This window comes from Salinicola acroporae, assembly GCF_003206615.1.
In the GTDB taxonomy this organism is placed as follows: domain Bacteria; phylum Pseudomonadota; class Gammaproteobacteria; order Pseudomonadales; family Halomonadaceae; genus Salinicola; species Salinicola acroporae.
In genome coordinates this window covers 1-57671 of the sequence record NZ_PZJW01000010.1, presented here as the reverse complement: position 1 = coordinate 57671, position 57671 = coordinate 1, and the positions used below count along the sequence as shown (strand labels likewise).

The window sequence follows — 57671 nt, the reverse complement described above, 5'->3', positions numbered from 1 at the left end:
CGTCATGGACAAGCATAATGACCTACGCCTGCGCGACTACGCTGAACTGATCACCGAGCTGGAAGCCCGCGGCCTGACGCCGGACAAGGAGATCGTCACTCACTGCCAGAGCCACCACCGCAGCGGCCTGACCTGGCTTGCCGCCAAGGCGCTCGGCTACGACAACGTGCGTGCTTATCCCGGCTCCTGGAAGGAGTGGGGAAATCGCGACGACACGCCGGTGGAGAAATGACAGCTGGAAGCTAAAACCACCCACACCTGTCGAATCAAACCGTTGTGGTTTTGGGTTCTGAACTTTCTCCCAGCTTCAAGCTGATGACTTACCGCTCCGGGCGAAGCTCGGTTGCACCGGCCGGGCAGTCTCGCTACCTTGTCCGCCTTCCGTCAGTCCCTCTTCTTTCACCGGGGTCGTTATCGTGGATCGCCAGGAACTCTTCGCCAGAATTCAGTACCCGCTCCCCCACCACGCGATCTCGCGACTGATCGGCCGGATTGCCGATAGTCGGATCCCTTGGGTCAAGGATCTGTTCATTCGTCGCTTCATCGATACCTACGGCGTCGACATGAGCCAGGCCCTGCAGCCGGACCCGAGCGCCTACGCCTGCTTCAACGACTTCTTCACCCGGGCGCTGAAGCCGGACGCCCGCCCCCTTGGCGAGGGGCTGCTCTCGCCGGCGGACGGCGTACTCTCACGTTACGGGCGTATCGAGCATGGCACCCTGATCCAGGCCAAGGGCCAGACCTATTCGCTCAGTGCCCTGCTGGGCGGCGATGTCGCCCGTGCGGCACCGTTCCGCCAGGGCAGCTTCGCCACGGTCTATCTATCGCCGAAGGACTATCACCGCGTACACATGCCGATGACCGGGACCTTGCGCGAGATGACCTACGTGCCGGGCCGGCTGTTCTCGGTCAATAGCGCCACCGCCAACCATGTGCCGGGCCTGTTCGCGCGCAACGAGCGGCTGGTCTGTCTCTTCGATACCGAGCACGGGCCGCTGGCCATGGTGCTGGTCGGCGCGATGATCGTGGCCGCCATCGAAACCACTTGGGCCGGCCAGGTCACGCCGCTGAGCGGGAGGGTACAGACCACCCGTTTCGATGAACCCATCGTGATCGAGAGAGGCCAGGAGATGGGCCGCTTCAAGCTTGGCTCCACCGTGGTGATGTGCCTGGGGAGAGAGACCGCGTTCGGCGACTTCGATCCCCAAGGCAGCCCGATCAGCATGGGGCAGACGATGGGCGCGCTGCCAGGCACAGCGTGACCCGGCTGGCACCGGCTATCCGTCGGGCCGATCCCGTACGTAGGGCCCCAGCGCCCGATCGATGACGGCTTCGACGAAATCCTGGTCGATCTCCGAAAAGGAGACCGACAGCCGGTAGTAGACGGCGCCGTAGATCAGATCCATGCTCAGGTCCGGATCGATCTCCGGCCTGAGCTCGCCTCGCTCGACGGCGCCGACAATGGCTTGTCGCCCCATCTGGCGGCGCGGTCCGATCCAGCGCTCGACGAAGGCGCGGCTCAACACGGGGTCGGATTGGGCGGCACCCAGCAGATACTGCAGCAAGCGGCCATGAGGGCCGTTGAGAACCTCGGCCAACGCCAGCACGCTGCGACGGAAACTGGCAACGACGGGCAGTTCGTCATCGTAGGCGATGCTCGGCCCGACCGCTTCCAGAAAGGCATCCATGACAATGGCAACCGCATTTGGCCAACGTCGATAGATGGTCGACTTGGCCACCCCCGAGACGCTGACTATCCGCTCGACAGTGGCATGATGAATTCCTCCTTCCAGCGCCAGTTCCAAGGCGGTTCGCATCACCTCGGCTGAAGCCGTGGCACTACGTGGCCGACCTGGGCGTACAGGAGAAACGTCGGGCATGGAAGACATCCTTGTCAAAAACAGCTCCTGAAAGATACGATAATATAGGATACGCACCGTATCGTATCGTTTTTTAGTAAAAAACTGTTACTCCTGCCGCGACTCAGATCCCGCCGACCGCCGCTGTCACGGGCATCCAACCGTCGTTCGACACGCATTACTGCTCGAGGCCTCATCATGGAGAGTTATGATGGAGAGTTATGACGTCACCATCGTCGGAGCCGGCCCCGCCGGACTGGCCGCCGCCCAAAGACTCTCTGGCCAGGAACGCCGGGTACTGCTCGTCGACCGGGGTCTGGACATCTCGAGGCGCGACAGAAACGACGAAGCCAATCTGACCCAAGGCCAAGGCGGTGCCGGACTCTACTCGGACGGCAAATTCTCGTTCTTCCCATCCGCAACGCGGATATGGCAATTGCCGGAACGCGATGCCTTGTATCGCGCCTACGCCTGGACCTGTGACCTGCTCGAATCCTACGGTATGCAGACACCGCCGTTCCCGAACAGAACCGACGCCTACACGCCGGAGGAAGGCCGCTGGAATCTGAAGGACTACCCCTCCCGCTACCTGCCGCTGCAGGCACGGGAAGAGATGGTCCTCGGCCTGGTCAATGGCGTCGATATCGACATCTTGACCGGGACCTGCGTGACCTCCCACCGCTACGACGCCAACGAGCAGCGCCATCACCTGCAACTGGAGGGTCCCGACGCAGCGCCCAGCGCGCTCGCCACCAGGACACTGATCTGGGCCACAGGGCGTTTTGGCGCACTGGACATGGGCGATATCGAGAAGGTCTTCCACCGCCTGGAAGTCGGGTTCCGTATCGACCAGCCCAGCGAGCAGGCCTTCTTTCAGGCGTTCTCCAATCTCGACCCCAAGCTGACGCTGCAGACGGCCGAAGACGGTATCGAATGGCGCACTTTCTGCGCCTGTCGCAACGGCAGAACCGTGCTGACCCGAACGCAGAGCCTGTGGACAGTATCGGGACACTCGGACGGCCCACCCACGGCGCGCTCCAACGTCGGTTTCAATACGCGCATTCTCGACGAATCGATGGCACGGGAGGCGATCTCGACATTACAGGACGCCATGGCCGACCGGGACGCCTACTTCGAAATCCCCCTGTCGGCATGGCTGGAAGAGGACGCAGAGACCATGGCCCGGATGCGACGCCTCTATGGCGACGCCGTGGCGTGTGCGATGTTGAAGGGGCTGCGCCAGCTCGTCGACAGTTTCCCCCGGATCGAACATGAAGCGACACGTCTGATCGGCCCGACCCTGGAAGGCGTCGGCTGGTATCCCGGCGTCGACGACCAGCTACGCCTGCCCGGACAACCGACCTGGGTGGTCGGCGACGCCTGCGGGCTGTTCCGAGGCATCGTGGCCGCCTTCATCAGCGGCCATTATGCGGCAAGCGCAGTACTGTCGAACTTGTCGAAAGCATCGCTGCAGGAGGAATCATTCTGATGGCTGCTCCCGTTTCCCGCGTGGGTGTCGGTGTCATCGTCACCCGCCCCGGCGGCGACCTGCTGCTGGGCTATCGTATCAAGGCCGGTGAGACGCCCACCTGGTGTCTTCCCGGCGGGCACGTCGAACCCGGGGAAAGCTTCGAGGCCGCGGCACTGCGGGAACTGCACGAAGAGGCTGACATCATCACTCGACAGCCGGTCGAGGTATTCGCCTTCCTGCAACAACTGGACAGCGACCGCACCGCGATCACCGGCGCGGCGAAGATCTCACTCGGCGACGAGACCGCCGAACCGCAAGTGACCGAACCGGATGTCTTCGCCCGCTGGACGTGGTTTCCGCAAGATGAGCTCCCCACGCCGCTGTTTCCAGCCAGCGACGCCATGCTCAGCCTGTGGCAGGATAGGCCCTGCCCCGAAGGCTGGCGTATCTATCGCGTCGACTAAGCGAGGCATTCCCTTCATTTTCGAACACTCAGGGAACAGCCGATGCCACTGGAAATCTCCCGCAACGTCTCGATTCCCGACAACGAGATCGAGCTCATCGCCGTCCGCGCCCAGGGCGCCGGCGGCCAGAACGTCAACAAGGTCTCCTCGGCGATCCACCTGCGCTTCGACATCCGGGCCTCCAGTCTGCATCCGGGTTTCAAGGAGAAGCTGCTGGCCCTGAGTGACAAACGCATCACCCGCGACGGCATCATCGTGATCAAGTCGCAGGAGCACCGCACCCAGGAGCTCAACCGGGAAGCCGCACTCGTCCGGCTGAAACAGTTGATCAAACCCGTGCTCTATGGCGACAAGCCACGACAGGCCACCAAGCCCAGCCGCAGCGCCAAGCGCAAGCGCGTCGATCAGAAGACGAAACATGGCCAGAAGAAACGCCTGCGCAGCCGTATCGACGACTAGACCGAGCGAACCCGCCCCCTGGTAATCAGCGTAGCGCGGCCATCAACCCGGCCATCAGTCTCGCCCGCTCGACCAGGCTGTCGACCTCGATATGTTCAGCCAGGGTGTGGACGCCCGCGCCGCGAACGCCCAGTCCGTCGAGCGTCGCCAGCCCCATGGCGCCAGTGAAGTTGCCGTCGGAGCCGCCACCGCTGCTGGCGTGTGGGAGCGGCATGCCCAACTCGTCGGCAATCGCCTTGGCCTGGGCGTAGAGCGATAGCGTCGCCTCGCCCGCTTCCCATACCGGCCGGACCACGCCGAGCTTGACCTCGAAGCCGAGGCCATCGGCATCGCGCTGGTTGAACGCCAGCATGCGTTCGATACCGCGATCCAGGTCGGATTGACGCTTGGCCATGCTCAGCGCCTCGCCCCGACAGCTGGTCGACACGCAGTTGACCCACTGTCCGCCCTGCACCACACCGACACTGAAGGTGCAGTCATCGTCGGTCATCGACTCGATCTCCGGAATTCGCACCACCATCTCGCGAATCGCCGAGTGGCCATCGGCCAGCGCTGCGCCGGCATGACTAGGCCGACCGTGAGCGAGCAGCTCGAAACGCGCGATCGCATAGCGCCCGGTGACCACGCCATTGCCCGCTCGCGCCGGTTCCGGAACCAGGATGTAACGATGCCTTGCCGTTTCCCGCTCGATCAGCTCGCGGGTACCGGGGCTGCCGATCTCCTCGTCGCAGGTCAGCAGCACATGAATCGGCAGCGTCGTGTCGACTCCCGCCTGCCGGAGTGCGACCACCGCGCGCAGCGCCGCATAGGTGCCACCCTTCATGTCGCAGATCCCGGGTCCATAACAGCGCCCCCCTTCACGCCGAAACGGCAACGTCGCTAGCGTGCCGACCGGATGGACGGTATCCAGATGCGCCATGATCAGGATGCCACCTTCGGCCTGACGGGGATGCGGGAAGCTCGCCTTGACGCAGTCACCCAGCCCCGCAGGCCCGGCAACGCGTTCGACGCTCGCCCCCATCGTCACGAGATCTTCCGCTGCCAGTGTCATCATGCGATTGACGGCAGCGCTATCGAAGGTCGGACTCTCGCACTCGACCCAGCGCTGCAGCCCGGCCAGCATCTCATCGAGATCGAATTCGAGAGTGGCGGCGAGACTCATGCGTTCATCGCCCGGGCGGCGCTAGTCGCCTCCAGCTCGTTGAGACGACGTTCGGCGACCCGCGCCAGCAGGCTGGCCCCGATCGGCAGAATCCCGTCGTCGAGCACGAACGCCGGATTGTGCACCGGGACATCACCGGCATGGCCAACCCAGCAGTAGGAGCCCGGTACCCTTTTCAGCATGTCGGCAAAATCCTCGCTGCCCATCGCCGGACGGCCGAGATCGGCGACGTTGGCATCGCCGACGATCTCCCGGGCCGCGGCCGCCAGGGCCTCGGTCTGGCTCGGATGATTCTCCAGTACCGAGAAGATATTGCGGATATCGACCTCGATCTCGACGCCGTAGGCGCTGGCCAGGCCGGCTGCCAGTTCACGAATACGCTGATGAATCAGAGCGGCGACGTCGTCGTCGAAGGTGCGAATGGTGCCGGAAAGCGTGGCCGATTGCGGAATCACGTTGTAGGCGGCGCCGGCGTGCAACTGAGTGATCGAGACCACCGCCGCGTCCAGTGGATCAGAGTTGCGGCTGACGATGCTCTGCATCGCCTGGGAGAGCTGCGTCGCCACCACGATCGGATCGCGGGCATTGTTGGGCTGCGCGCCATGGCTTCCCCGGCCGCGGATGACGATGTCGAAGAACTCGGCACCGGCCATCGCCTTGCCGCTCATCACTCGGATCTGGCCATGATCGAGATGCGGGGCGTTATGCAGCGCATAGATCTCGTCGCAGGGGAAGCGCTCGAACAGCGCCTCGGCAATCATTGTCCGGGCGCCGCCCAGCCCCTCCTCCGCCGGCTGGAAGATCAACACCACCCCGCCGGCGAAATCGCGCGTCTCGGCGAGATAGCGCGCTGCGCCCAGCAGCATGGTGGTGTGGCCATCGTGACCGCAGCCATGGAAGCGGCCGGGGTGCTTCGAGGCAAACGCCAGCCCCGTCTCCTCGTCCATCGGCAGCGCATCCATATCGGCACGCAGGCCGAGCGTCTTCCCCGGGCCCCGCTTGCCATCGATGAGACCGACGACACCGGTCTTGCCCACGCCGGTATGCACGTCGATGCCCAGTTCGTGCAGATACGCGGCAACGATGGCGGCGGTGCGCTGCTCCTCGAAGCCGATTTCCGGATGGGCGTGGATATCGTGGCGAATCGCGATCAGTTCATCGGTGAAGGCATCGATACGCGGTAACGTGGTCATGACGGCTCCTTGGAATCAGCGTCTGCAGCACCGCCTGAAGAAAGTTCAGGCGGGCTCGGTAACGGGCACGAACGGCTTGCCCAGCGGAGAGGTACGCAGCCCCGGACGCAGCCGCGTCCACGGCAGATCGGCCGGGTCGACGGCCATCGGTCCTGGCGCGGCGCAGACCAGAATGGTCTCCGCGACCGGGGCGAAGTCGGCGCGAAAATGGACCGAGCTCTTGTTGACCAGAATGGCCTGTTCGAGCGGTTCGATGCCCACCGAGCGGTACATCGCCAGGTCGGCCATCTGGGCCTTGCGACTGACCACCACGATCCGTATTCCGTCGATGCGCAGACACGCTGACGGCCCCATGTCGAGGCGGCCGCCGCCATAGTAGGGGCCCGGGGCCACGAAATGACCGTCGGAGAGCGCCTCGACCGTGAATGCCGCCTCCAGCGGAGCGTCTCCCGGCACCCCGGAGTGGCCGCCGAGCGCCACCCGGACCACCGCGCCGACACCCGCTTCGTGGGCAACCTGCGCCGCCGCCGGATCGAACACATTGCCGAGCGCAGCTCGGGTTGCCCGGCAGGCGATCAGCGCCTTGAGCATGCCCATGGTGTCGGAATTGCCACCGGCGCCCGGGTTGTCCTGGGTATCAGCGATCACGACGGGCCTGGCGGCGCCTTTCGCCAGGCGCATCGCCTCGCGAACCCCCGCCTCGGGATCGAACACACGCCCCACGAACGCGGATTCCTGCGCGACGATGCGCGCGGTCAACGCGTCGGCGGCGGCATCGGCACTGGCCTGGTCGATCCCGTAAACGATGACGCTGGGACCGCAGTCGGCGAAATCCGCCGCCGGGAACCCGGTCAGGAACGACACCGCGGGCAGCGTGTCGCTCTCCATCGCCGCGACTTCGGCGTAGAGCGAGCGGCATGGCTCTTCCGCCGTGCACTGCCAGGCAATCGGCATCAGAAAGTCGAGCTGGCGAAACGCCTTGGCCGGCCGCTTGTCACTGGCCAGCAGCCTGGCCAGTGCGGCGGCACAGCGAGCGCCCGTTGCCGCCATGTCGATATGAGGGTAGGTGCGGTAAGCGATCAGCACATCCGCCTGCTCGACCATCGTCGACGTGACGTTACCGTGCAAATCCAGTGAGACGACGATCGGGACCGCGTCACCCACCAGGGCCCGCACCCGGCGCAGCAACTCGCCTTCGCCGTCATCGAATTGCTGGGTGACCATCGCGCCGTGGAGATCGAGATAGACCCCATCGAGCGGTGCCGCGGCGCGAATGCCGGCCAGGAGGCGCTCGGTGATGCACTCGAAGGCCTCATGGGTGACGTGCGCCGATGGGCTCGCAGCGGTCCAGAGGGTCGGTATCAGCGTCCATGCCCGGGCCTCGGGCGCCTCCAGGAAGCCGCACAGGCCAATGTTACTCGCCGCCACCGCATCAAAGAGCGCGTCGCCCTCGCTCAGCGGTGGGGCTCCGCCACCCCGCCGGAAATCCTCGTAGGTCGCCGGGCTGGGCGCGAAGGTGTTGGTTTCATGGAGAAAGCCACCGACGGCAATCCGAGGCTGAGACATGACGCAGTCCTTGAGTCTAGATCGTGAAAAAGAAGCGGTTCGACCGGGTGATCCCGGTCCTTCATGGGTAGACGGCAGCGTTCGACGCGGATGCCGGGGTCTCCTCGAGGACGCGATCGAGCGGCCGAAACCGAGAGAAGTCCCAGTGCCGTCCGGGCGCGGCCAGCATCAGCGAACGGGTGTAGGGGTGCTCCGGCGCGCCCAGCACGCGGCTCGCCGGGCCGTACTCCACGACCACGCCCTTCTGCATCACCATCACCTCGTCGCAGATCTGGGCAGCGACGCGCAAATCGTGAGTGATGAACAGCACCGCAACGCCGAGCCGGCGCTGAATGTCGTCGAGCAGCGCGAGCACCTGGGCCTGGACCGAGACATCCAGCGCCGACACCGCTTCGTCGGCGACCAGCACGTCCGGTTCCATCGCCAACGCGCGAGCGATCGCGATGCGCTGGCGCTGACCGCCGGAGAACTGATGGGGATAGCGCGCCAGCGCGTCTTTCGGCAATCCTACCAGCGCCAGCAACTCGGCAGCGCGCGCCAGCGCCTCCCCGCGCGGCGTGCCATAGTTGACGGGTCCTTCGATCAGGCTGGCACCGATGGTCAAACGCGGGTTCAGTGATCGGAACGGATCCTGGAAAATCATCTGGATCCGTTTGCGGTGCGGCCTCAGCGCGGCTCTGCCGAGGCTGGCGATATCCTTGCCCATGACCCGCACGCCACCAGCGGTCGGCTCGATCATTCGCATCACGCATCGCGCCACGGTCGATTTTCCGGAACCGCTCTCGCCAACGATACCCAGGGTGCGTCCCCGGGTCAGCGCGAAGTTGACTTCGCTCGCCGCCAGCGTCTGGGCGGAAGCCCTGCCGGTGAGCCGGGCCCATCGAGAGGTCTGCCCGTAGCGCTTTTCGAGCTCGATCGCTTCCAGCACGATCTCGCGGTCGGTCACCTCCCGCGCCGCTCTGGGCCGCAGGCTCGGCACCGCCGTCAGCAACTGGCGGGTATAGTCTGTCTTCGGCCGCCGCAACAGCGCCTCGATCGGCTGGGTCTCGACCACCTCGCCGTGACGCATGACGCACACCCGATCGGCGATGTCAGCCACCACCCCCATGTCGTGGGTAATGAACAGCACCGACGTGCCGTGACGCTCCTGCAACTGCTTGATCAGTTTGAGAATCTGCTTCTGCGTGGTCACATCCAGCGCCGTCGTGGGCTCGTCGGCGATCAGCAACTTGGGCTCCAGGATCAGCGCCATGGCGATCATGATGCGCTGGCGCTGGCCGCCGGAGAGCTGATGCGGCCAGCTGGCGTAGACCCGCTCGATATCCGGCAGTTGGACCTGATCTAGCATCTCGAGCACGCGCTCCCGGCGCTGCGTCGAGGAGAGCCCCTTCTGATGCATGACCAGCACCTCCTCGATCTGCTCCCCCACCCGCATCAGGGGATTGAGGGCGGTCATCGGCTCCTGGAAGATCATCGCCATACGGCTGGCGCGCAGATCGCGCAGTCGTTTTGGGGAGGCATCAAGCAAGGCGTTACCCTCCAGCTCGATGCGCCCTCCGGTCACCGTTAGACTTCCCTTGGGCAGCAGCCCCATCACCGCCAGCGAGGTCACCGACTTGCCGGAGCCCGATTCGCCCACCAGGCAGAGCGTCTCGCCCGGTGCTATCGAGAAATCGATGCCCTCGAGAATGGGCTTGGCCGGCGAAGCGTGCGTCGTGACTTTCAGCCCACGAATCTCCAGCACCGGCGCCGGGGCGAGCCCGGCGTGAGTGGCATCATCGCTCATTGCGCACCTCCTCGTTTCTGCAGTCGGGGATCGAGGCGGTCACGCGCGGCATCGCCGAGCAGGTTGATCGACAGGATGCAGATCGACAGCATGATGCCCGGCCAGAAGATCAACGATGGCTTGATCAGGAAGTAGGTTCGACCCTCCGACATGATGTTGCCCCAGGTCGGGGTCTCGGTACCGATGCCGGCCCCAAGGAAAGAGAGGATGGCTTCGGTCAGGATGGCCGAGGCGCAGATGTAGGTGCTCATCACGATCAGCGGGGCCAGCGTGTTGGGCATCAGGTGACGCCACATCACCGTGGTCAGACTGCTGCCCAGCGAGACGGCGGCTTCGACGTAGGGTTCCTCCCGTGCAGAAAGCACCACCGAGCGCACCAGGCGCACCACCCTGGGAATCTCGGGGATGGTGATCGCTGCCATCACGGTCCACAGGTTGGCGCTGATCAGCGAGACGATGGCGATCGCCAGCAGCACGCTGGGAATCGCCATCAGGCCGTCCATGACGCGCATGATCAGCGAATCCAACCCGCGGAAGAAACCGGCGAGGATGCCTAGCGGCAAACCGATGACCACGCTGATCAGCGCACTGCCGATACCCACGATCAGCGAGACCCGAGCGCCGTAGAGCACACGCGACAGCAGATCGCGACCATAGGCGTCGCTGCCCAGCCAGTAGTCCGTACCGGGGGGCTTGAGGCGATTCGCCGGAGACATCTCGAGCGGATCGTGGGGAGCGAGCCACGGCGCCAGGATGGCGACGATCACGATCAGGGCCAGGCAGACGGCAGCGATCATCACCGTCCAACCGGGGCGCTGGCGCGGCCAGAAGCGTAGCCGTCGCGGCACGGTGGCGCCGGCAACATCAGGGGCGGCATGAGGGGGTGACAGGCTCATTGGTAACGAATCCTCGGGTCGAGCAGCGCATAGGAGAGGTCGATGGCCAGATTGATCAGCACGTAGACGCCGCTGGTCACCAGAATCAGCCCCTGGATCACCGGATAGTCACGCGAGAGGATGGCATCCACCGTCAGCCGGCCGAGCCCCGGGATATTGAACACGCTCTCGGTGACGACCACCCCGGTGATCATCAAGGCGAAGCCGGTACCGATCACCTCGAGAATCGGCACGCCGGCGTTGCGTAATGCATGCTTGAACAGCACCCGTGTCTCGCTAGCGCCCTTGGCGTGCGCGGTCCGCACGAAATCCTCTCCCAGCACGTCCAGCATGCTGGCCCGGGTCATCCGCGCGATCAGCGCGATATAGATCGTCGACAGCATCAGCGCTGGTAGAATGGCGTGTCTGATGAAGGGCCCGAACCCCGCCTCGGATATCCGCTTGAAGCCCTGAACCGGCAGCCAGCCGAGATCGATGGCGAATACCTTGATCAGGAGGTAGCCGATCACGAACACCGGCACCGAAAAGCCCAGCACCGAGACTGACATCACCGCGTTGTCGATCAGGCTACCGTGCTTCCAGGCTGCGATGACGCCCATCGGCACCGCCACCACCACCGAGAGCACGATGCTGAGCAGGGCCAGGCTGACGGTGGGTTCCAGGCGCTGGGCCATCAGTTGCGTCACCGGCAGGTTGGACATCAGGGAGGTGCCGAAATCGCCCCGCAGCAGCTCCCCGGCCCAGTGGAAGAATTGCAGGTAGATCGGCTGGTTCAGCCCCAGGGTCTCGCGGATCCGATCCAGTTGCGCCGGGGTGGCCATGTCACCGGCGATGATCGCCGCGGGGTCGCCCGGCGAGAGCCGGAGCAGCAGAAAGACGAACAGCGCCACCACCACCATGACCGGCACTGCCGCCAGCGTTCGACGCAGACAGTAGCTGAACATGAACGTACTCCGTTGCAGTTCGTCTCAGGCCCGGAGCGCGATGTCGATCGCGCTCCAGCACCCGTTACTCGGACTTGGTGATGTTCCAGAACACCGGCACCGGCGAATGCAGAATGCCGGACAGGTCATTGTTCCAGGCGGCGGGGACCGAGTACTCACCCAACGGCAGGTAGGTCACCTGTTCGAAGGCATGCTGCTGAATGCGCTCGGCGATCGCCTTGCGGTCCTCGTCACTGGTCGCCTTGGCGAACTCGTTGCGCATCGATTCGAGCTCGGCGTCATCCGGCCAGCCGAACCAGCCGCCATCCTTGCCGCGGCCATTGAGCATCGGGTTGACCAGCGGATTCCACACTTCCGGGATGTACCAGTTGGTGAAAAACATGTTCCAGCCGCCTTCCGAAGGAGGTTGCTGGCTGGCACGACGGGTGACCAGTGTCTGCCAGTCCATCGGCTGTAGATCGACAGTGAAACCGGCCTGGCGCAACAGCTGCGCGGCGATCACCGGCTGTGGGCTGACTGTCGGTGCATCGGTCGGCTGCATCATGACGATGGGCGTACCATCGTAGCCGGCGTCTGCCAGCATTTTCTTCGCCGCCTCGGTCCCGCCGCCGGTCGCCAGCGAGTCCGGCGCGCCGGCGTCGGTCGCGAGCGGCGTCTGGCAGCCATACATCGAATCGCAGGGCGTATAGAACTCGGGGTTGCCGATCAGGGAAGCCAGCACGTCGGTCTGATTCATCGCCAGTAGCGCGGCACGCCGAATCTCGGGGTTATCGAATGGCGGATAGAGAAAATTGAAACGCCCGATCGTCTGGTTGCCGAGCTCGTTGATCTTGTCGATGGTCAGTTCGGGATTGGCCTGCAACACGGGCAACAGGTCGGTGGAGGGATTCTCCAGAAAATCGATCTCTCCCGAATTGAGCGCGTTGAGCGCCGTCTGGGCGTCGCTCATGTTGATCCACTCGACACGATCGACGTTGACGACCTTGCCACCGGCAGTCCAACTGGCCGCCTCGTCGCGGGGCACATAGTCCTCGAATTTCTCGTAGACGACGCGGTTGCCGGGGTCATATTCGTCGGCAACGAACTTGAACGGCCCGGAGCCGATCTGATCCTCGACCGTCAGCGTCTCGTCAGGGGACTTGGAGGCAATGCGCTCCGGCATCACGAACAGCGGCACCGACGAGGGCTTCGCCATCAGTTCGAGCACGTAAGCGAACGGCGACGACAGTGTCAGCGTCATTGTTGCGGGATCCGTCGCTTCGACACTCGCGACATGATCCATCAACATCTGGCCGCCACCATCGCGGGCGGCCCAGCGCTTGAACGACGCCACCACATCCTTGGCTGTCACCTGGCCGCCGTCGTGCCAGGTCAACCCGTCGCGCAGGGTGAAAGTGTAGGTCATACCATCATCGGAGACCGCCCAGTCGGCCATCTGTGGCTGTGGCTGGAACTTGTCGTCCATGCCCAGCAGCGTGTCCCAGATCATGTAGCCATGATCACGGGTGATGTGGGCCGTGGTGGTAATGGGATCGAGCACGCGCAGACCGGAGTGCATGACCGCGCGAATCGTGTTCGCCTCCGCTGGCGCAGCGGCCAGCGACGAGATCGCACCGCAAGTGGAGAGGAGCGCTACCATCGTCATGCCACCCAACAGGCGGCGGCGTTTAGCGGAAAAACGACGCGAGAAAGGAGTCGCCATGAGGAACCTCGTTATCGATCTTATGATTGTCTTTGGCGATAGGGACGGACGCTGTTGTTATGGATTCAGGAAGCGCTGAATAAATCGACGAGCGGGATGAATCGCAAGGCACATGGAAAACGGAACACGAGACATGACATAGGGTTAGTGTTCGAGTACCACGTAACGCAGCAATTCGCTCGCTCAGGCATTTATGCAGTGTTTCCTGGATGGCCGCCCGGCACCTGTCGCTCTCACCGAGAGTAGATCCCGCCAGGAGGAAAACAATACTTTCGTCGACAGGTTAGTGTTGCCTGAAAAGCAACACTCGAAGCATGCTTCGTAATTCCATTCCTGTGGAATCTCCCCGTGGCGCATGACAACGACAAATTCCCGACTCACCTGAACAGCCGCTGGCTCTATTACCTCTCGCAGGCGCTCGAGGCCGGCTCGATTCGCACCGCGTCGGACCGACTGGATGTGGAACCCTCCGTCATCAGCCGGCAGATCCGCCAGCTCGAGCAGGCGCTCGGCCTGGTCCTGGTCGAGCGCCATGGCCGCGGTGTTCGAGCCACCGAGGCCGGCGACATCCTGCTCGACTTCTATCGCGAGCGGGATGTCGCCGAGCAGACAGTGTTCGGACAGCTGGCCGAACTGGACGGCCTGCAGCGCGGCCATATCAGCCTGTCGATCAGCGAGGGATACAGCGACCGTTTGATGAGCGGGGTGATGAACGACTTCTGCGCCCGCCATCCGCAGTTGACGATCGAGATGACCCTGGCCAGCGTCAACGACGTGGTACGCCAGGTCTACGAGGGCCAGGCCCACATCGGCGTCGCCTATGCGCCCCGGCTGATTCCCGGCATCGAGTCGGTGGCCGCCATCCGCCAGCCGCTCTGCGCCATCGTCCACCCCGAGCATCCGCTCACTCGGTTGCCCCAGCCGCTCGCGCTGGACGCCATCCTCGAATGGCCCCTGGGCCTGGTAGGTCACGGCTACGGCATCCGCCAACTGATCGACGCCGTGGAAGTCCTGAGCAAGCGACATTTCCATGCCAGCCTGGTCAGCAACTCCCTGGCGACGCTGAAGCAGTACGTCAGCTCCGGCAACGGCGTGACCTTCATCGGCAGTGTGGCGCTACTGCACGAACTGCGGCGCGGCCAACTGGTGGCGCTGGAGGTCGATCATCCGGTATTCCGGGAAGCCGAGTCCCATGTCATCGTGCGCCGTCAGCGGCCGCTCTCCCCGGCCGCCAAGCAACTACTCAGCGAGATCGTGACGCTATGGCCCTTCGGTGAAAGACGGCGGGTAGCGTGGTAGCAGCGCAATGGCCGGTCAGCAGCGCGGCGTCGGAAACGCCATGACCTCGGCAAGGGATTCCTTGCCCAGCGCCAGCTGGATCAGGCGATCGATCCCCAGCGCTACCCCGCTACCTGCTGGCATGCCCGACTCAAGCGCAGCGACCAAGCGCTTGTCGGCGGCTACGGAGGGCTTACCTGCGGCGGTGCGGACAGCGTTGTCGGCGGCGAAACGCGCCGCCTGCTCCTGGGCGTCGGTCAGCTCGTCATAGCCGTTGGCGAGCTCGATGCCCTGCAGGTAGATCTCGAAGCGAGACGCGACCTCGGTGCCCGCCTCGTCGATCCGCTTGCGCGCCAGCGCCGCCTGACTGGCGGGATAGTCAACCACCACGTCGATGCCGTCGCGCCCCAGCGTCGGCTCGATGACCAGACTCATCAGCAGGTCGAGACAGCCGTCGCGATCGCTATCGCGCATGTCGAGCCCGCCGTGCTTGCCCGCCACCCGCTGCAGCTCGGCCAGTGGCGTGGTGAAGGGGTCGAGCGCCAGCGCCTCACGGAATAGCTCGCGATAGCGTCGCCGGCGTGCCGGGCCGGCCGCCGGCACCAGCGCGCGGATCAGCACCTCGCACTCGTCGATCATCGCCACCAGCGAGAAGCCCGGGCGGTACCATTCGAGCATGGTGAACTCGATATTGTGACGCCGCCCCACTTCGCCATCGCGAAAGCTGCGGGCGAGCTGGAAGATCGGGCCGCTACCCGCCGCCAGCAGGCGCTTCATGTGGAACTCCGGCGAGGTCTGCAGCCACAGCGTCTCGCGCCCGGCGGGGGTAGTCGCGCTCAACGAGAGCGAGTCGAGGTGGGGGTCGGTGCTGCCGGCGTGGCCGAGGACCGGCGTCTCCACCTCGAGCACGCCGCGGGCGGCGAAGAAGGCGCGTACCGCCGCCAGCAGTCGCGCCCGCTGGCGCAGCGTCTCGATCGTCGCCGAGGGTTGCCAGTCATCTGGCCAGGGCGTTGTCGTCACGAGTGATAGACCTGGCTGCGGCCACCGTCGATCAGGATATCGGTGGCATTGATGAAGCGCGCCTCGTCGCTGGCCAGGAACAGGGCGGTGTTGGCCACTTCTGCCGCCTCGCCGATACGCTGGCACGGCAGCAGAGATATCTGACGCTGACGCTCGGTCTCGTCGAGCCCGTCCAGCCACGCCTGGGCCGAGGGGGTACGAATCAGCCCCGGCGAGATCGAGTTGAAGCGCAACCCGCGGGCGGCGTACTCGATGCCGAGCGCGCGGGTCAGCCCGATCAAGCCATGCTTGGCCACCGGGTAGGGAAAGGCGCCGGGAATGATCTTGTGGCCGTGCACCGAGGCGATATTGACCACGTGGCCATAGCCGCGTGCCAGCATCTCCGGCAGCAGCGCCTGGATCACATGCCAGGCCCCTTCCAGATTGATCGCCAGGCAGCGCCGCCAGCTCGCCTCATCGGTCGTCAACGGGTCGCTGAATACATTGACGCCAGCCGAGTTGACCAGCACGTCGATGTGTCCTGACATCGAGAGCGCTGTGGCGACGCCGGCAGCGACACTCTCGGCATCCGCCACGTCCGCCTCGACGCCGAAGCAGCGCAAGCCGGGGCTGGCGTCCAGCCTTGCTGACTCTCGCCTCAGCGCTTCCGCGTCGCAATCGATCATCACGACATCGGCACCCTCGGCGAGAAAGCGCTCCACCGTCGCCAGACCGATACCGCTGGCGCCGCCGGTGATCAACGCCTTGCGTCCCGTCAATCTGGCCATTTCACTGTCCCTCACTCACTATCCGGCAAACGACCTGAGCTCTGTCTGAAAAATCGACGAGCGAGAGCCAGGCAAGGCAAAAAATCGGCGAAAAAAAGAACTGGGCTGGCACTCCAGTTTACGCGGGGTAGATGAGCATCTTGACGGGGCGCCGAGCTCGGGCTGGCGTTCCAGCCGTTTTTTAACACCGTATGGTTGAGCGCAGGCATATTTCAGACAAAGCGTAGCCAACATGATGCGATCGGCAAATGGCAGTCGATACGGTCCCGGCCACCCAAGACAACGCCCTAACGACGAAAGCCACGCGCAGGCGTGGCTTTCGAGGAATCAATATCGGGGTTCTTCCGCAAACGCCGCGTTCTCTCCGAGCGCGCGCCTGGCAAGGTGGATTCCAACGAGACAGCGGAGTCTGGTGGTTCCCAAATGAGCATGTCGAGGCGGAATCCAACGCCGCCAGGCACGTGCGCAGGAAGAACCTCTCAGGCTCGGGAGACGTACTCGCCACTGCGCGTATCGACCTTCAGCACTTCGCCCTGGTTGATGAACAGCGGTACACGAACCACTGCGCCGGAGGAGAGCGTCGCCGGCTTGGAGCCGCCCTGGGCGGTGTCGCCCTTGAGCCCGGGATCGGTCTCGACCACTTCGAGCTCGAGGAAGTTGGGCGGCGAGACGGCGATGGCGTTATCGTTCCACAACGTCACGGTGTAGACCGCCTGCTCCTTGAGCCACTTCTCGACATCGCCGATGGCTTTCTTGTCTACCGCGTACTGCTCGAAGGAGCCATCGGTCTTCATGAAGTGCCACATGTCGCCGTCGGTGTAGACGTACTCCATGTCCAGGTCCATCACGTCGGCGCCCTCGAGCGACTCGCCCGATTTGAAGGTGCGCTCCCAGACGCGCCCGGTGATCAGGTTGCGGAGCTTGACGCGATTGAAGGCCTGACCTTTTCCCGGCTTGACGAATTCGTTCTCGAGAATGTTGCACGGGTCGCCATCCAGCATCACCTTAAGGCCGCCCTTGAATTCGTTGGTAGAATAGTTCGCCATGATTCCTCACTAGTAACCGTTCGCGGGCCGTCCGCGACGAAAAATCCCGAACCGCGCGATGTTGGGAAGCGCTGAAGCAATAGGCGAGCGAGATGATACGCAAGGCGCACGGCACACTGAACACGAAACCTAAGCTGGTGTTAGGAGAGTGTTCGGGTACCGCGCAACGCGGCGGATCGCTCGCGCGGCCATCGATTCAGAGTTTCCTCGGCACGCGCTCTGATTTCGAGTGCTCCGCATGATAACCCGAACCCCGATCGCTGTGCATTGCGAAGAGGTCGTATCCGACGTGGCCGCGGCCATCGCACCGGAAGGCGACTGGCAGCGGCAATTGCGCGAGGTGATCCGCGATCCGATCACGCTGTGCCAGCGCCTGGCGCTGGACCCCGAGTGGATGGTGGGCGCCCGACGCGGGCATGCGCTGTTTCCCGTGCGCGTGCCGGAAGCCTATCTGTCCCGGATAACGCACGGCGACCCCGGCGACCCCCTGCTGCGCCAGGTACTGCCACTGGAGGCCGAGAGCGACACCGTTGCGGGCTTCATCGACGACCCGCTGGAAGAGCGCGACCACACGCCCAAGCCGGGGCTGATTCACAAGTACCCCGGCCGGGCGTTGCTGATTGCCAGCCCCACCTGCGCGATCAACTGTCGCTACTGCTTCCGCCGTCACTTCCCCTACGCCGACAACGCTCCGTCGATGCGCGAATGGGACACGACGCTGGATTACCTGCGCCACGACGACTCCATTCAGGAGGTGATCCTCTCCGGCGGCGACCCCCTCGCCTCGCCAGACCGTCGGCTGGCGGCACTGGTCCGGCAACTGGAGGCGATCCCCCATCTCAAGCGGCTGCGAATTCATTCGCGCCTGCCGGTGGTGATACCCGATCGTATCGACGCCGCCCTACTCGACTGGCTCGGCGGCACGCGCCTGCAGAAGGTGATGGTGCTGCACATCAATCACGCCCAGGAGATCGACGGCGCGGTGGTCGACGCCTGCGAGCGGCTGAAGGCGGCCGGCGTCACCTTGCTCAACCAGAGCGTGCTGCTGCGCGGCGTGAACGACGACGTGGAAGCGCTGGCCGCGCTCTCGGAACGGCTGATCGAGGCAGGCGTACTGCCCTACTACCTGCACGTGCTCGATCCGGTGTCGGGCGCCGCTCATTTCGACGTCCCCGATGCCGAGGCGCGTCGATTGATCAACGCGCTACGCCAGCGTCTCGCCGGCTTCCTGATGCCACGGCTGGTGCGCGAAATTCCCGGCGAGCAGAGCAAGACGCCGTTATGAAGCGCGGGGCGCGGCGACTCACCGCCGCGTCCGGCGATAGTCGTGCCAGCCACGCAAGGTCAGGTAGGCCAGCGGACCGGCCGAGCCGAAACAGAAGGTGATGACGTAGAACAGCGCCAGATAGCCAGCGCCGTAGCCCCGCTTACGGGCATCGAAGAACATCCAGGTCGCGATCAGCAGCAGCGCCAGATAGACGTCGAACACCACCAGCGCGGTGGTCGGCCGACTCATCAGCTCGCTGGCGAAAGCGCCCAGGCTCTGGTCGCTGGTCGCGATGGCGAAGACCGTGTAGCCCATGAACAGGACCAGGGCCAGGAGGGGGATCAGAAAGCGAAGCATCGGCAAACTCCTGTTGACGGACGACGATGGAGCACGAGACGGCGACAGCCTCACTCCAGCGGCAGCGTGACGTGAACGCTCAGCCCGCTGTCGACCGGCAGCGACGTCTGGTCGAGCCGGATCTCCCCGCCAAGCCTCTCGGCCAGTTCCTGCACGATCGACAGGCCCAGCCCCGACCCACTGGTCTGCTGTCCCGCCAGGCGCACGAATCGCTCGAAGACACGCTCACGCTCGGCGACCGCTATCCCCGGGCCGCTGTCGGCGATCTCGATATGCAGCCGGTCCCCGGTCTGCCACATCCGCAATCTCACCTCGCCGTCCTCGGGAGTGTAACGCAGGGCGTTGTCGAGCAGATTGCGCAGCAGCACGTAGAGGCCGTTCTCGTAGCTGTGAATCTGGAGTGCATCGGGAATTTCCTGCGTGAAGCGGATGCCTCGCCGCTCGACCAGCGGCTGCATGTCCCGCTGCAGTTCCCGCCCCAACCGCTTCAGGCCTACCATCTGCCGGTTCATACCCTCGCCGCTCTCGAGGCGGGAGAGCGTCAACAACTGTTCGACGACCCGCGTCATGCGGTCGACACCGTTGATGATGGAGCGTGCACCGCGCTGCGAGCGCTCCTCGGTGGTATCGCTGGCCAGGTTCTGGGCATGAACCTTGATCGCAGCCAGAGGGGTGCGCAACTCATGGGCGGCATTGGCGGTGAAACGGCGCTCCTTCTCCAGCGTTTCGGCCAGACGACCAAATAGCCCGTTCAGCGCCTCGACCATGCCCCGAATTTCCTCGGGGGCCTCGCTGCCATCGATCGGCTCCAGGTAGCTCGGCCGCCGCGCCGTGATCTGGCGACTGATACGCAACAAGGGAGAGAAGCCACGGGCGATGACGAACGGGATCAGCAGGGCGATCAACAGCACCCCGATCACCGGAGGCATCAGATTGCGCAGCGCGATCTGCCAAGTCAGTTCGTCGCGCACGTCGTCGCGCTGGGCGGCACTGGCCCACACGCCGTGAACCTCGTCGTACAGCGTGAACGTCCGCCAATCGTGATGTTCACCCGTGGTCTGCGCGTAACCCGGCACGGGGATCAGTGTATCCAGCACGCCCGGCGCCCTCATGCCCAACAGGGCGTGGCCGTCGTCGTCCCAGATCTGGAACCCCAACTTCTTCTCGTACGGATGGCCCAGCGGCGTCGGCGCATCGGTGGCATTGTCGGGGACCATCACCGGCTGCATCTGTAGATCGGCGATCAGGTCATCGCTGGTTCGGCCCTGACCACCGCGATACTCGAAATAGAGCGCCACCATCGTGCGCGTGGTCTGCGCCAGCTCGGCATCGAACAATTCGTTGATCTGGTCCCGCGTGTCGTGATAGCTCCAGAGCGCCGCGATCGTGGTGATCAAGGTCACCGAGAACAGCAGGACACGCCTGAGATAGCGGCGAATCGAGATCAACCCACCGCCCCCAGTCGATAGCCAACGTTGCGCACTGTCGCAACCACGTCGCTGCCGAACTTACGCCGCAGGTGATGGACATGGACCTCGATGACGTTGCTCTCGACCTCGGCGTCCCAGCCATAGAGCACTTCCACCAACTGGTCGCGGGTGAACACCTGGCCTGGGTGCGTCATCAGGTGGGCAAGCAGGTCGTGTTCCCGACGCCCCAGCGCCACCACGGCCCGATCGAAGCTTATTTCGTGGGCGGCCGGATCCAGCGACAGCCGGCCGCACGTCACTATCGGAGACGCGCGTCCCGCGCTGCGTCGGACCAACGCCCTCAAACGTGCCAGCAGCTCGCCATTGTCGAAAGGCTTGACGAGGTAGTCGTCCGCGCCGCTGTCGAGACCGCGGATACGATCGACCACCTCGTCCCGCGCCGTCAGCACCAGCACGGGAATCTGGCTGTGCCCCTCCCGCAACTGCCTGAGGATCTCGAAGCCATCGATGTCGGGCAATCCCAGATCCAGTATCAGCGCATCGAAGCTGGAACCCTCCAGCGCTTCGCAGACGCCACGCCCCTCGGTCAGCCATTCGGGCACCATTTGTTCGCGTTGAAGGACATCGACGACACCCTCGCCAAGCAACGGATCGTCCTCAACCAGCATTACCCTCATGGCGTTCTCTCTCACGGTCGCTGTCAGCGGCGACGCTCGGCTCTGTCAATTCGGCTCTATCAATACCACGGCAGCACGCCATTGGTTCCCTCAACCTGACTTTCTACTGTCACGAACCTGTTGGAAAATAAGCAGCGCATCCGATGGCGGCTGGGTGATTCACTAAGCCGGTTTTAAGAATAGGCTGCCATAGTGCGGATTCCGAACACGACGAGCAAAGTCGACGCTTTGGAAACCTACAGGATTTCATCATGCTCGAGCTGCCCAAGCTATCACTTGTCATCATCGTCCACGACGCTTCTCACCGCGTCGAACACGTGGTCGCGGAGGCATCCACTGCGCTTCGGCACGCTGCCGCCCTGGAGTTCGTGGTAATCGACGACGCTTCGGGCGAGAGCGACCATGGCCGATTGGCACGACTGGCCGCTACCGACGACCGGATCAGGCTCTATCGTCAATCCACGCCCACCGGCGGCGACGCCGCGTCGTGGCGAGCCGGCAATCTGGCGCGGGGCGAGTGGATCGCGACGCTGGCCGCCGACGGTCGGGATGATCCGCACGACATCCCCGACATGCTCTGCGAGGCAGAGCACCAAGGGTTGACGCTGGTCGAGGGGATTCCACTCGACCCTCGTTGTCGCTGGAAGCGAGCCCTCTTCCGCGCCTTCAGAAGAGCCGGCATCGAACTCGCCGATGGCGACAGCTGCGGTCTGCGCCTGGTCAAGCGGGAAGCGCTGGTGGCGCTACCATCCATCGACAAGCTACAGCGATTCCTCCCGCTGCTGATCCGCCGCCGTGGCGGCCAGACGAGCAGCTACCGGGTCAACCTGCGGGCGCCGTCGGCCCATGCCTCTCCCTGGCAATTAGCTGCCGGATCGCTGGGGCACGCCCGGGACTGGCTCGGCATGTGGTGGCTGTCCCGCCGGTGGCACCCGAGCCACCGGCCCGCCAAACGCCGGATGCGGGTCTACGCTCGCTGATATCAGACAGCAGCCCACTCCGAGGACGGCGTCCTGGCAGTGAGCGAGCGCCGCCACCTCTCGGGCCAGCCTAGCGATAGCGCCGGCCCTGATACTCCAGCCAGCCACCCACGCTATTGCCACCGGGGTCGTGATGAGTCCAGTGAATCACGCCGCCCCGGGCATTCCAGACATACTCGCCACGAAAACCTAGACGACCGCCCGGTTCCAGGGATTCGATTCGCGGGGCCAGGTCGATATTGTGGGCAATCAACAACGTCTGGCCAGTGGCGAGCGCGACGATGATCCGCTGGTGGCGACTCCCGTCGAGATCGTCCGGCAGCACCCGAACGATCCGCCCCGAGGCCTCGACCCAGAAGTCATCTCTTCGCGCCTCGAAGGCGTGCTGCAACCGCGCCTCGGCCGTGACGGATGCCTGATCGCCGGGCGAATGCGACGAAAGCCCAAGCGCCCCCTTCCCACCGAACCAGGCCGCCAGCAGCAGGATCAGCAGTGCCACCAGCAGACCGACGACGGCCCAATGGCGTAACCGCGGCGTGATTCTCTGACGCATAAGCTCCCCCTACCACCGCGCGACCTATCGCCACCCATGCTCAGGACAACGGCGTTTCAGGATCGACAGATGCAACAAAACGAGCCAAGCCGGCTCGTCATAGGGTAGGTATTATCGATGCCGAGGCCAAAGAATCAGGCGACGTAAGACAAAAAAGAAGCCGGACCCAATTCAGGCCCGGCCTACGCTGTGCGCCCGTCCTGGGCTACTAGATCAGAGTGCGATAGCGCGATGGAGTTCCTCGAAAAATCAAAAAAACTCCCGCGCCCTTCGCTTTCGCGGTTAGTCAGCACTCTCGTCCAGCTCCTCGACACCTCGTTTCCATAGCCCAATCAACGACCTGGGCGCTGCACTCTCGTCCAGCTCCCATTCACGCCGGGGACATCCTGCCGTCACCTCCAGCGTGACCCGGAAGGAACGCCGGTCGGCTCCCGTCGGGGCCGACTCGCCGCCATGTCGATCGAGTTCGTCGAGCACCGCTTGGAGCCGGCGTCGTTGCCGCGCGTTCAGTTGCCTGCACTCGATCTTCCGCGGCGCCGACAGTCCAGGGGTCACGACGAATCCCCCTTCACGGGTGACGACGATCACGCTGGTCGGCTCGAGGAGATCATTGCCGCTCGATTCGTCGCCGGTCATGACAGAACGCCCACATCGATCCATGCCTGGTTGACGAATCGCATGGCAGCGCTGTCACTGCCGAAGCGCTTGGCAGCACAGTCGACCGTCAGCCGGGCAAACTGGACAAAATCGCCATCGCGCTGCAGGCGGGAATCGGTCAACGCATCGAACCAGACCGGCCCCGCCTGCTCCCAGGCAAACCCGCCCAGGCTGGTCGCCGCCAGGTAGAATGCCCGGTTGGGAATGCCCGAATTGATATGTACCCCACCGTTGTCCGATGAGGTTCGCACGAAGTCGTCCATATGCCCCGGCTGGGGATCCTTGCCCAACACCGGATCATCGTAGGCAGTTCCCGGTTTGGCCATCGAGCGCAGGGCGCGACCGTTGACCCGGTCGGTCAGGAGTCCCTCGCCGATCAGCCAGTCCGCCTCCTCGACGTTCTGCTCGAAGTGGTGCTGCTTGACCATGGCGCCAAAGACATCCGCCAGGGATTCGTTCAGGGCACCGGACTGATCCGCGTAGACGAGACCGGCCTCGCGTTCGATGACGCCATGGGTCAGCTCGTGAGCGACCACATCCAGCGCCGCCGTGAAGCGATTGAACAGCTCGCCGTCACCATCGCCGAACACCATCTGGGCGCCGTTCCAGAAGGCGTTGTCATAAGCCTCGCCATAATGGACCGTACCCAGCAACGCCATCCCGTCACTGTCGATGGAGTCGCGCTCGAAGACCTGCCAGTAGAAAAGATGCGTGGCACCCAGCCATTGATACGCCTCGTCCACTGCGATATCGCCGCTCTCCGGTGCACCTTCCTGCCGCACCAGATTGCCGGGTAGCGTCTGCTGGTTACCGGCGGAGTAGATATATCGCGCGGCCTGGCCCGGCCGGTCGCTGTCCGCCGGGCGGGCCATGGGCGCGGAAGCGTTGCGCAGCCGGAACTGGGCGTCGGCCTGCAGTGTCATCCGCGCACATTGCTGAAGCCTCGTGTTGCCGTGAGACATGATGCGTTCGAGAACGTGAGGCGGCATGAAGCCCGCGGGAGCCTGGAAACCGTGTCGTCCTGCCATTCGATCGCCTCCTGGGTATCAAATCGTTCCTTTCGCAGTGTGGTTCAGATCATCCGCGTATGCCCTGCCTTCACTGTGCCTTTTTGTCATCGGGTGGCGTATGGGAGTCGGGGTCGTATCGAACGACGGGTGCCAGAAATGGCCATAGTGCGGCCATCGCCGGCCACATGACATTGCCGTGGCCAACGCTTGGAAAGGTGCGGTCCTCGACATGCCACGTGGGCCGATGTCGTTGCAGTTCGTCGGCGAATCGCGCGACGTCGCTCAATCGTGTCGATACGCCGCCCCCGTCGCCGTGATTCGCGGCCTTCGCCTCGAACTCGCCGAGGCCGATCAGCACTCTCCTGTCATTCACGTTCATGCCGCCCAGATGCTCGAGCCGATCGAATAATCGTCCTTCCTGCCACCAGAGCGACGGGCTGACTGCGATGTAATCGCTGAACATCTGCGGTTGCTCGAGTAGCGTGTCCAACACGAACAGTCCGCCGTAGGAGTGACCCAGGAGCGCCTGGTGCGATTCATCGACAGTAAAGCGTCGAGCGATCATCGGCTGCAGTTGGCGCTCGAGAAATTCACGGAACGCCTCGGCTCCCCCGATTGGACGGCCGTGACGATCGAGCTCGATGCCTGGGGCCAGCGCCGGGGTGTAATCCTCGCTGCGCGCGGCACCCGCGAACCGATTCACTCCGGGGTAACCGATGCCCACGATCAACCATGGAACGGTCTCGCCATATGGCCCATCGAGGGTGAGCGCGGCCCGCGAGGCAACGGCAAGCGGGAAGTGCGCATTGCCATCGAGCACGTACAACACCGGATAGCCATTCGCTGGCGGCGGCGAATCGGGCACCCCCGCCTGAATCAAGTAATCTCGTGCTGGTACATCGCCGTGCAGTATCCACTGCTGCGCTCCCGCAAGCGTCACGGCCTCGGCCGGGACCGGAGAATCCTGCGCCGCCGAGACACTGGCCGCCCCGGGCGAGAAACCCAAACCGGCTGCCCAAAGGCAGCCGGCGATGAGGGTACATCTCGTCGGTGTCGTGAAGACGTCAGAAATCATAACGTAGCGAGGCGACGACGTTGGATGGGGCACCGTACATGTTGAACGTCGACACCGAACCGACACGCTCGTAGTAGGTCTTATCGAGAATGTTGTTGAAGTTCAGCTGTCCCTTGATATGGCTGGTGAACTGATAGCCGACCATGGCGTCGACCACCGCGTAGCCGGGCGCCTCGACATGGGGGGTGGAGAGCGTCTCGAAATCGCTGAGCGCAGTCACGCCACCGCCGACCTCGAGTCCGTCGAGTGCACCACCGGCAAAGCCGTACTTGGTCCACAGATTGAACTGGTTCTTCGGCATCAGCGTGAAGGCGACATCGTTGTTGCCCGCGGCTTCGCGAACGTCGATATCCATGTAGGTGTAGCCGGCGATCACGCTCCACTGCGGCGTCAACGCTCCGGAGACCTCGAACTCGGCGCCTTCGATTCGCGTCTTGCCGAGCGCAACGGAGTAAGCGGAAGAGCCCGCGCCAACCGAGGCGGCACGATTCTCGTCGTACATGCGGAAGGCGCTGATGCGCGCGTTGAGATCACCGTCGAAGTAGCTGCCCTTGATCCCGACCTCGTACTGTTCGCCTTCCCTCGGCTTGATCAACTCACCGTTCTCGCCGACGGCGTCGGACTGCGGCGTGAACACCTCGGAGTAGCTGGCGTAGAGCGAGTGATGATTGTCGAGATCGAACACGATCCCGGCATAGGGCGTGAACTTGGCGTCATCACTGCGCGAGTCCGAAGAGCCATCCAGGTAACTGGTCAGATCCTGCTGATAGGAACTGATGCGGCCCCCGGCGATCAGCGCCAGCGGCTGGATCGGGCGGAAAGTCAGTTTGGAGTAAAGGCCGTACTCTTCCAGCGTGGTGCGGTTGTCGGCGCGGGTGTAGGCGATATCCGGCTCATCGAACTGATCCGACGAGTAGTCATAGACATCGATGGCGCCAAGGCGCGCTACGCCCTGCGCCATCTCCGTTTCGTAGCGCTTGTAGTCGGTCCCGACCACGAACTCGCTGACGCCGTCGAAGGTCTGGAGCGGCTGACTGTAGCTCGCATCCGCCGACCAGGTCTCCTGGTTCACCTTGCCGCCCAGCCCGACCATGCTCGAACTGCCGTCTTCATCGACACCGCTGAAGGTATAAGCGTATTTATAGTCGGCGTCGCGGTTTGAATAGCGCGTCGCGACACGGCCGTAGCCGCCGTTGTCGAATCGATGCGTCAACTCGGCGATCCAGTCGTTGCTCTGGCTGTTGAAGGTGTTCCAGTCCGCGCCGAAATAGCTGCTGCGGGTAAAGTCGAGCAGCGAACCATCTTCGGCGGTCGGCACGCCATTGGTCGGCACGATATCGCGATGCTGGCGCAGGTAGGCCAGCGAGAGCGTCGTCGCGTCATCCAGGTCGATGTCGATATCGCCGTAGAAGGTCTGATTGGTGTTGTCATTCTCATCGACGTAGCCGTTGCTGTCGTCGTTGGAGATCACCATGCGGCCGCGCACGCTGCCGTCGCTATTGATCGGCCCGGAGAGGTCGACCTCCTCATGGTTCTGGTCCCAGCTGCCGTAGCGGCCCAGCGCATGGCCCTGGAAATCGTAGGTCGGACGCTTGCGCACCATGTTGACGATGCCGCCGAGCTCGCTGGTGCTGTTGAACAGCCCAGATGGCCCGCGCATGATCTCGACCCGGTCGAACGCCTCGAGATTGGGCACCGATCCCAGAATGCTCGCCATCGGCGCCGGCAGCCCGTCGATGTTGTACTCGTTGTATTCGTAGCCGCGGGAGTAGATCGAGGAGCGGCCGCTGTCATTGGGCAGCACTCGCATGCCTGGCGTGCGCTTCGCCATCTGATCGAGGGTGTTGAAATTCTGGTCCTCGATGGCATCGCGGGTCATCACACTCACCGATTGTGGAATGTCGCGCAACGAGGCTGGTGTCTTGGTACCCACGGTGGCGGCATCGACCGTATAGCCGCCGGTCATCTCCGAAGGCAGCATTTCATAGAGCCTGTTGCCCTTGACGGTCAGCGTGTTCAACTCGGTGTCGCCGGCCGCGGCCTGTGCCATCACCGCCTGGCTGGCGACAGTCAAGCCAACGCCCAGTGCGAGTGGCCACCCCCAGTGACGAGCACGATCGAAAGATGTCATACCTGAGTGTCCCTTGAATATGATTCTGAGATGAGTCAGCGCCTATCGGCAATGAGAATAAAAATTATAATGAGAATGAGATGCAATTAGATCTCGACGCATAACATACCGCAGAACACTCGCCTTGGCACCCACTCGGGATTCAAAAACCGGGGGCAATCTTCAAGCACTGCCGTTTTCGGGGAAGCGCCAGCGTGTGGCAGTATCGTCATCTACGACCATCGAGGCGCCTGGAGAGACGCCCCGCATAGTCGACGGCCGACCTACCTCGCCATCCGCGACAGGCCGAACGCTTCGGGCATGACCATGCCCTCGAGATGGCCGAGCTGATCGATGTCTATCCCAATCAGCAGCTGATCGAGACGACGCGAACGATTATTGACGTTGAGCACCATGTGAACCTGGTCAGGTCGGCCCTGCTCGTCCAAGCGTTGAACCCAGGCCAATGCCCCACTGGCGTAGCGCACCAGCGACCCGACCGGCGTCGTTCCGAAGCGCTTGATGTAGCGCTGCGTCCAAGTGCTGTCGAAGAGATCCGGCTGTCCCAACACCTGGCGATAGCTGTCGATCAGCCCCAGGGCTGGACGATCCGGCCGAGCGCGTGTCATGGCATCGATCACGTCGACGACCGCCATCATCCGCCCCAACTCGCCCAACTCCGCTTCAGACTTGGCGGAGGGATAGCCACTGCCGTCGAGGCGCTCATTGGCCTCACCGATGATCTCGTCGGCGATGTCAGGCGCGAGCCAGCGGCAGCCCCTCAGACGCTCGAGAACCCAGCCTACGTGCCGGGAAAGTCGCTCACGCTGCCCGGCATCGAGAGGCCTTTCGCTGTCGAGCACTGCCGCAGGCAGCAGCGCCTTGCCGAGATCATGAACCAGAGCGCACGCGGTGATCGCCTTTAGCGTATCGCCGCCATAACGCCGCCAGCGGGCGAGATCGCTGACGCGTACAGCCACGTTCAAGGCGTGCTGGACCAGCACCGGCTCGGCGGCGAGATAACCCAGTGCATAGAGCAACGACTCGCGATTTTGCACGCCCAGCGTCAGCAGCGTGTCCGTGTGCCGGGAAAGCAGCGTCGACACGATCTCGTCACCATTCTGTAGCGCCAGGATCTGCGCATTGAGATAATCCGCCACCCCCAGAAGACGTGTGGCCGTCACGTTACCGGAGACATTGGCCGGCACACGTGTCGGCAGGGCGACAGGCAACGGCTTCTTGCCCGTCGGCGAGAGAAATAGCGCGGAGGGTTGTAGCGTGCGATCACTCTGTGCGCTCTTACGCGCGCTCTCGCGCTCGATTTCCCTGACGCAATGCCAAAGTTGGCGCTCATGATCGATCGCCAATGCCGAGAACTCGCAGCCAATCAGCGCCGAGGTCCATTCGTCGTCCGTGCGCACATGACGAACCCAACCACCGAGCGTGAGCACCTGGCCGCTGGGAAAGGCCAGATTCAGTACCTCGAATCGCTGTCCGGCCTGCAGTGGGACCGCGTCGGCAAGCCTCAACGCCAGTAGGCATCCCCCCAGTGAGAGATTGCGGATTTCCGCCTGCATCATGGTTCCCGGCGACCCAACCGACAGCGTGGCAACAATCCCCATATCCGGGCGGATCGGGGCCCGGAAGGTACCACGGCGATGAGTCGTGGAGAGGAATTCCGGGTACTGGCAGCGCAGGGTGAAACCTTCCAACGCCTCCAGCGGCTCGAGTACGACCAACGGGGAGGTACACACCATCGCACCGTTGACATGACCGATGAGGCGAAAAGCTTCGCCATCGATCAGCCGTTTGGCCAGCGCCGGCACCGCGGTGATATTGATGACCAGCGCTTGGTCTCGCGCGATATCGTCTAGCAGTACCGGCCAGGACACCCCCTGAGATGTCTCGAACGCCAGGTTCACGCTACCGCTCAAACAGAGCGGCTCGAGCCACTCCCACTTGGCATTGGGGTGATACACGTCGGTCGTGGCTGACTCGGCCATGGAGGCTCCGATAACGAATGAAAGTCAAAACATTTCGTAACAATACATTATCGACCGAGAGCGACGATTCTTCATCGCCAGATTGCGGAGGCGTCAATGCTGCGGACACAGCGCGAAGCGCAGCGTGCGTTGGATCGCGACCATCAGCACCGAAGCGTGATCCTCCTCGGGAAAATGATGAAAGACCACACGATCGCTGCCCAATCGCGACTGCAGATCGCCAGCCATCGCCTGGGCCCGCGCCACCATTCGACGCTCCCGGCGACGTGCGACCAGGCGCTCGTATCCGGGTTTGCGGCGCTGCCAAGGCGGCACCTCGGATTCCCATTCACCGACTGCGATCATCACCCGCGCCTGAGGATCGTCGATCGTATCCAAGCGCTCGCGCAAGGATAGCTCGTCCCACCAGATCGAAGGGCTGATGGCCGCGAAGGTGTGAAATGCCCGCGGATATCGCATCAGCACCTGCAGCACGAAGTAGCCCGCCAGAGAGTGACCGAACAGCAGCCGCCGCGCGGCGTCGAGTGGCGCCAGCGCATCGATCGCCGTCATCAACTGATCGGTGACAAAAGCGGTGAAGGCTTCGCCACCACCGGTCTGGTCGACACTGGCCAGCGGTGACGGACCAAAGGTGTAGTCATGAAAGCGCCGCTCGGTGGCGAAGAGTTCATCTCCGGCATGGGCAATACCGATCACCGCCGCCGGGGCAATGCCGGTGGCATCAGGACGTCGACTGGAGCGCATCAGCGTCTCGACGAACGTCGCAAACAGCGCATTGGCGTCAAGCACGAAGATCGCCGGCCAGCCCGCTGGCGGTGGCTCGCCTGGCGGGGTCCACAGGCTGATGCGATAGCGCGCACCGGTGGTCGAAGTGATCTCATGAGACCGCGCGTTGGCGAGCGTCACCGGGAAGTCCGTCATTAGCGGGTTTCTCCCTCGTCGAGAACGTCGTCGATGCGGAGCTGAAGGTCGCCTTGGGCACCATGATCGACGCGGGCACGAACGCCATAGACGCTGGCCAGCGTGGCGGGCGTGATCGCCTCGCGAGGCGGCCCCTGAGCGATCACCTCACCACGCGAAAGCATCACGATACCGTCCGACCAGCGCGCCGCAATGGCCAGGTCGTGCACCACCATCAGCACCACCATATTGCACGCTCGTGCCTGCGCCCGGACCAGCCGCATCACCTTGAGCTGATAACGCAGATCCAGCGCGCTGGTCGGCTCATCGAGCAGCAGCACCCTTGGCTCCCGCGACAACACCTGGGCCAGCGACACCAGTTGGCGCTGACCGCCCGAGAGATGCTGCAGGCTCTCCAGCGCCAATTCGACGATGCCGACCCGCTCGAGCACTTCGACGGCGCGACGCTCCAGCGCACGCCTTCCGAGCAGCGCCAGTCGATCGGAGGGCGACGCCCGCAGCGCGCCGATCACGCTCTCGAGCACGTTGAGCGCCACGCTTTGAGGCAGGCTCTGCGGCATATAGGTCACGCGCTGCGCCCATTGATCGAGCGACTGCCCGACGAGCTCACGGCCCGCCACGCGGACCGAACCGGAGGCACGCTGCAAGCCGGCCAGCGCCCGCATCAGCGTGCTCTTGCCAGCAGCGTTGGGGCCGACTAGCGAATGCACCTCTCCGGGAAAAAAATGCGGCAGGGTGATGTCATGGCAGATCTGGCGCCGACGGTAGCCCGTGGAGAGCCGGCTGACCTGGAGACCCGCCTCGGCTGGTTGCCGATCCCTGCTCGCAGGATCGCCCCGCTCCTCTTCGACGCTCATGACGATCTCCTCGGCCGCAGAAAAATGAGACAGAGGAACACCGGCACGCCGACCATGGCGGTGACAATTCCCACCGGCAGCAATACGCCGGGGACCAGCACCTTGCTGGCGGCGGAGGCGAGCGACATGATCAGTGCGCCACTCAACAGGCTCGCCGGGAGCAGAAAGCGGTGGTCCTCACCCAGCAGCAGGCGCGCGATGTGCGGGCCGACGAGGCCGATGAAGCCGATCGTGCCGACGAACGCCACCGACGTGGCTGCCAGCAAACTGACCCGCAGCAGCGCCATGAAACGCAACCGCGTCACATTGATGCCGAAGCTGCGCGCGCGGTCCTCGCCGAGCCGCAGCGCCGTCAGCCGAGCGGAGGCATGGAACGAAAACGGCACCACGCAGGCCAGCACCACCGCCAACACGGACACGCTGGTCCAGTTGGCTCGCGACAGCGAGCCCATGCTCCAGAACACCAACTGCTGCAGTGCCGCCTCGGATGACACGAACTGCACGAACGCCACCAGCGCATTGAACACGAACACCAGCGCGATCCCCAGCAGCACCACCGATTCGACACCCGCGCCGCGCAGGCGCGCCATCGTTTGCAACATCAGCACGGAAGCGAGTGCGCAGAGAAAGGCGTTGAACGGGATCATCCACGCCGCGGGAACGAAAGGCAGCGTCACCCCCATGACGATGGCCAGCGCCGCGCCGAAGGAAGCGGCCGAAGAGATACCCAGCGTGAACGGGCTCGCCAGCGGGTTGTTGAGGATCGTCTGCATCTCGACGCCGGCAAGCGACAGCGATGCACCGACCAGCATCGCCATCAGCGCATAAGGCAGGCGCACCTGCCAGATGATCGTCTGTTGCGGCAGGCTGAGACCGCCACTCGACAGCAGCCCCTGCAAGACCTGCCAAGGGGTCAGCCCGGAGGGCCCGGTGACCAGGTCGAGCACGAAAGCCAGCAGGCACAGAACGGCCAGGACGGCGAGCACGACGGTTTTCCACAGGACCCGGCGACGATAGGATACCAATATCACATGATCAGTGGTGTCGTTCAGCATTGTAGCGCTCACGGCTTTCTCACTTGCGATGATGGTGGTCATCAGGGCGGCGCCGACGATGACCACACCCACCCTGGCCACATGGCTTCGGTGATGGAGATTCAATATCCATCGACGCTATCGACTCGCCGCGAGATCGATCCATCCGGTGCCCTCGTAGGGGACCGCCAGAAAGCGCCGGTTGATGGTCTCGAGGGTCACGCCAGGATCGATATCCGCGAAACGCTGCGGATGGATCCAGCGGGCGAACGCCTCGATGGCGACGATATCCAGCGGCGAATTGAGCAGTTGATGCGCCAAGCCGTGGACATTGCCGGTCTTGACTGCCGTGAGCTGAGCGATGCCGGGGCGTTGCGTCACACGCTCGAGCGACTCACGCGCCGTTGCCGCATCGACCTCGCCGCCCAGCACCAAGCCATCGGATCTTTGCAGGTCCGGCCCGCCGGTGGCGATGTAGACATCGGGATCGCTGGCGATCACGTACTCCAGGCTCAGCTTGCCGGACGCTCGATCGAGCACATCCGCCCCAATGTTGTGGCCGCCGACGAAATCGATGTACTGACCCACACCGCCGTTGCCGGCCGAGAAACAGCAGTCGTTGGTGATCCCCGCGTGCGCCTCCAGGAACACACTCGGGGCCGGCGTATCGTCGCCGAGACGTGCAGAAATGCGTTCGAGATGCTCGCGGCGGAACGCCAGATACGCTTCGGCCTGCGACTCATGGCCCGTCAGGCGGCCCAGTATGCGGAGACTGCGCGACTGATGCTCTAACGGGTCGGTGAAGAAGTCGATGAATACCACGGCAATACCGGCTGCCTGCAATTGGGCGACCTGGGCATCGGTCGGTCCGCGACCGAGCGACACCACGGCGACGTCCGGCGCGGCGGCCAGCACCGACTCGATGTCGAAATTGTCCGCCGAACTCGCCACCGAGGGCAGGCCGTCGAGAGCCGGAAACGCCTCGCGATAGCGCTCGTAGGACGCCCTGCCCAACCGGTTGATGTCCCGCGGCCAGGCCGCCAGTAGATCGACAGGATCCGGCACGAGCAGTGACAACGCGACCAGATAGCGACCGTCGTCGATGGAGAGCTTGTCGATCTCATCCGGCACTTCCACCGTACGACCGCGCATATCGACGATCTCGCTGGCTTGCGTGGAAGGCGGCAACAGCGTCGCCATCAGCGCGAGGCTTGCTGCCAAGCTGGCGAGACGGCGAAAGACTCTGGTCATGACCTTTCCTCTAGGCAGACGGCGCCAGAGCTCATGCTCTCGCGCCAACATCCTGACATTGGCAGGCGCTATCAGCGCAGCGGCGGGCTCAGGCGCGTAGCGTCGCCCCGCCATCCACGTAGAGATCGCTCATCGTGATGTGCCCAGCCTGATCGGAAAGCAGGAACATCACCGAATGCGCAATATCGTCTGGCGTGGCCAGCTTGCCCAGCGGAATACCGGCCTTGTAGTGCTCCGGCAAGCCAGCGATGACTCGCTGCGCGCCCTGCTCATCCACCCACATGCCGGTCTGCATCGGCGTGAGCGTGGACCCGGGGGCCACGATATTGCAGCGAATGCCCACCGGAGCCAACTCCAGCCCCAGACAGCGGGTGAACATCGTCGCCGCTGCCTTGGAGGCGGCGTAGGCCGCCATGGCGTGACGCGGAACGCCCGCCGCGTTGGAACTGACGGTGACGATGGCGCCACGCCGACGCGATGTCATCACCCTCGCCAGTGCCCGCGAGAGATGAAACACGCCATCGGAGTTGACCGCGAAGACCCGCCGCCACTCATCGTCGGTGATCGTCTCCACCGTCCCCGACTGCAGCACACCGGCGACATTGAGGCCAATGTCGATCGGCCCCAGTTCGCGCTCGACGCGCTCGACCAGGGCGTCGACTGCCTCTGCATCGGCGACGTCGAGGGCTTCGGCAAGCAGCCGCGAAGGCATCGATCCCTCATCGTTGGGCACAGTGAGATCGGTCGCCACCACGATCGCGCCGCTCTCCAACAGCAACGTGACCAACGCCTTGCCGATCCCTCCGTTGGCGCCGGTCACCAGGGCGATCTTGCCGTCGAATCCGGTCAGTTTCACGCCATCTCTCCTATCGATACGTCGATTCGTTGCAACCGTTCGACGAGTAACGGGGCGATACGTGCCGCCGCGTCGCGACCGGTCATTTCCGCATGCATCAGTGGCAGTTCCAGCGCTTCCACTCGTGTCGCATGCAGTTGCCACAGTCCGGCCTTCAGATCGGGACGCTCGACATGGTCGAGCGCGGCGCGCAGATGCAGCAGCGTGCCATCATAAGGCGCGTGACGGTGGTGGCGGATCAGCCGGTTGGTATCGGTGACCGCCCGCACCACGCCATCCAGTGCCGGCGCGGGCAGGTTGCCGAGCGTGCTGTCGCCGCGACGCAGGAACGCCACCACCTTGTCGCGGGTATCCAGCTCCGGGTGCCGTTCCGGATCATGGCCGGCGATCGCCAACAGCGCCCGCAGCGCGGCCACCGGATCGGGCTCGGGCTCGTTGCGCCAGCACTCGGCGGGATAGGCATCCAGCAACGCCACCAGGCCGACCTTGCGCCCCAGCTCGCGCAGCCTCACCGCGATTGCCTGGGCGATGATACCGCCGACCGACCAGCCCAACAGGTGCACCGGACCTCGCGGGCAAAGCGCCCCGATCCGCTCGACGTAGTCACAGGCGAGCTCATCGATGCTCGCCGGCAGCGCTTGCCCCGGATCGAGTGCCGGCGACTGCAATCCGAAGGCGGGTCGTCCCACGGCCCGCGCCAACTCGCGGTAGTTCCAGGCGATGCCGCCGGCCGGGTGGATGGCGAATAGCGGCGCCTCACCGGTCTCATCAGGCGTCAGGCGGATCCAGGGCCCGAGACCATCGTCGGTCGCCATGGTGGGGGTGTCGATCAATGCTGCCAACGCTGCCACGGTCGGCGACGAGAAGACCGCGCCAAGACCGATGTCGCGTTGCCAGCGTTGCTGAATTGCCAGCACCAGATGGACGGCAGTCAGCGAATCGCCGCCGAGATTGAAGAAATCGGCGTCGACACCCGGCGCCCGCTCGGCGCCCAGCACTCGCGCGAACAACGTCGCCATCTCACGCTCGGTCTCGGTTCGGGGTGCCATGCCGTCGCCGAGCTCCCGCGTCGGTGCAGGCAGCGACCGGCGATCGAGCTTGCCGTTGGCGGTCAACGGCCAGGTCTCGAGCACTACGAACGCCGCCGGCACCATGTAGTCGGGCACCTGGGTGGCCAGATGAGACGTCAGACGCCCACGTAGCTGGCGCGCCCGTTCCGATGCCGCCTCGTCTCGCGTCTCGCCCCGCAGCGTGTCGGAACCAGGGATGATCTGGGCAGGGTCGAGCTGAACGTAGCCGACCAGGCGCGGCTCGCCCGGCAAGTCCTGGCGCAGCATCACTTCGGCGCGGATCACATCCGGTGCCGCAAGCAGTGCTGACTCGATCTCGCCGAGTTCGATGCGCAGACCGCGCAGCTTGACCTGATCATCGCTGCGGCCGAGGAATTCGAGCGCGCCATCCTTGCGCCAACGCGCCACGTCACCGCTGCGATAGAGCCGCCCACCGGGCACGTACGGGTCACCGATGAAGCGCTCGGCGGTGAGCGTCGGCCGGCCGAGATAGCCACGGGCCAGTTGCACACCGCCAAGATAGAGATCACCGGCCACGCCTGGCGGCAGCGGGCGCATCCGCTCATCGAGCACATAGAGGCGGGTGTTCCAGACCGGGAAGCCGATCGGCACCGAACGTGAACGGTCGTCGCGCGAGGCGGCCCACCAACTGACGTCGACCGCCGCCTCGGTCGGGCCGTAGAGATTGAACAGCTCGCCATCGATGACGGTGTGGAAACGGTCTCGCAACTCCGCACTCAGCGCCTCGCCGCTGACGAAGACCCGATCGAGCTCGAGACCGTGAGACGCTGGCGTGGAGAGAAACGCCGCCAGCATCGACGGCACGAAATGCAGTGTGGTGACTCGATACTCGCGGATCAGCGAGACCAGCGCACGGGGATCGCGGTGCGCCTGCGGGGGTGCCACCACCAGTGTCGCGCCCGCCAGCAGCGGGAGGAAAAACTCCCAGACGGAAACGTCGAAGGTCGCCGGTGTCTTCTGCAGGATGCGGTCGTCGCGACCGATATCGAACTGCTCGCGCATCCATTCGAGCCGATTGACGATCGCCCGATGCTCGACCACCACGCCCTTGGGCTCGCCCGTGGAACCGGAGGTGTAGATGACGTAAGCCGCATCCTGTGGCCGCGGTGACGATGCCAGTGGCGCCTTTTCCGGCTGCTGACGCCAGTCGGTCGGCACCAGCGTCGGCCAATCCGCAAAGCGGTGGAGGTCATCGTCGTCGGTCAGCACGCACGCCAGCCGCGCCGAGGCGAGGATGCGCGCCAGACGCTCGTCGGGTTGGGCCGAATCCAGCGGTAGATAGGCGCCACCGGCACGCTGGATCGCCACCAGCGCGATCACGAGTTCCAGCGAACGGGGCAGTGCCACCGCCACGATGGATTCGCGTCCGACGCCACGCTCACGTAACTGCTGCGCCAGCGCGCGGGTACGCTGCTCGAGCTCGGCATAGCTCAGGGTTCGCCCTGGCGTGGTCAACGCCGTCGCTTCGGGATGGGCAGTCATAGTCGCCTCGAAGAGCGACACCAGGGTAGCGTCCGGCACCGGGTGTGCGGTGGCGTTGACGTCGAACACGTAGCGCTGCGCTTCCTCCGGTGTGGCCAGTGCCACGTCGGCGAGTGTGCCGCCACGGGCATGAGTATCGATCGCCGCCTGCAGATAGGTCGCCAGTCGCGTCGCGTGCGCCTCGACCTGAGCGGCCGTGTAGATCGCGGGATTGGCCTCGATCTCGAGTTCCAGCACTTGGCTGGCGTCGCCACGAAAGCCCAGGGTGACGTCATCGACCGGGCCGGTGGAGAGAATCTCCAACCGAGTCTCGAGCGTGTCCGACAGGCGCAGCGGGCGATAGAACGGCTGCACGTTGATCAAGGGGCCATGCAGGCGTCGCTGCCCACCGACCAGCCCCAGGTCGCGACGAATCTGCTCGCCGCGGTAGCGGCCGTGGCGCCGCCCTTTCATCAAGGCAATAGCGGTCTGCTCGATGAAGGTCGCGAACGACTCGGACTCGCGCACTCGCAGCGGCAGCACGTTCATCACCATCGCCGGCACCCGCGCCGAAGCGCTGCCCAAGCGCCCCATCCAGGGCACGCCGACGACGCTCTCCGGGGCGCCGACGTGACGCCGACAATAGTCGGCGGTGAGCGCCGTCAGCACGTCCGGCCACGACTGCCTGAGCGTTTGCGACAGCGCCAGCAACCCCTCGCGCAGCTTGCGGTCCAGCGGCTGAACCCAGCGATGACAGTCGCCACTCGCCGGCACCGCCGCGACGGCCTCAAGCCCCGAGGCGGCCGGTGCACCGGCCAGTGCCTCGCGCCAGTAGGCGGCGTCACGCTGACGCCGGTCGCCGTCGCGATAGGCGGCATCCTCGTCGAGCACCGCGCCGAAAGACCCCAGCGCTCGGCCGGTGTCCGACACGGCGCGGCCCTGCGATATGCCAGGATCTTTGTCCACGCAATAGCGCTCGGCAACCCGTTCGCCGAAGAGCGCCATGCCATAGCCGTCGGTGGCGAGATGATGCACGCGCAGATACCACACGAAACGCGCCTCTCCGAGCACGAACAGACGCTGGCAGGCCAGCCGATCGCGGGTCGGATCGACCGGCTTGGAGCGCTCGTCGAACATGCATGCACGCGCCGTCTCGGCGGGGTCGGCGTCCAGCGAGAGATCGATGAGCTCGAGGCGCGGCCGCCAGGCCGGGTCGACCCACTGAAGCGGCCCGTCTTCGCCTTCGACCATGCGCAGCGCCAACGCATCGACCTCGCTGGCGGCCATGTCGGCCGCGCGCACGAAGGCATCGACATCGAGATCCCCTTCGATCCACAACGCATGAGCAGTGTTGAACGCCGCGTTGTCGGGCGCCAGACGCTGGGCATACCAGAGACCCGACTGTGCTTCGCTCAACGGCCGTCGCTGCTGCCCACCACGACTCATGAAACCTCCGGATCGCGCCCTTGATGGCGCTGCACCAGTTCCCACCAGTCACGCAGGGTCGGCCGCTCGATGAAATCCGAGAATGGCACCGCGACGCCGTCGTCGTTCCACCGCGAAACCAGATCGAGCATGCGCATCGAGTCGAGTCCGTGGTCGACCAGGTTGTCGTCGTCGGCAATCTCCTCGGGCGACTCACCGATCATCCTAGCGACATCGGTGCACAGACGCGCCATCGTCATCTCGGTGGTTCTTGCCTCGGTCTGGTCGGGCGACTTCATTGCAGAATCTCCAGCAGGTCATCGGTAGTCATTGACACGCCGCAGGTTCGAGCCACCCAGCGCAGTGCCTGGTCGTGGTCGGCGCGCGAGAAATCGGCCAGCGCATCGGCGGCGAGGAACGGCTCGATATCGCGCTGGAAGGCTTCGACGGCGGTAGCGGTACAGCCGATGTGGGCGTAGACGCCGGTGATCAGCAACTGATCGCGTTGACGCACTCGCATCAGGGTTTCCAGGTTGCTGCGCTGGAAGGCGCTGTAGCGGTGTTTGACCAGCACTTGGTCGTCCGGGCTAGGTGCGAGCTCGGCGACGATCGCCTCGTGCTGGTCGATCGCCTGCATGCCCGGCCCCCACAGATCCGCCTGCAGGCCCCGATCGCGACGGTCCTGATTGCCCTGTTGGGCGGTATAGAAGACGGGGATATCACGCTCGCGGCAATGCAAGAGGAGCCGCGCGATGTTGGCGATCGCCGGTGCCAGCGGCGCGGAATCGGCCTGGTAGGCGGCCAGGAAGTAACGCTGCATGTCATGCACCAGCAACGCCAGGCGTTGCGACTGCGGTTGCCAAGGCGCGCGTGGCTCGGGCAGATCTTCCCGCCCCGGCAGCGTATAGGCCGGTATGGTCGGAAGTCCCATCAACGTGTCTCCTGTCGATCGACGGCATCGCTCTCGTCGAGAAAGCGCTCGCGTAGTCTGGCGCGCAGCTCGCGCCGGCTCACTTTGCCCACGGCGGTGGTGCCGAAGGCGTCGACGAAGACGACCTGGTCGGGCACCTTGAAGGCGGCCAGACCGCGCTCGCGCACCCAGCGCTTGAGCTCGACCGCGCGCGAGCGTTCACCACGGGCGATGACGAAGGCGCAGCTGCGCTCGCCCAGGTACGCGTCGGGAATCGAGACTACGGCAGCGTCGAACACCGCCGGATGGGCGAGCAGATGGTCCTCGATCTCTTCGGCCGAGATTTTCTCGCCAGCGCGGTTGATGTGGTCGGTGGCACGCCCCTGTACCACCAGATAGCCACCCTCGAGGCGCTGCACCATGTCACCGGTGCGGTAGAACCCATCGACGGTGAAGCTGCGTGCGTTGGCGGAGTCGTCGTTGTGATAGCCACGGATGGTGTAGGGGCCGCGCACCAGCAGATGCCCTGCACTGCCCTCGGGCACCGGGTTACCCTGGTCATCGACGATCAGTACCTCGTCGTCTGCGCTGATCGGCCGCCCCTGAGTCTCGAGCACGATGTCGTCGGGATCGTCGAGGCGGGTGTAGTTGACCAGCCCCTCGGCCATGCCGAAGACCTGCTGCAATTGACAATCGAGCTTCTCTCTCAGCCGCCGGGCCGCTTCCGGTAACAGTTTGGCGCCGCCGACCTGCATCACCTGCAAGCTTGAGAGATCGTACTGGGTGGAGGCGGCGGCATCGGCCCATAGCAAGGCCAACGGCGGTACCAGACCGACGCTGGTGACGCCTTCCCGTTCGATCAGCGGAAAGGCCTGCGCCGTGCTTGGACCAGGGCTCAGCACCACCCGGGCACCGGTGTAGAGCGCGCCGAGCCAGCCCGGCGAGCTGGCGGGGAAATTGTGCGCCACCGGCAGCGCAACGAGATAGACACTGTCCCGGTCAATGCCGCAGATCTCGTTACTGGCGCGAAACGAGTAGATGTAGTCATCATGGGTCCGGGGGATCAATTTGGAGAGTCCGGTACTGCCGCCGGATATCTGCAGGAAGGCGACGGACTGCGGATCGGGATCGCCCGGCAGGCTATCCTCGTCACCGCCCAGCGCATCCAGCGCGTTGAATTCCTCGGCGGCTCCGGCGACGACCACATGCGCGATTGCCGTTACTTCGGTACGCAATTCCCGCGCCAGCGTTCGGTAGTCGAATCCCTCGTAACGCTCCGCCGTCACGTAGGCGCTGGCCTCGGACTTGCGTGCGAAATGGACGATCTCGGTGAGCCGATGCGCCGGCAGTGAATAGACCGGAATCAACCCGGCGCGGAACAGCCCGCAGACGGTGAGCACGAATTCGGCGACATTGCCAAGCTGCACCAGGACGCGGTCCCCCGGCACGAGGCCGAGCGCGAGCAGACCGGCGCCGATACGCCCGGACTCCCGCCACAATTCGGCGTAGGTATAGCGTGACTCACCGGCCACCAGGGCAACATCGTCGGCACAGTCGCGCGCACGCTCGCGCAGAAAGCCGGGGAAGGTCTCGCCGCGCCAGTAACCGGCAGCGCGGTAGCGCTCGACGAGCGCGTCAGGCCACACCTGGCGCAGCGGCAGGCGGCCATCGTGTTGAAGGCTCATGCGATCATTGACCTTGACGGTGGGTAGATAAGTCATCGGGCGGAGACGGCGTCACGGCGTGTCGTGACCTCCTCGATGCCGAGCGCGTGCAGCAGCGCCATGAACTTGGCCGCGGTCTCCTCGACCTCCAGCGCCGGCGTCGAGTCGGTGACGATGCCGGCCCCGGCGAACAGACGCAGATGCTTCCCCTGTACGTGGGCACAGCGAATCGCGACGTACCAGTCACCGTCACCCTGCGCGTCGACCCAACCCACGGCACCGGCATAGAAACCGCGTTCGATGGGCTCCAGCGACTGAATCACCTCCATCGCGGTTTGTCGCGGCGTGCCGCAAACCGCCGGTGTCGGATGCAGCAAACCCGCAAGCTCGGCGCTGGAGGGCGCGGGCGACTTGAGCCTGCCCTCGATTCGCGAGCCCAGATGCCACATGGTCTCGGTGGCGTGCAGCGTCGGCACATCCGGGGCCTCCAGCTCGCTACAGAGCGGCGTTAGCGCATCGACGATCGCGTCGACCACATAGCGGTGCTCGGTCAGATCCTTGGTCGAGGCCTGTAGCGCACGGGCGATTTGCGCATCCTCCTCGGGATCGCTCGAGCGTCGCGCCGAGCCAGCCAACGGGTGAGACGTCACGCTGAGACCGCGCCGAGAAAGCAGCAACTCCGGCGACGCACCCACCAACCAGGCAGGGGCGTCGCCGGCATTCACCGGCAAAGGCACGGCATAGGTCGTGACACTGGGATCACGCTCCAGGCAGCCGGCCAGCGCCAGCGGATCGACCGGAGCCCGCGCCTCGAACCGCAGGCTGCGTGCCAGGACCGCCTTGCTCAGGGTGGATTCGTCATCACGCAGGCGCGTGACGCAGCGTGCCACCATCTCGGCGTAGCCATCGGGACTGGGTTCGGCCACCGGCGCGCCGGAGAGCGCCGGCGCCACGGCAGACACCGTCGAAGATGCCGGTAACACCGCGTCAGGCTGATAAAGCGCATCCTCGGCGTTGCGATCGAACGGCATGGCACCGACCAGCAGCGCCGGACCAGGATAGGCTTGGGCAAAGAAGGCATGCACCCGGCTGCCCAAGGTGGTCGCCGGGCCGCGGGGGAGCTGAGCGCGACGCCCACGGGTCTTCAGATGATGCTGGCTGGCGCGAAGCATGAAGGTTGCTTCGTGAGTGTGTACTGGCGTTACGTCGCCACCGCGACGGGGTGACACGACTGTCATGACGTTTCTCCCACTGAACTGACGCGATGCCGCCATGCGGCAATCGCAAGACCCAACAACAACACGCCGACGAGAAGATAAGGAGCGCTGGGCGACCAGCGATAGAGCACGGTGCCAGCCAGCGGACCGACGACCATGCCGATACCCTGAATGGATGCGACCAGCCCCGCCGCCGCGCCCTGCTCGTGCGCCTCGACCGCGTTGGCGGCCATCGCCTGTAGCGCGGGCCGAATCAGCCCCATACCCACACCGGCGATCGCGTAGGCTGCGAAAAGCTGCCACTGCGCGACGATCAGCGAGACGGCGGCGAACCCGATGCTGGCAAGCAGCGCGCCCAGCAACAGCCAGCGCCATGGTGGCCAGGTGAGTCGCGTCATCGACCACTGCGACACGATCAGGCCGCCACCGACGGCAGTGAGCGCGAAGCCGGCGACGCGAGCGCCATCCGCTGCGGAGAGCGCGAGACGATCGATGGCGAAAAAGCCGATCGTCACTTGTGTCACGGTCACCGAGATCACGGTGACGAAGGTGGCGTAGATCGGCAGGCGCAGACGCCCGTCCCACCAGCCCACGGCAGTTTTGGCTGGCGTACGTGATGCCGGCCGGCGGGCATCGGGTAGCCGCCAACCGACCAACAGCAGTGACACCAGTGGCAGCAGCGTGGCGACGTAGAGCACTACCGACAGGTCGTAGATGGCGATCCAGCCGGCGATCATGGGACCGACGACCATGCCAATGGCATTGGCCGCGCCGAGTCGTGCCATCGCACTGGTCCGGCGATCGGGCGCGACCTGGTCGGCAATATGAGCCGCTGCGCTCGGCGGCACAGCGGCATAGACGAGCCCGATCAGCGCTCGCGCACCGACGATCACGGTCACCGAGACGATGACGCTTGGCGGATTTTCCAGGGCACGGTCGACGAAAACGGCAAGCAAAGCGCAGATGATGGTAAAGCACGCCAGTGCGATCATGAGGACACGTCGCCTGCCGACGCGGTCGCTGTATTCGCCCCACCGCCGCGCCGACAGCATCCACAACGCACCGGCGGCGGTGATCGACAACCCTGCGTGCCACTCGGATAGCCCCAGTAGACGGGTCAACGGTCCAATGACCGCGACGAAGGCCATCATCGCCATGGTGCCCGCCAGGGCAACGAAGGCGACTGCGTTCAGGCCGATGGGAGCGGGCACGAAACTCATCGCCTCATCAGCGACCTGGGTGGCGGCAGAGTGGGATGGCGTTCCCGACATGGATACCTTCCGGGGGTGGTGAGATGGCTCGCCGCGAAGACTGCGAGCCATCGATGAAAAGTGGGCCGGCTCGCAGAAAGTCGGCCACGCAGCGCACTGCTTGCGATCAGGGCTCGATGCGAATGACGGTATTGCCACCGGGCTCGAACGGTGTCGGCACGTCGTCGGCCGCGCCGCGTCCACGGCCCTTTGCCTTGTTACTGACATAGACGTCGCCGCGCTCCGGGGCGATGGCAACGGTTTGCGGGTAGGTACCACCGGGGAGATACGCACTGACCTGGCGCGTGTCGCCGTCGACGACCGCGATGGTGCCATCGCCCCGGTTGGCGACGAAGAGATCGCCGGTGCGCGGATTGAGCTTGGCGCTCAGCGCGCCAGCCCCGGTCTGGATGTCGTCGACGATCTCGCCGGAATCGAGGTCGATCACCGCGACGCCTCCGGCTTTCTGATTGACCGCGTACAGCAGGCCGCGCTTGGCATCCAGCTCGAGATTGATGGTGCCCGCGCCCTCTTCCACGCTCGGCGCGTGTGGCCCCGTCTTGGCGGGAGGCTGCGCCGAGAAGGTGCGCAGCACCTCGCCGTCGTCGAGGTCGATCTCCGCGACTTCCGAGTTGGCCATGTCGGCAACGTAGAGGCGCTGATTAGTGGCATCGAGCGCGAGTCCGGTAGCGATCTGGACCGGATTGTCGATCACCTGCGCCAGGGTGTCGGTCTCGCCGTCGATCACCCAGATCGCGCTGGGCGGTGCCTGCTCGTCACCGCGAGAAAAGCCACCCACCACGCTGACATAGATCTTGTCGCGGACCGGATCGACCACCACCTGACGCACGTGGCTCGCCTGCCCTTCCGGCGCGTGGATCAGTGCAGTGCGCTCACCGTCGTCGATATCGTAGACGGCGACCGCGCCACCCAGCGTGTCGGTGGTATAGAGCTTGCGCGTTTCGGCGTTGATGGCCAGGCCGAAAGGACTGACATCCCCGGTTTCGATACGCCGGATGACACTGAGAGTATCGCCATCCATGACCAGGATGCCCGGCTTGACCTCACGCTGGCTGCCATTGGCGGCGACGATCTTGTTGCCGATCGTCGCCGCATAGAGCTGATGACGCTGCGGGTCGAAGGCGATCTCGTAGAGATTGCCCTCCACCTGGAGGCGCTGGGCCACGGTGGGATGGGTCGATGCAAGCGCGCTGTCCACGGTCATCAGGTTGGCCGCGCTCATCGATACGGCCACCACCGAAAGTGCCAGCCAGCGCACGGTATTGCCACGCAGCGTCGGTTTGTTGCTTGTGAACCAAGCCATTGGATGTTTTCCCTTGAACATTACGACGTCGAAGTCTCAGCCCGTGTCCCTGAATCTGGACAGCAGCCTTTTTACCACAAATGGGATTAATTCTCATATGCATGTGGTAAAAAATTACACTTGAGAAGTTATTGCAACCGCTGCGCCGACATGGCGATGAGCATTATCCCGGCGACGGTGCGTGAGCCGAGCCCGTCATCACCGACGACGAAGGGAATCTCATGGATGGATGGCAGGCAGAAGGCGGACGGGGCAGTCGCGATCGATCAGTGCCACGAAGAAAAGCGCCATCTAGGGCGAGCACGAGCGTGGCTAGGCGGGGAAAAGCGCAGAAAAGGGGAAGCGGGAAGACACTGGAAAACCGGCCAGGCCGATAGGCGCGGATGGATAGTCGATGGATGAACTGGTGCGGCGATGATGCCGTGCCGGTTCATCCATCGTGTCGAGGCACTTTCAGACCGACAGTGTTTCCAGCTCCGCCTCCGAGTAGCCGAGCAGGTAGAGCAAGCCATCCAGCCCCAGGGTGGAGACCGACTGCTGTGCCTGCCGACGCACCAGCGGCTTGGCGTGGAAGGCCACGCCGAGGCCCGCCACCGCCAGCATCTCGAGATCGTTGGCGCCATCGCCCACGGCCACGGTCTGGGCCAGGTCCCACCCCTCGCGCTCGGCGATCTGCCTGAGCATCATCGCCTTGCGCCCGGCATCGACGATCGGCTCGGCGACCTCGCCGGTCACCTTGCCGTCGCGGATCACCAGCTCGTTGGCGTGGATCTCGTCGAAACCGAGGCGCTGCTGCAGGTGACGGGCAAAATAGGTGAACCCGCCGGAGAGAATTGCGGTCCGGTAACCCAGACGCTTGAGATAGCGCATCAGTCGCTCCAGCCCTGGCATCAGCGGCAACGACTCGGCGATCTCCGCCAACACCGACTCGTCCAGGCCCTCGAGCTTGCTCATGCGTTCGCGAAAACTCTGCTGGAAGTCGATTTCGCCACGCATGGCACGCTCGGTCACGCTGGCGACTTCCTCGTAGACGCCATGTCGGCGCGCCAGCTCGTCGATGACCTCAGCCTGGATCAGCGTCGAATCCATGTCGAAACAGACCAGTCGACGATGCCGGCGCCAGGCATTCGATCGCTGCAGCGCCACGTCGACGCCGAAGCGCTCGCTCAGCGCCAGGACCTTCTCGCGCAGTGACACCGAATCGTCTATCGCACCGCCAAGCCGCCACTCCAGACAAGCGCCGGCGCCGACCGGCGAGGCGTCCGCGTCGAGCTGGCTCGCGGCGGACAGCCGTTTGACACGTTCGATGATCAACCCGTGCTCGGCGGTCAGCGCACCGACTTCCGCCATGACCTCCGCGGACAACCGGGGCGCCATCAGGGTCAGCACCCAGCGAGCGTCCCTGGCCACGTCCGCCCATAGCGCTTCACTCTCGGCAGACACCTTCTCGACCCGGCAGTCCAGTCCGAACACGTCGCCGGCCGTCGGCAGCACGGCTCCGAGATCGTCGGCGGTCTCGACCAGCGCCTCCAGCGTCACCTCACCGAAGGCGACGTGCTGGCTCAAGTCCAGCAGGCGGCAGTTGGCACTGGCCAGTGCCGTACCCAGCGCAGCCGTCTGGCCAGGCCGCGCCGGACCGGTGGCTCGCACCACAAAACGTTGTGACATCTTTTCCCCACGAGGCACCCGGAGGCGCCCTTTCTTTATAGATTCAACCAATCGTCAACCATGGCAGAGGGGGCGTCGTCGTTCATCGCTGGTGACAATGCTCGACGGCCATGACCCTCAGGACTCGACCTCGAGCCGGTCCACCTTCTGGAAGCCACGTGCCAGCTTGCTGCCTCGACGGCCGCGCTCACCGGCATAGTAGTCGAGATCGCCCGCTTTCAACGTCTGCTTGCGCCGGCCGGCGTGCACGATCAGCGCCGCACCCTCCGGCAGCAACACCAGGTCGCGCACGAACTCCTCGCGATTGGCGGCCCGCTGACCGGGGATCGAGATCATCTTGTTACCCTTGCCCTTGGCCATCTCCGGCAATTGGGACAGAGCGAAAACCAGCAGCCGTCCCTCGTTGGACACCACCGCCACCCGAACGTTGTCGCCCGCGGGAATCGCCTGCGGCGGTATCACGTTGCAGCCGGCAGGCACCGACAGCACCGCCTTGCCCGCCTTGTTTTTGCCGAGCAGATCCTCGAGCTTGACCACGAAACCGTAGCCGGCATCGGAAGCGAGCAGATAGCGCGCGTCGGGCACATCGAGCATCAGCCCGATCATCGACGATCCGGCCGGCGGATTGATTCGCCCGGTCACCGGCTCCCCCTGCCCCCGCGCCGAAGGCAGGTTGTGCGCGGAGAGGGTGTAACTGCGACCGCTGTCATCGAGCAGTACCAGCGGCTGGTTGGTCTTGCCGCGGGCGGCGAGATGGAACTTGTCGCCCGCCTTGTAGGAGAGTCCGGCGGGATCGATATCGTGACCCCGGGCGGCCCGGATCCAGCCTTTTTCGGACAGCACCACGGTAACCGGGTCGGCGCCGACCAGCTCGACCTCGGAAAGCGCCCTGGCCTCGGCACGCTCGACCAGCGGCGAGCGGCGGGCATCGCCGTAGTTTTCGGCCGCCTCGCGCAGCTCCTCCTCGATCAGATCGGTCATGGCCGACTCGCTGCCCAGCAGCTTCTTCAGGCGCTTGCGCTCGGCCTCGAGTTCATCCTGCTCGCCACGGATCTTCATCTCCTCGAGCTTGGCGAGATGACGCAGGCGCAGTTCCAGAATCGCCTCAGCCTGGCGATCGCTGATGCCGAAGGCGCTCATCAGCGCCGGCTTGGGCTCGTCCTCCTCGCGAATGATGCGAATCACTTCGTCGATATTGAGGTAGGCGACCAGCAGGCCTTCGAGGATATGCAGCCGATCCTCGACCTTGCCGAGGCGGTGCTCCAGACGCCGGCGCACCGTGGTACGCCGGAATATCAGCCATTCGCCGAGCATCTCGTTCAGCGGCATCACCCGCGGCCGGCCATCGAGAGCGATCACGTTGAGATTGACACGGATGTTCTTCTCGAGATCGGTGGTGGCGAACAGGTGCGCCATCAGCCCCTCGACATCGATGCGGCTGGAGCGCGGCTCGATCACCAGCCGGGTCGGCGTCTCGTGGGTCGACTCGTCGCGCAGATCCGCCACCATCGGCAGTTTCTTGGCCTGCATCTGCGCGGCGATCTGCTCCAGCACCTTGGCCCCGCTGACCTGGTACGGTACCGCGGTGATGACGATATTGCCGTCCTCGCGCTCGTAACGGGCACGCAACTTGACCGAGCCGCGGCCGGTTTCGTAGAGCTTGCGCAGATCGCTGGCCGGCGAAATGATCTCGGCATCCGTCGGGAAGTCCGGCGCCGGCAGATACGCCATCAGATCGGCGACGCTGGCCTCGGGTTGGCGCAGCAGGTGGCAGGTCGCCTCGACCACCTCCACCACGTTGTGGGGCGGGATATCGGTGGCCATGCCGACGGCAATGCCGGTACCGCCATTGAGCAGCACGTGGGGAAGTCGCGACGGCAGCACCGCCGGTTCGTTCATGGTGCCGTCGAAATTGGGCGTCCAGTCGACGGTGCCCTGCCCCAGCTCCGCCAGCAGCGTCTCGGAGAAGCGCGACAGCCGCGCTTCGGTATAGCGCATGGCGGCGAAGGACTTGGGATCGTCCGGACTTCCCCAGTTGCCCTGACCGTCGACCAGCGGGTAGCGGTAACTGAACGACTGCGCCATCAGCACCATCGCCTCGTAGCAGGCGCTGTCGCCATGGGGATGGAATTTACCCAATACGTCGCCGACGGTACGCGCCGACTTCTTGTACTTGGCATTGGCGTTCAGCGATAGCTCGCGCATGGCGTAGACGATACGCCGCTGCACCGGCTTCATGCCGTCGCCGATGTGCGGCAACGCCCGGTCGAGGATCACGTACATCGAATAATCGAGATACGCCTTCTCGGTGTACTCCTTGAGCGAGAGGCGCTCGACGTCGCCCTCCGCCACCTGAATATCCATGGTCATACGATTTTGACCTTGTTCACGATTGTGGAATCGTCGAGGGCAGCGCCCCCTACAACTGCTGTGATGAGCTGTAAGCTTTAAGCCGTAAGCTGTAAGAAAAACCAGTACTCATGAGGGTGCTTACAGCTTAACGCTTACGGCTTACAGCTCCCGGCGAAGCCGGGTCAGACTTCGATCTCAGCCAGGTTGCCATAGTCTTCCAGCCAGCTCTTGCGGTCCCCCGCCCGCTTGCGCGCCAGCAGCATGTCCATCATCTCCAGCGTGCCGTCGTTGAGTTCCCGGGTCAGTTGGACCAGCCGCCGGGTATCGACCGCCATGGTGGTCTCGCGCAGCTGCAGCGGACTCATCTCGCCCAGGCCCTTGAAACGCTGCACGTTGGGCGTGCCCCGCTTGCCCTCCAGGCGCTTGAGCGTCGCCGCCTTCTCGCTCTCGTCGAGGGCATAGAAGACCTCCTTGCCCAGGTCGATTCGGTAGAGCGGCGGCATGGCGACGAAGACGTGACCGGCATCGACCAGGGCCGGGAAGTGGCGCACGAACAGCGCGCACAGCAGCGTGGCGATGTGGAGACCGTCGGAGTCGGCATCGGCGAGAATGCAGACCTTGTGGTAGCGCAGCTTGGAGAGGTCGTCGCTACCCGGATCGAGGCCGATCGCCACGGCGATGTCATGAACTTCTTGCGAGCTGTAGATGTCGGCGGATTCGACTTCCCAGGTGTTAAGGATCTTGCCGCGCAGCGGGAGGATCGCCTGGGTCTCGCGGTTGCGCGCCTGCTTGGCGCTGCCCCCGGCGGAGTCCCCCTCGACCAGGAACAGCTCGCTCGAGACCGGATCCTGACCGGAACAGTCGGCCAGCTTGCCGGGCAAGGCGGGTCCTGAGGTGATCTTCTTGCGCGCCACCTTCTTGGCGCTCTTCTGGCGTCGCTGGGCGGCATTGATCACCAGTTCGGCCAGTTGCTCGGCCTGGTCGACATGGTGGTTGAGCCACAGCGAGAAGGCATCCTTGACCACGCCGGAGACGAACCCCGCCACCGTGCGCGACGACAGGCGCTCCTTGGTCTGACCGGCGAACTGCGGGTCGAGCATCTTGATCGAGAGGACGAACGACACTTTCTCCCACAGATCCTCCGGGCTCAGCTTGACGCCGCGCGGCAGCAGGCTGCGGTACTCGCAGAACTCGCGCACCGCCTCGAGCAGACCACTGCGAAACCCGTTGACGTGAGTACCGCCGAGCGGCGTGGGAATCAGGTTGACGTAGGACTCCAGCACCGGTTCGCCGCCCTCCGGCAGCCACTGGATCGCCCAGTCAACGCCCTGCTCGTCGTCCTCGAAATGACCGGTGAACGGCGACGCCGGAAGCACCTCGAAACCGTCGACCGCCTGGGCCAGATAATCGCGCAGGCCGTCTTCGTACTGCCAGACGTTCTCGGCGCCGTCGGACTCCTTGAGCACCACCTTGAGACCAGGGCAAAGCACGGCCTTGGCCCGCAGCAGGTGCTTCAACTTCGGCAGCGAGAGTTTGGCACTGTCGAAGTATTCCGCTTCCGGCCAGAACCGTACGACCGTGCCCGTTGCCCGCTTGGCACAGCTGCCGATGACCGAGAGCTCCTCGGCCTTCTCGCCCTTCTCGAAGGCGATGCCGTAGCGATTGCCCTCGCGACACACCTCGACCTCGAGGCGGGTCGACAACGCATTGACCACCGAGACGCCAACCCCGTGCAGCCCCCCGGAGAAGCGGTAGCTCGACTGGGAGAACTTGCCGCCGGCGTGGAGCCGCGTCAGGATCAGTTCCACCCCGGTCACGCCGTGCTCGGGGTGCACATCGATCGGCATGCCCCGCCCGTCGTCGGAAACCTCGATCCCGCCATCCGCCAACAGCACGACGCGAATCTCGCGCGCATGCCCCGCGAGCGCCTCATCGACGCTGTTGTCGATGACTTCCTGCACCAGGTGGTTGGGACGGGAGGTGTCGGTATACATACCCGGCCGTTTCCGGACCGGGTCGAGGCCGGAGAGTACCTCGATGGAGCTAGCACTGTATTGCGTCATGCAGGGTCTCGCCGTGTTGACTGGATCAATGTTCACAGGGTCAGCGTCGCGACGATCATACACGACTGGTCAAATATCCAGTATCGGTTTCGCCGCTCGCCGTCGGCTGGCCAGGATCACGATATCGAAAACGGGGTCGGAACCTGCCAGCCGCCGTGGGCGAACAGCACCGGCAGATAGTCGTGCAGCACCTCGAAACCGTGATCGCCACCGGGATGGATCAACGTGCGACTGCCGGCGTAGGCACGCACCGCGTCACGACAATCCAGCGTCTCGTCATCACTACCGAGCAGCAGCAGATAGCGCGAGGGATGCACGATGCGTTCCCACTGCTGCGAGGTCAATTGATCGAAATAGCTATTGTCGATCGTGAAACGCTCGCCGGACGCCTCGTTGACCAGCGTCTGGCCCAGGTAATCGGCCACGAAACGGGCCGGCCTGACCGCCGGGTTGATCAGCACGGCGCGCAAGCCATAGCGCTCCGCCAATAGCGTGGCCAGAAAGCCGCCCATGGAACTGCCGACCATCAGCGTGTTTTCGTGCCCCAAGGCCTCCAGGGCCGCCTCCGCCTGCGCCAGGGCCAGATCCGGGCGGTGCGACAGGTCCGGCGTCAGGCAGGCGAAAGAACGTCCCTGGTGACGCGCCAGCGCCTCGCAGGCCGCCTTGACCAGCCGGGCCTTGGGCGAAGCGCTGCTGCTGTTGAAGCCGTGCAGGTAGAGCAGCGCCCTGACGGGGTGCACGGCCGGGGTCGGTTCGGCTAGCACCGGCCGCCCCTGAGCTGCCACACCGTCACCGGGACGCCTGCCCTCTCCAGATCGCCTCGATCAATCCGCGACTGGAGTCGTCGAGACTATCCAGACCGCTCTGCGTGGCGATGATCTCCTCGGTCTCGGTGGCGATCTTCTTGCCCAGCTCGACACCCCACTGGTCGAACGAATCGATGTCCCAGATCACCCCCTGGACGAACACCTTGTGCTCGTAGAGAGCGATCAGAGCACCCAGCGTGGCCGGATTGAGGCTGTCGAACATCAACGTGGAGGAGGGCTGGTTGCCACGGTAGCGCATGTAGCTGGGCGGCGTGCTCTCGGACTTCACGGCATCGTCGCCCAGCATCAGCACCCGGGACTGCGCGAAGCAGTTGGCCAACGCCAGCCGGTGCTGGGCCATCAGATCGTCACGAAAGCGTTCGTCCTCGACATCGTTGTAGCGATTGACCGGGGCGATGAAATCGCACGCCACCGGCTGCGTACCCTGGTGCAGCAATTGATAGAACGCATGCTGGCCATTGGGCCCGATTTCGCCCCAGATCACCGGGCAGGTGGAGTAGTCGACCACGGCGTCGCCATTGGTCACCGACTTGCCGTTGGACTCCATCTCCAACTGCTGGAAATAGCCCGGCAGGTGCTTGAGCCGGCCGTCGTAGGGCAGTACCGCATGGGAGCGGATGTCCAGGAAGTTGACGTTCCAGATGCCGATCAATCCCAGCTGTACCGGCAGGTTTTCCGCCAGGTCGGCAGTGCGGAAATGCTCGTCCATGGCATGGGCCCCCGCCAGCAGCTGGCGGAAGTTGTCCATGCCGACGCGGATGGCGATCGGCAGGCCGATGGCGCTCCATAGCGAGTAGCGCCCGCCGACCCAGTCCCAGAACAGCAGCTGGTTGGCGGGGTCGATGCCCCACTCGGTCATCTTCTCGGGCTTGGTGGAAACGCCAACGAAGTGGAAGCGCTTGATCAGCGCCTCGTCACCGCCCAGGCGTGTCGCGATCCAGTCCAGCGCGGTGGAGGCGTTGGAGAGCGTATCGATGGTGCCGAAGGACTTGGACGACAGGATGAACAGGGTCGTCTCGGGATTGAGCCAGCTCAGGAAGTCCGCCAGTTGGGAGCCATCCATGGTCGAGGCGAAGTGCGTCGATACCTCGAACACGTCGTCGGGCTCGAAGTCGGTCAGCGCGGAGGTGACCATCAACGGCCCCAGGTCCGAACCGCCGACGCCAAGGTTGACCACGTCGGTGATCGGCTTGCCGGTGGCACCACGCCACTGCCCGTTGAGCAGCTTGTTGACCAGCGTCTCCATCTTGTCGAGGGTGGCGTGGACTTCGCCGACCACGTCGATGCCCTCGACCTCGAGCTGGGCCTCGCGTGGCAGACGCAGCGCCGTGTGCAGCGCGGGTCGGTCCTCGGTCCGGTTGACCCGTTCGCCCGACAGCAGGCGCTGGATCGCGTCGGGCACGCCGGCATCCCGTGCCAACGAGAGCAACCCTTCCCGGACTTCCGTCGTCCAGCGCTGCTTGGAAAGGTCCATCTGGATCCCGGCGGCTTCCAGATAGAACGTTTCGAAACGTGGCGACTGCTGGAACAGGGTCTTCAGATGAATATCCCGCATGCCATCCTCGAGCTGCTGCTCGAGCGCTTTCCATGCCTGGGTTTCACGAATCGACATCTATGGCTCTCCTTGTCACGTGCAGCGAAGAGACGCAAAACGTACACTATGGCCGCGGCGGGCATGCCACAGTCGCTTCGCTCGCTCCACGCTCTCCCAATTAAGAATATCTTCCGGCAATGACTGACGCATCTTACCGTGACGCCATCTTTTCGACACCCCTCGATCGCGTGGCCAGTTTTTCGTTCGACGAGCGGGTCGTGGCCTGCTTCCCGGATATGGTCCGGCGCTCGATCCCCGGCTATGGCCAGATTCTCGGCATGCTCGGCGTCATCGCCGAACGCCACCTGCGCCATGGCGCCCACGTCTACGACCTGGGCAGCTCGCTGGGGGCGGTCGGTCTCGCGCTGGCCGGGAGGCTGCCCGCCGATGCCTTCGAACTGACCGGCATCGATCTCTCCCCGACGATGATCGGCCGCGCCCGGGAAATCGCTGCCGTCGAGAGCCCCGACCACCGGATGGCGTTCGTCGAGGGCGATATCCGTGGGCTGGACTATCGAGCCAGCGGCATGATCGTGCTCAACTTCACCCTGCAGTTCCTGCCACCGGCGGATCGCGATGCCGTCATTGCCAAGCTGTTCGCGGCGCTGGAGCCCGGCGGCATCCTGGTGCTGTCCGAGAAGATCGTCGCGGAAGACGAACAGGAGAACGCCTGGCTGGTGGAGCGCTACCACGATTTCAAACGCGCCAACGGTTATAGCGAGATGGAGATCAGTCAGAAACGCACGGCTCTGGAGAACGTGCTGGTGCCGGATACACTGGCCGCGCATCGTGAGCGTCTGACGCAGGCCGGATTCTCGCGGGTGACGACCTGGTTCCAGTATCTCAACTTCGCCTCTCTCGTCGCCTTCAAGGACAAGGACGCGCTCATTGGGGCGAAGGCGGCCATCCGGGATGCCTGACGCGATCCCCTCCACCCTCGCGGAGGCCGAGCGCCGCCTCTACCTGGCCTTTCTCGACCAGGGCCTGACCCGCTGGCTGGCCGCCCTGCCCGAGCAGCTCGCCAGCGGGCTCGACCGCCAGCGCCACGGTGATCTGCCGGCGTGGGAGAAGGCCGTGGCCAAGCTGCCCAAGCTCCCAGCGAGGCGAGACGTCGATTTGAATGGCGACACCGTGGCGGTGGACGTCGAGCTGAGCGACGCCGATCGCCGCCGCTGCGACAACCTGCTGCGCATCCTGATGCCGTGGCGCAAGGGGCCCTACCGGCTCGGTAGTGTCGAGATCGATACCGAGTGGCACTCGGACTGGAAGTGGCAGCGCGTAGCTTCACACCTCTCTCCACTGGCCGGACGGCGGGTGCTCGACGTGGGTGGCGGCAACGGCTACCACGCCTGGCGCATGGCCGGCGCCGGTGCCGCCTTCGTACTGGTGATCGACCCCTCGCCGCGCTTCTACTACCAGTTCCAGGCGGTGCGTCACTTCGTCGGCGAGGCGGATGACTACCGCACCCATTTCCTGCCGGTAGGCATCGAGGACGTGCCGGAAAAGCTCGCCGCCTTCGACACCGTGTTCTCGATGGGCGTGCTCTATCACCGCGCCTCGCCGCTGGACCATCTGCGCCAGTTGAAGGACGCTCTGGTACCCGGCGGCGAACTGGTGCTGGAGACCCTGGTCGTCGAGGGTGATGAGCGTACCGTGTTCATGCCTGGCGAACGCTACGCCAGCATGCCCAACGTCTACTTCCTGCCCTCTTCGCTTGCCTTGGCGCACTGGCTCGACCGCAGCGGCTTCGAAGCCATTCGCTGCGTCGACGAGACCGTTACCACTCTCGAAGAACAGCGCGCCACGGCGTGGATGACCTTCCATTCGCTGGCCGATTTTCTGGACCCGGACGACCGAACGAAGACGATCGAAGGCTATCCCGCACCGCGCCGGGCCACGCTGATCGCGCGCAAGCCCATGGGTTAAGACGCGTTGCCTAGGGACAGGGCCCCGACTGGGCGTTGGCCTGGGTGATATTGCTCTTGGGGGGCACACTGCAGATCAGCCAGACGTTACCGCCGATGATCGACCCCTTGCCGACCGTGATGCGACCCAGAATGGTCGCACCTGCATAGATGACCACGTCATCCTCGACGATGGGGTGGCGCGGCAAGCCTTTCTCCAGATGCCCTTTCTCATCCGCCGGAAAACGCTTGGCGCCCAGCGTGACCGCCTGGTAAAGACGCACGCGATTGCCGATGATCGCAGTCTCGCCAATCACCACGCCGGTGCCGTGATCGATGAAGAATCCCTCGCCGATCTGCGCGCCGGGATGAATGTCGATACCGGTATCGGAGTGGGCCAGCTCGGCGATGATCCGCGCTACCAGCCCGGCCCCCGCCTGGTAGAAGTAGTGCGCGATGCGATGATAGATCACCGCATGAACGCCGGGATAGCAGAGCAGCACTTCATCGACGCTGCGCGCCGCTGGATCGCCGTAGAAGGCCGCCATGACGTCGTCGTCGAGGCGACGACGCAGGCTCGGCAGGCTGTCCGCGAAACCCTGGATGATCTGCGTCGCCGTGGCCGTATGCTCGGAAACCTTGTCACCGCCGAGCCGCGCCATGTAGCGCAGTTCGAGCAGCACCTCTTCGTGCAGCGCGTTGAGCGCGCGGTCCAGGGTATGGCCGACGTAGAAATCCTCGCTCTCCTTGCGCAGGTCGGATGGACCCAGGCGCATGGGGAAGATGGCCCCGCTCAGGAAGTCCAGCGTCTCGCGGATGCGATGCCGCGACGGCAACTCCCGGCAGCCCTTCTCCTTCTCGCGACCGTTCTGGGCGCGCCACTGCTCGCGCGTGGCGCGGAGCTGGGACACGATGCCATCGAGCTGCCAGTTGACGTGCTGCATGAGGATTTCCTTTCAATCGCGGACGCAAGCGTCGGGCCGGAGCAACATGATACACCCCGCGGCCCCGGGACCAAACGCCACCGGGGGATCGGGTCGGCGACGATACGACACGGGGTCCGGGGTTCCAGGACTCTAACGCCCCTCGCGTCCGACATCTTCCAGCAGCTCGCGCATATCCTTCGCTCCCCAGTGCGGAAAGTGCTTGCGGATCAGCGCGTTGAACTCGACCTCGAACGCCCGCCAATCGACGCTGCCAGCGACCTCGTCGGCCGATCCTTCGACGGCACCGCGGATCAGCCCGGCTCCGACGGTAATGTTGGTCAGCCGATCGATCACCACGAAGCTGCCGGTTCCCGGGCTCTTGCGGTAGTCGTCCAGCGGCACGCTCGCAGTCAGTTCGACCCGGCAGCGGCCGATGGCGTTGAGTGGCAGCGTTTCGGTCGCGTGGTGGCGAAGCGTGTTGACGTCGATCTGGTAATCGATGGCAGCGAACTTGCCGGCGATCTCCTGCGTGCCGATCTTGAAATCGTAGAGACGACCCGGCTCGAGCGCGGTGTCATGCATCCAGACGATATCGGCGGTCAGTGCGCTGGACTGTGCCACCTCGGCGTTCGCCGCCACCAGCCAGTCGCCGCGGGAGATGTCGATCTCGTCCTGCAGCGTCACGGTAATCGCCTGGCCGGGATAGGCCTCCTCCAGATCGCCATCGAAGGTCACGATGCGCTCGACGGTGGAACGCTTGCCCGATGGCAGCACCTTGATCGCCTGGCCGGGGCGCAGGATACCGGCTTCGAGGGTGCCGCAGTAGCCGCGAAAATCGAGGTTCGGACGGTTGACGTACTGCACCGGCAGACGCAGATCGGAGAGGTTCGAGTCGTGGGCGACCTCGACGCTCTCCAACAGCTCGAGCATCGCGGGCCCGGGCTTGCCGTCGACCTGGTACCAGTCCATCTTCTCGCTGCGATTGACGACGTTGTCACCGTCGAGTGCCGACATGGGGACGAAGCGAATGTCCCTGGCGTTCAGCTTTTCGGCAAACTCGCGATAGTCGGCGACGATCTCGTCGAAGCGGGTCTGGGAATACTCGACCAGATCCATCTTGTTGACCGCGATCACCAGGTGCTGGATTCCCAACAGGTCGGCGATGAAGCTATGACGCCGGGTCTGCACCTGCACGCCGTGACGCGCATCGATCAGGATGATCGCCAGGCTCGCGGTGGAGGCGCCGGTGGCCATGTTGCGGGTGTACTGCTCGTGGCCCGGGGTATCGGCGATGATGAACTTGCGCTTGTCGGTGGAGAAGAAACGATAGGCGACATCGATGGT

The 57671-nt window shown here is 64.5% G+C and carries 49 protein-coding genes (1 of these 49 running past the window's edge); 10 read left to right on the top strand and 39 right to left on the bottom strand.

The features are described 5' to 3' along the window. Both DOM54_RS15040 and asd read left to right on the top strand, forming a co-directional pair. Positions 1-232, top strand: partial view of a sulfurtransferase gene (locus DOM54_RS15040; protein ID WP_110717128.1) — the final stretch only. 599 nt of this gene lie to the left of the window's left edge; 232 of the gene's 831 nt are visible here — the last part of the coding sequence; its start codon lies beyond the left edge, outside the window; the stop codon is at positions 230-232. Between the two features lie 184 nt (positions 233-416). Further along, positions 417-1262 (top strand): archaetidylserine decarboxylase, encoded by an 846-nt coding sequence (gene asd / locus DOM54_RS15035; RefSeq protein WP_420852759.1) that lies wholly within the window; start codon positions 417-419, stop codon positions 1260-1262. 15 nt (positions 1263-1277) lie between these two features. Here asd and DOM54_RS15030 read toward each other — a convergent pair whose 3' ends face one another. Next, positions 1278-1880 (bottom strand): TetR/AcrR family transcriptional regulator, encoded by a 603-nt coding sequence (locus DOM54_RS15030; protein WP_162619893.1) that lies wholly within the window; start codon positions 1878-1880, stop codon positions 1278-1280. Between the two features lie 187 nt (positions 1881-2067). Here DOM54_RS15030 and DOM54_RS15025 point away from each other — a divergent pair, with 187 nt between their 5' ends. The 3 genes from DOM54_RS15025 to arfB are packed head-to-tail and all read left to right on the top strand — an operon-like array spanning position 2068 to position 4253. Further along, positions 2068-3348 carry an NAD(P)-binding protein gene (locus DOM54_RS15025; RefSeq protein ID WP_110717125.1) on the top strand — a complete coding sequence of 427 codons (1281 nt, stop codon included), beginning with the start codon at positions 2068-2070 and terminating at the stop codon, positions 3346-3348. Further along, complete coding sequence (locus DOM54_RS15020; RefSeq protein ID WP_110717124.1) at positions 3348-3794, top strand: nucleotide triphosphate diphosphatase NUDT15; 447 nt, start codon at positions 3348-3350, stop codon at positions 3792-3794. The genes DOM54_RS15025 and DOM54_RS15020 overlap by 1 nt, the downstream gene beginning before the upstream one ends. 42 nt (positions 3795-3836) lie before the next feature. After that, positions 3837-4253, top strand: coding sequence for an alternative ribosome rescue aminoacyl-tRNA hydrolase ArfB (arfB, locus tag DOM54_RS15015; protein WP_110717123.1), 417 nt, complete (start codon positions 3837-3839; stop codon positions 4251-4253). 25 nt (positions 4254-4278) lie between these two features. On the opposite strand, the gene DOM54_RS15010 is transcribed toward arfB, so the two are convergent. From DOM54_RS15010 to DOM54_RS14980, 7 genes are all read right to left on the bottom strand, one after another. Continuing rightward, a complete protein-coding gene (locus DOM54_RS15010) occupies positions 4279-5415 on the bottom strand; it encodes a M20/M25/M40 family metallo-hydrolase (RefSeq protein WP_110717122.1) in 1137 nt (378 codons plus the stop codon). After that, positions 5412-6608 (bottom strand): M20 aminoacylase family protein, encoded by a 1197-nt coding sequence (locus tag DOM54_RS15005; protein WP_110717121.1) that lies wholly within the window; start codon positions 6606-6608, stop codon positions 5412-5414. Before DOM54_RS15005 ends, DOM54_RS15010 begins: the two co-directional genes overlap by 4 nt. Before the next feature lie 45 nt (positions 6609-6653). Then, positions 6654-8174, bottom strand: a complete 1521-nt coding sequence (locus tag DOM54_RS15000; protein WP_110717120.1) for a M81 family metallopeptidase — start codon at positions 8172-8174, stop codon at positions 6654-6656. 61 nt (positions 8175-8235) lie between these two features. Beyond that, the gene (locus DOM54_RS14995) at positions 8236-9960 is read right to left on the bottom strand and encodes an ABC transporter ATP-binding protein (protein ID WP_110717119.1); all 1725 of its coding nucleotides are present in this window, start codon (positions 9958-9960) and stop codon (positions 8236-8238) included. Then, positions 9957-10856, bottom strand: a complete 900-nt coding sequence (locus DOM54_RS14990) for an ABC transporter permease (protein WP_110717118.1) — start codon at positions 10854-10856, stop codon at positions 9957-9959. Before DOM54_RS14990 ends, DOM54_RS14995 begins: the two co-directional genes overlap by 4 nt. Beyond that, on the bottom strand, positions 10853-11800 hold the full coding sequence (locus DOM54_RS14985) for an ABC transporter permease (protein ID WP_110717117.1): 948 nt from the start codon (positions 11798-11800) through the stop codon (positions 10853-10855). The genes DOM54_RS14990 and DOM54_RS14985 overlap by 4 nt, the downstream gene beginning before the upstream one ends. Before the next feature lie 64 nt (positions 11801-11864). Continuing rightward, positions 11865-13502 (bottom strand): ABC transporter substrate-binding protein, encoded by a 1638-nt coding sequence (locus DOM54_RS14980; protein ID WP_206019125.1) that lies wholly within the window; start codon positions 13500-13502, stop codon positions 11865-11867. Between the two features lie 348 nt (positions 13503-13850). Here DOM54_RS14980 and DOM54_RS14975 point away from each other — a divergent pair, with 348 nt between their 5' ends. After that, positions 13851-14801 (top strand): LysR family transcriptional regulator, encoded by a 951-nt coding sequence (locus DOM54_RS14975; RefSeq protein ID WP_110717116.1) that lies wholly within the window; start codon positions 13851-13853, stop codon positions 14799-14801. A 15-nt stretch (positions 14802-14816) separates the two neighbouring features. Here the strand turns inward: DOM54_RS14975 and epmA are convergent, their stop codons facing one another. The 3 genes from epmA to efp form a co-directional block, all read right to left on the bottom strand. Beyond that, positions 14817-15800, bottom strand: a complete 984-nt coding sequence (epmA, locus tag DOM54_RS14970) for an EF-P lysine aminoacylase EpmA (RefSeq protein ID WP_110717115.1) — start codon at positions 15798-15800, stop codon at positions 14817-14819. Further along, a complete protein-coding gene (locus tag DOM54_RS14965) occupies positions 15797-16567 on the bottom strand; it encodes an SDR family oxidoreductase (RefSeq protein WP_110717114.1) in 771 nt (256 codons plus the stop codon). The genes epmA and DOM54_RS14965 overlap by 4 nt, the downstream gene beginning before the upstream one ends. A gap of 479 nt (positions 16568-17046) precedes the next feature. Continuing rightward, positions 17047-17613 (bottom strand): elongation factor P, encoded by a 567-nt coding sequence (efp, locus tag DOM54_RS14960; protein ID WP_071231664.1) that lies wholly within the window; start codon positions 17611-17613, stop codon positions 17047-17049. Positions 17614-17851: 238 nt separating this feature from the next. Between efp and epmB the strand changes: the two genes are divergently transcribed. Beyond that, the gene (gene epmB, locus DOM54_RS14955) at positions 17852-18898 is read left to right on the top strand and encodes an EF-P beta-lysylation protein EpmB (RefSeq protein ID WP_110717113.1); all 1047 of its coding nucleotides are present in this window, start codon (positions 17852-17854) and stop codon (positions 18896-18898) included. A gap of 18 nt (positions 18899-18916) precedes the next feature. Here epmB and DOM54_RS14950 read toward each other — a convergent pair whose 3' ends face one another. From DOM54_RS14950 to DOM54_RS14940, 3 genes are read right to left on the bottom strand one after another with little or no spacing between them, the layout of a single operon-like run. Then, positions 18917-19237 (bottom strand): DUF2834 domain-containing protein, encoded by a 321-nt coding sequence (locus DOM54_RS14950; RefSeq protein WP_110717112.1) that lies wholly within the window; start codon positions 19235-19237, stop codon positions 18917-18919. Positions 19238-19287: 50 nt separating this feature from the next. Beyond that, positions 19288-20685, bottom strand: coding sequence for an ATP-binding protein (locus DOM54_RS14945; protein ID WP_110717111.1), 1398 nt, complete (start codon positions 20683-20685; stop codon positions 19288-19290). Beyond that, a complete protein-coding gene (locus DOM54_RS14940) occupies positions 20682-21344 on the bottom strand; it encodes a response regulator (RefSeq protein WP_110717110.1) in 663 nt (220 codons plus the stop codon). Before DOM54_RS14940 ends, DOM54_RS14945 begins: the two co-directional genes overlap by 4 nt. Before the next feature lie 251 nt (positions 21345-21595). Between DOM54_RS14940 and DOM54_RS14935 the strand changes: the two genes are divergently transcribed. After that, the gene (locus DOM54_RS14935) at positions 21596-22324 is read left to right on the top strand and encodes a glycosyltransferase family 2 protein (RefSeq protein ID WP_110717109.1); all 729 of its coding nucleotides are present in this window, start codon (positions 21596-21598) and stop codon (positions 22322-22324) included. A gap of 70 nt (positions 22325-22394) precedes the next feature. Here the strand turns inward: DOM54_RS14935 and DOM54_RS14930 are convergent, their stop codons facing one another. The 23 genes from DOM54_RS14930 to pgi all read right to left on the bottom strand — a co-directional run bounded on the left by DOM54_RS14930 (position 22395) and on the right by pgi (position 53515). Then, a complete protein-coding gene (locus DOM54_RS14930; protein ID WP_110717108.1) occupies positions 22395-22877 on the bottom strand; it encodes a DUF3465 domain-containing protein in 483 nt (160 codons plus the stop codon). Positions 22878-23159: 282 nt separating this feature from the next. After that, positions 23160-23513, bottom strand: coding sequence for a protealysin inhibitor emfourin (locus DOM54_RS14925; protein ID WP_110717107.1), 354 nt, complete (start codon positions 23511-23513; stop codon positions 23160-23162). After that, on the bottom strand, positions 23510-24562 hold the full coding sequence (locus tag DOM54_RS14920) for a M4 family metallopeptidase (RefSeq protein ID WP_110717106.1): 1053 nt from the start codon (positions 24560-24562) through the stop codon (positions 23510-23512). Before DOM54_RS14920 ends, DOM54_RS14925 begins: the two co-directional genes overlap by 4 nt. 70 nt (positions 24563-24632) lie before the next feature. Then, the gene (locus tag DOM54_RS14915) at positions 24633-25550 is read right to left on the bottom strand and encodes an alpha/beta hydrolase (protein ID WP_162619892.1); all 918 of its coding nucleotides are present in this window, start codon (positions 25548-25550) and stop codon (positions 24633-24635) included. 58 nt (positions 25551-25608) lie between these two features. Continuing rightward, positions 25609-27750 carry a TonB-dependent siderophore receptor gene (locus DOM54_RS14910; protein ID WP_110717104.1) on the bottom strand — a complete coding sequence of 714 codons (2142 nt, stop codon included), beginning with the start codon at positions 27748-27750 and terminating at the stop codon, positions 25609-25611. A gap of 263 nt (positions 27751-28013) precedes the next feature. After that, entirely contained in the window at positions 28014-29732 is a 1719-nt protein-coding gene (locus tag DOM54_RS14905; protein WP_110717103.1) for an HD domain-containing phosphohydrolase, read from the bottom strand. Positions 29733-29825: 93 nt separating this feature from the next. Further along, on the bottom strand, positions 29826-30653 hold the full coding sequence (locus DOM54_RS14900) for an alpha/beta hydrolase (protein WP_110717102.1): 828 nt from the start codon (positions 30651-30653) through the stop codon (positions 29826-29828). Then, a complete protein-coding gene (locus DOM54_RS14895; protein WP_110717101.1) occupies positions 30653-31510 on the bottom strand; it encodes an ABC transporter ATP-binding protein in 858 nt (285 codons plus the stop codon). Before DOM54_RS14895 ends, DOM54_RS14900 begins: the two co-directional genes overlap by 1 nt. Further along, a complete protein-coding gene (locus tag DOM54_RS14890; protein ID WP_240613923.1) occupies positions 31507-32577 on the bottom strand; it encodes a FecCD family ABC transporter permease in 1071 nt (356 codons plus the stop codon). The genes DOM54_RS14895 and DOM54_RS14890 overlap by 4 nt, the downstream gene beginning before the upstream one ends. 105 nt (positions 32578-32682) lie before the next feature. Then, positions 32683-33795 carry an ABC transporter substrate-binding protein gene (locus DOM54_RS14885; protein ID WP_167406518.1) on the bottom strand — a complete coding sequence of 371 codons (1113 nt, stop codon included), beginning with the start codon at positions 33793-33795 and terminating at the stop codon, positions 32683-32685. Positions 33796-33883: 88 nt separating this feature from the next. Continuing rightward, complete coding sequence (locus DOM54_RS14880) at positions 33884-34651, bottom strand: 2,3-dihydro-2,3-dihydroxybenzoate dehydrogenase (protein ID WP_110717100.1); 768 nt, start codon at positions 34649-34651, stop codon at positions 33884-33886. Then, positions 34648-38649 (bottom strand): non-ribosomal peptide synthetase, encoded by a 4002-nt coding sequence (locus tag DOM54_RS14875; protein ID WP_110717099.1) that lies wholly within the window; start codon positions 38647-38649, stop codon positions 34648-34650. Before DOM54_RS14875 ends, DOM54_RS14880 begins: the two co-directional genes overlap by 4 nt. After that, positions 38646-38927, bottom strand: a complete 282-nt coding sequence (locus tag DOM54_RS14870; protein WP_206019124.1) for a phosphopantetheine-binding protein — start codon at positions 38925-38927, stop codon at positions 38646-38648. Before DOM54_RS14870 ends, DOM54_RS14875 begins: the two co-directional genes overlap by 4 nt. After that, positions 38924-39559 carry an isochorismatase family protein gene (locus DOM54_RS14865; RefSeq protein ID WP_110717098.1) on the bottom strand — a complete coding sequence of 212 codons (636 nt, stop codon included), beginning with the start codon at positions 39557-39559 and terminating at the stop codon, positions 38924-38926. The genes DOM54_RS14870 and DOM54_RS14865 overlap by 4 nt, the downstream gene beginning before the upstream one ends. Next, positions 39559-41223 (bottom strand): (2,3-dihydroxybenzoyl)adenylate synthase, encoded by a 1665-nt coding sequence (locus DOM54_RS14860; RefSeq protein WP_110717240.1) that lies wholly within the window; start codon positions 41221-41223, stop codon positions 39559-39561. Before DOM54_RS14860 ends, DOM54_RS14865 begins: the two co-directional genes overlap by 1 nt. A gap of 32 nt (positions 41224-41255) precedes the next feature. Beyond that, on the bottom strand, positions 41256-42440 hold the full coding sequence (locus DOM54_RS14855) for an isochorismate synthase (RefSeq protein ID WP_110717097.1): 1185 nt from the start codon (positions 42438-42440) through the stop codon (positions 41256-41258). Then, positions 42437-43690, bottom strand: coding sequence for an MFS transporter (locus DOM54_RS14850; protein ID WP_206019123.1), 1254 nt, complete (start codon positions 43688-43690; stop codon positions 42437-42439). Before DOM54_RS14850 ends, DOM54_RS14855 begins: the two co-directional genes overlap by 4 nt. 106 nt (positions 43691-43796) lie before the next feature. Further along, positions 43797-44993: a YncE family protein gene (locus DOM54_RS14845; protein ID WP_162619891.1), complete on the bottom strand. Its 1197-nt coding sequence runs from the start codon at positions 44991-44993 to the stop codon at positions 43797-43799. Between the two features lie 453 nt (positions 44994-45446). Further along, a complete protein-coding gene (gene serB, locus DOM54_RS14840; RefSeq protein WP_110717095.1) occupies positions 45447-46661 on the bottom strand; it encodes a phosphoserine phosphatase SerB in 1215 nt (404 codons plus the stop codon). 117 nt (positions 46662-46778) lie between these two features. After that, positions 46779-49031 carry a DNA topoisomerase IV subunit A gene (gene parC, locus DOM54_RS14835; RefSeq protein ID WP_110717094.1) on the bottom strand — a complete coding sequence of 751 codons (2253 nt, stop codon included), beginning with the start codon at positions 49029-49031 and terminating at the stop codon, positions 46779-46781. A gap of 164 nt (positions 49032-49195) precedes the next feature. Next, positions 49196-51076 (bottom strand): DNA topoisomerase IV subunit B, encoded by a 1881-nt coding sequence (gene parE, locus DOM54_RS14830; protein ID WP_110717093.1) that lies wholly within the window; start codon positions 51074-51076, stop codon positions 49196-49198. Positions 51077-51192: 116 nt separating this feature from the next. Beyond that, positions 51193-51840, bottom strand: coding sequence for a YqiA/YcfP family alpha/beta fold hydrolase (locus DOM54_RS14825; RefSeq protein ID WP_110717238.1), 648 nt, complete (start codon positions 51838-51840; stop codon positions 51193-51195). A 25-nt stretch (positions 51841-51865) separates the two neighbouring features. Further along, a complete protein-coding gene (pgi, locus tag DOM54_RS14820; RefSeq protein WP_110717092.1) occupies positions 51866-53515 on the bottom strand; it encodes a glucose-6-phosphate isomerase in 1650 nt (549 codons plus the stop codon). Positions 53516-53634: 119 nt separating this feature from the next. On the opposite strand from pgi, the gene cmoA reads away from it, so the two are divergent. Then, on the top strand, positions 53635-54417 hold the full coding sequence (gene cmoA, locus DOM54_RS14815) for a carboxy-S-adenosyl-L-methionine synthase CmoA (protein ID WP_110717091.1): 783 nt from the start codon (positions 53635-53637) through the stop codon (positions 54415-54417). Next, positions 54410-55423 (top strand): tRNA 5-methoxyuridine(34)/uridine 5-oxyacetic acid(34) synthase CmoB, encoded by a 1014-nt coding sequence (gene cmoB, locus DOM54_RS14810; RefSeq protein ID WP_110717090.1) that lies wholly within the window; start codon positions 54410-54412, stop codon positions 55421-55423. The genes cmoA and cmoB overlap by 8 nt, the downstream gene beginning before the upstream one ends. A gap of 10 nt (positions 55424-55433) precedes the next feature. Here cmoB and epsC read toward each other — a convergent pair whose 3' ends face one another. After that, a complete protein-coding gene (epsC, locus tag DOM54_RS14805; protein ID WP_110717089.1) occupies positions 55434-56345 on the bottom strand; it encodes a serine O-acetyltransferase EpsC in 912 nt (303 codons plus the stop codon). Between the two features lie 132 nt (positions 56346-56477). Further along, the coding region (locus DOM54_RS14800; protein WP_110717088.1) for a GTP-binding protein at positions 56478-57671 on the bottom strand (1194 nt) is incomplete at its 5' end.

Excerpts from the sequence above, each read along its gene's own strand:
- DOM54_RS15010 (WP_110717122.1), bottom strand. The coding sequence starts at position 5,415 with ATGAGTCTCGCCGCCACTCTCGAATTCGATCTCGATGAGATGCTGGCC.
- DOM54_RS15000 (WP_110717120.1), bottom strand. The coding sequence starts at position 8,174 with ATGTCTCAGCCTCGGATTGCCGTCGGTGGCTTTCTCCATGAAACCAAC.
- DOM54_RS14995 (WP_110717119.1), bottom strand. The coding sequence starts at position 9,960 with ATGAGCGATGATGCCACTCACGCCGGGCTCGCCCCGGCGCCGGTGCTG.
- DOM54_RS14900 (WP_110717102.1), bottom strand. The coding sequence starts at position 30,653 with ATGACGGACTTCCCGGTGACGCTCGCCAACGCGCGGTCTCATGAGATC.
- DOM54_RS14905 (WP_110717103.1), bottom strand. The coding sequence starts at position 29,732 with ATGGCCGAGTCAGCCACGACCGACGTGTATCACCCCAATGCCAAGTGG.
- DOM54_RS14940 (WP_110717110.1), bottom strand. The coding sequence starts at position 21,344 with ATGAGGGTAATGCTGGTTGAGGACGATCCGTTGCTTGGCGAGGGTGTC.
- DOM54_RS14990 (WP_110717118.1), bottom strand. The coding sequence starts at position 10,856 with ATGAGCCTGTCACCCCCTCATGCCGCCCCTGATGTTGCCGGCGCCACC.
- DOM54_RS14950 (WP_110717112.1), bottom strand. The coding sequence starts at position 19,237 with ATGCTTCGCTTTCTGATCCCCCTCCTGGCCCTGGTCCTGTTCATGGGC.
- DOM54_RS14850 (WP_206019123.1), bottom strand. The coding sequence starts at position 43,690 with ATGTCGGGAACGCCATCCCACTCTGCCGCCACCCAGGTCGCTGATGAG.
- efp (WP_071231664.1), bottom strand. The coding sequence starts at position 17,613 with ATGGCGAACTATTCTACCAACGAATTCAAGGGCGGCCTTAAGGTGATG.
- DOM54_RS14845 (WP_162619891.1), bottom strand. The coding sequence starts at position 44,993 with ATGGCTTGGTTCACAAGCAACAAACCGACGCTGCGTGGCAATACCGTG.
- epsC (WP_110717089.1), bottom strand. The coding sequence starts at position 56,345 with ATGCAGCACGTCAACTGGCAGCTCGATGGCATCGTGTCCCAGCTCCGC.
- DOM54_RS14920 (WP_110717106.1), bottom strand. The coding sequence starts at position 24,562 with ATGGCAGGACGACACGGTTTCCAGGCTCCCGCGGGCTTCATGCCGCCT.
- DOM54_RS14865 (WP_110717098.1), bottom strand. The coding sequence starts at position 39,559 with ATGGGACTTCCGACCATACCGGCCTATACGCTGCCGGGGCGGGAAGAT.
- DOM54_RS14895 (WP_110717101.1), bottom strand. The coding sequence starts at position 31,510 with ATGAGCGTCGAAGAGGAGCGGGGCGATCCTGCGAGCAGGGATCGGCAA.
- DOM54_RS14870 (WP_206019124.1), bottom strand. The coding sequence starts at position 38,927 with ATGAAGTCGCCCGACCAGACCGAGGCAAGAACCACCGAGATGACGATG.
- epmB (WP_110717113.1), top strand. The coding sequence starts at position 17,852 with ATGATAACCCGAACCCCGATCGCTGTGCATTGCGAAGAGGTCGTATCC.
- cmoB (WP_110717090.1), top strand. The coding sequence starts at position 54,410 with ATGCCTGACGCGATCCCCTCCACCCTCGCGGAGGCCGAGCGCCGCCTC.
- arfB (WP_110717123.1), top strand. The coding sequence starts at position 3,837 with ATGCCACTGGAAATCTCCCGCAACGTCTCGATTCCCGACAACGAGATC.
- parC (WP_110717094.1), bottom strand. The coding sequence starts at position 49,031 with ATGACCATGGATATTCAGGTGGCGGAGGGCGACGTCGAGCGCCTCTCG.
- cmoA (WP_110717091.1), top strand. The coding sequence starts at position 53,635 with ATGACTGACGCATCTTACCGTGACGCCATCTTTTCGACACCCCTCGAT.
- DOM54_RS14875 (WP_110717099.1), bottom strand. The coding sequence starts at position 38,649 with ATGAGTCGTGGTGGGCAGCAGCGACGGCCGTTGAGCGAAGCACAGTCG.
- serB (WP_110717095.1), bottom strand. The coding sequence starts at position 46,661 with ATGTCACAACGTTTTGTGGTGCGAGCCACCGGTCCGGCGCGGCCTGGC.
- DOM54_RS14930 (WP_110717108.1), bottom strand. The coding sequence starts at position 22,877 with ATGCGTCAGAGAATCACGCCGCGGTTACGCCATTGGGCCGTCGTCGGT.
- DOM54_RS14855 (WP_110717097.1), bottom strand. The coding sequence starts at position 42,440 with ATGACAGTCGTGTCACCCCGTCGCGGTGGCGACGTAACGCCAGTACAC.
- pgi (WP_110717092.1), bottom strand. The coding sequence starts at position 53,515 with ATGTCGATTCGTGAAACCCAGGCATGGAAAGCGCTCGAGCAGCAGCTC.
- DOM54_RS15005 (WP_110717121.1), bottom strand. The coding sequence starts at position 6,608 with ATGACCACGTTACCGCGTATCGATGCCTTCACCGATGAACTGATCGCG.
- DOM54_RS14985 (WP_110717117.1), bottom strand. The coding sequence starts at position 11,800 with ATGTTCAGCTACTGTCTGCGTCGAACGCTGGCGGCAGTGCCGGTCATG.
- DOM54_RS14885 (WP_167406518.1), bottom strand. The coding sequence starts at position 33,795 with ATGACCAGAGTCTTTCGCCGTCTCGCCAGCTTGGCAGCAAGCCTCGCG.
- parE (WP_110717093.1), bottom strand. The coding sequence starts at position 51,076 with ATGACGCAATACAGTGCTAGCTCCATCGAGGTACTCTCCGGCCTCGAC.
- DOM54_RS14910 (WP_110717104.1), bottom strand. The coding sequence starts at position 27,750 with ATGACATCTTTCGATCGTGCTCGTCACTGGGGGTGGCCACTCGCACTG.
- DOM54_RS14860 (WP_110717240.1), bottom strand. The coding sequence starts at position 41,223 with ATGAGCCTTCAACACGATGGCCGCCTGCCGCTGCGCCAGGTGTGGCCT.
- DOM54_RS15025 (WP_110717125.1), top strand. The coding sequence starts at position 2,068 with ATGATGGAGAGTTATGACGTCACCATCGTCGGAGCCGGCCCCGCCGGA.
- DOM54_RS14925 (WP_110717107.1), bottom strand. The coding sequence starts at position 23,513 with ATGACCGGCGACGAATCGAGCGGCAATGATCTCCTCGAGCCGACCAGC.
- DOM54_RS15020 (WP_110717124.1), top strand. The coding sequence starts at position 3,348 with ATGGCTGCTCCCGTTTCCCGCGTGGGTGTCGGTGTCATCGTCACCCGC.
- DOM54_RS14965 (WP_110717114.1), bottom strand. The coding sequence starts at position 16,567 with ATGGCCAGATTGACGGGACGCAAGGCGTTGATCACCGGCGGCGCCAGC.
- DOM54_RS15030 (WP_162619893.1), bottom strand. The coding sequence starts at position 1,880 with ATGCCCGACGTTTCTCCTGTACGCCCAGGTCGGCCACGTAGTGCCACG.
- DOM54_RS14980 (WP_206019125.1), bottom strand. The coding sequence starts at position 13,502 with ATGGCGACTCCTTTCTCGCGTCGTTTTTCCGCTAAACGCCGCCGCCTG.
- DOM54_RS14935 (WP_110717109.1), top strand. The coding sequence starts at position 21,596 with ATGCTCGAGCTGCCCAAGCTATCACTTGTCATCATCGTCCACGACGCT.